Here is a 57,671-nt window from a genome sequence, read left to right on the forward strand (position 1 = left end):
CGAGGACCGTCCGGCAGGCCGCCACCAGCCGCTCGTCCGCGCCGACGCAGGCGTCCCGGTCGGCCGGGTCGAAGGCCAGCAGCCGCACCTGCTCGGCCAGGACCAGGAGTTCACCCGCGGCCGAGCGGTCCGGCTCCGGCAGCGGGGCGGGCACCGCGCCCTGCGACGGCAGCAGCACCGTCAGCTTCCGTCCCGCCTCCCGGGCGGCCCGCCCGAACACCACCGGCAGTCCGGCCCCGGCCCGCACCAGGGCGGCGGCGCCCTCCGCCAACCGGTCCAGCCGCGCTCCGAGTTCGGCCTCCACCAGCTCCAGGGTCCGACTGCCGAGGTCCCTGTGCCCGACGACTGCGATCACGATGCTTCCCTCCCGCGCGCACCTGCGGCGCGCGACGCAACGCAGTGAACGCGGCGCGGGGCCGCCGCGACTAGGGCCGATCGGCCCCTGAGCAGCGATTCCTCGTCCCGCTCCGGGCATCCGGGCGCCGTCCCGCCCGCCACGGACGGGGCCGGTTGCCGCCGCGTCCCCGACTCCCGCCCGGGTAGCCGGCCCCTGCGCCGGCATGCTCGGCGCCGCGTGCGGGTACGGCCGCGGCGGGGGCCGAGGAATCCCCGGTCCGCCGCCACGGCCTCTTTCGTCACAGAGCCGCGGGGCAGTACACCACGAGCGCTTCGTTCAGCTTGTCGATCGTCAACTCCGTTCCGCTGTGGGCCACTTCGCCGTCGTACGCGTACGGGGTCCCCGGCGTCAGGCCGGTGATCCGTACCCGGTGCCGGCGTACCGCCGCGTGGACGGGGGAACGGGTCAGCGGACCGGCCACCGCCGCTGCCAGCAGGCGCAGCCCCGGGGTGCGGCCGCCGTGGATCGCCCTGACGTCCAGCAGACCGTCCGCCAGATTGTGCCGCCGCCCGGGAGCGGGTCCGACCCGCTGGAAGAGCCCGTTGCCCACGAACAGGAGCCACAACGGCCGCCGCTCTCCCCGCAGCTCGGCCGTGAGCGGGCTCCGGCCGCGCAGCACTTCGAAGGCCGCGAGGATCCCCGCCGGCCAGCCGCCGATACGAGGCGACCAGCGCTCCCGGATCCGCACGAGCTCCGGATAGACCCCCAGGCTGAAGGCGTTGAGGAAGTAGCCGTCCGCTCCCTCGGGGCCGGGCCGGAACCTGCCCAGGTCCACCTTGACCGCGTCCCCCGAGGCGAGGGCGGCCGCCGTGTCGTCCACCGTCTCGATGCCCAGGTCGTACGCGAAGTGATTGAGTGTTCCGCCGGGGAAGACGGCGAGCGGAATCCCATGCTCCGCCGCGACGGACGCTGCCAGATTCACCGTGCCGTCGCCTCCGCAGACCCCCAGCACCCGGGCCCGGTCCGCCGCCTCGGCCATCGCCTTGGGCAGGTCGCCGGGCGCGCACTCCATGATCTCGGCCAGCGGCAGCGCCTCGCGCACCGTCGACGCGGTCGCGGTGGCGGTGCCGGACTCCCGGTTCACCACGACGACCAGGTCCTCGCCGTCGGGCAACGACGGGACCGTCGCCGGTGGACGGCCCGGCGCGGGCAGTTGCCCCCGGGTCGGAACGACCCCGCGCAACGCGAACGCCGCCCCGACGCCGAGCACCGCACCGGCCAGCACATCACCCGGATAGTGGACCCCCGTATAGACGCGGGAGGCGGCCACGGCGACCGCGACCGGGGCGACGACCGCTCCCCAGCCCTTCGACTCGAGGGCGACGCCCGTGGCGAAGGCGGCCGCGGACGCCGCGTGCCCGGACGGGAACGACGTGGTGAACGGCTGCCGCTTGAGCTGCCGCACCGCCGGAACCAGATCCAGTATCGGCCGCTCCCGGCGCACCGTCCGCTTACCGACGGTATTGATCGCGGCCGAGGCCACGGCCAGTGACGCGACTCCGCGCACCGCCGCCCGGCGTGCCCGGGCGCTGCCGCCCAGTGCCGCCATCCCGGCCGCGGCGCCGAACCAGAGAAGCCCGTGATCGGCGCTGCGGCTCAACCGGGGCAGCACCTGATCGGCGCCCGGCCAGTGCCGGCCGGCGACACGTTGGAACAGGGCGAGGTCACGGCCGCGCATCAGATCACGCAGTCGTGCCGGGAAGGCGAGGGCGCTGCTCGAAGTAGACATGAACCAGCGCATACCCGACCTGGCCCCGCTGAAGCACCGGACACGCCGACGCGCGGGCGGCGGGGCACCGACGACGACTCCGGCCCCGGACCCCGTGGACGACACCCGGCCGACCGGGGACGCACGCCGCCACCTGCTGGAGAGCTCCCTTAAGGTGGCGCGGAGACCGGACGGCCGGACAGGGGGAGCAGCGCGGTGCGGGTGGAGCGTCATCAGGTGGACGGGGCCGCCGTCCGGGCGGCGCTCGGGGATTTCCCGGGCCGCATCGGGGGCCGGGTGCGGTCCCTGTCGAGGGCCGAGGGGATGACCGGCGCGGAGTGGCGGCTGGTCGCCGACGAGTTCCTGGACCATCTCGGGGCCCTCTCCCTCGGGACGCCCGACCTCGCCACTCCGGAGGCCAGGGCCCTCCTGGTGGACGCCGCCACGGCCGCGACGGGCGCCGTCTCGTACGCCGCCTTCCATCCGCACGGCTTCTTCGAGGTGTTCCTGAAGTACGTGAACTTCGGCGTGGACCACGAGCCGGGTGCGGGCGGCCCCGTGCGGAGCGTGTCGCCCGGGGAGTGGACCGACGCGCTCTGCCTGGCGGTCCTCGCGGACCTGTGCGACGGGCACGTCGACGCCTTCATGCTCGCCCGGAACGCGTTCGCGGGGCGGACGGCGGGGACGCCGGCCGGGGAACTGACCGCCGGGCTGGCGGCCGTGGTGCTGGACGATCCCGGCCCCGAGGGCACGTATCCGCCGGGCCCGGAGGCGAAGCTCGCCTCCGTCGACGCGGCCCTGGACCGGCTCCGGGCCCGTGCGGAGGAGACCGGCGAGCCGCTGCCGGACCGGCCGGACGGGGTGGCGCTGTGCGCGCTGCGCGCCCTGGCCGCCGGGGACCGGGGCGCCTTCGACACCGCGCTGGCGGGTCTCCTCGCCGGGGAGAGCGCCCCGCACGGCCCGTCGGCCGCCCCGCGCACCCTGCTCCCCCGGGTGCCCCTCGCCCTCGCGGCGCTCGGGTACCGGACACGGGGCTGGGCCCCGGCCGTCTCCACCGACTACCTCCCGCACGCGCTGGTCACCGGCTTCGAGACGCCGGGGCCGCGCGTGGCCGGGTTCGGCCGCGACCGGCGGCCGGACGCGGTCGCCGCGCTCGTCGCGGGCCCGCTGGTGGTGGAACGGCCGGTCCGGGAGCGGACGGTGACACCGCAGGCGCGGGCCCGGGCCGGGAAGCGCCGCGACGAGGCGTTCGCCGCCGGGGACGGGGAGCCCCTCTCCGCCTGGTGGCTCGGCGCCGTACTCGCCGACCAGGAAAGGCTGTTCAAGATGTGTACGGAGGAGTCCGGGCGGGTGACCCGGGCTCAGCTCGCGCACCTCGGGCTGGCCTCCGGGGCGGCGGCCGCCCTCTTCCGTCTCGCCCTCGCGGAGCCGGGTACCACGGCCGAGGTGACCGTCGACGGCCGCACCCTGCGCTACCGGGCCGAGCGCGGCGACCGCACCGCCGGTCCGCACTGGCGGAAGGCCGTCGCGCTCGCACTCGTCGCCGGCTCGTCCGAGGACCTGGCCCCGACGCTCCTGGCCGGGCCCGCCCTCGCCCGTGCGGACGACTCGGCGTTCGCCGCCTACCACGAGGCCCTGCACGCCCTGCTGACCGGCGCCGACCCCGAACCGGCCGCCCGGCGGGCGCTGGACCGGGCCGACCGGCTCAGGGACTCGGGCTTCCCGATGCCCCCGGCCGTGCTGCTGTCCCAGCTCGTGGCGGGCGACGAGGAGAGCTTCGGCCTGGCGCTCGCCGACGCGCTGGAGGCCCACCGGGACCAGTACCTGATCGCCGACCGGGCGGACGACCCGGATGGGGCCCTCGACCTGGACATCCTCGCCCTGGCCTGCCTCGCGGTCCGTCGCGGCTGGTCCGTACGGGTCGAGTCCGCCTACCTCCCGCGGGACCTCCTCCGCGCCGCCGAGCCCTCCTGACGCTTTCCGGGCGCCCTCCTGACGAGGGAACAGCCAACCCCCACCCAAGGGAACTTAGGTGAGGCTAAGCTAATTTCATGGATACGGTGCGGGGCGGCGCGGTCGTCGTCAAGTTCGGCGGCAACGCCATGGTGGACGCGGAGCTGAAGCGGGCCTTCGCCCGGGACGTCGTGGAGCTGTGGCGCGCCGGGCTGCGCCCGGTCGTGGTGCACGGGGGCGGCCCGCAGATCAGCGCGATGCTCGAACGGCTCGGCCTGGAGTCCCGGTTCGAGGCGGGGCTGCGGGTGACGACCCCGGAGGCCATGGACGTGGTGCGGATGGTGCTGAGCGGCCGGGTCCAACGGGAACTGGTCGGCCACATCAACGACCACGGCCCCTACGCCGTGGGCATGACCGGCGAGGACGCGCACACCCTGACGGCGGTGCGGCGACCGGCCCTGGTGGACGGCCGGCCGGTGGACATCGGCCTGGTCGGCGAGGTCGTGGACGTCAACCCCGGCATGGTGCGCACCCTGTTGGACCGGGGCCACATACCGGTGGTCTCCCCCGTGGCACGCGGTACGGACGGGGAGGTCTACAACGTCAACGCGGACCTCGCCGCCTCGGCGCTGGCCGTGGCCCTGGACGCGGAGCGGCTGGTGGTACTCACCGACGTGGCCGGGCTGTACGCCGACTGGCCGCACAGCACCGAGGTGATCGGGCGGCTGACGGCCGACGCCCTGGCCGCCCTGCTCCCGGGGCTGGCGAGCGGGATGCTGCCGAAGATGGAGGGGTGCCTGCGTGCCGTGCGCGGCGGGGTGCGCACGGCGCAGGTGCTGGACGGCCGGGTGCCGCACGCGGTGCTGCGCGGGGTCCTCGACGGGGACGGCTCCGGCACCACGGTGGTCCCGGGCGCCTGACCGGCGTGCGGCACGCAGGGGCGCCGCACGCCGGCGCGCTCAGAGCGTCCGGGCGAGAATCCGCGCGCCGCGGCGGGGGTCGAGCGCACGCGCCCAGGAGGGCGGCGCCAGGTGCGCGGCCACGGGCGCGAAGCCGTGCCGGAGGAACAGCTCCCCGCCGCCGGTGGTCGCCGTGAACAGGGCGCCGAGCGACTGGGCACGCGCCCGGTCGAGCACGGCGCGCAGCAGCGCGGCGCCCACTCCGGCCCCCTGGCGGTGCCCGGCCACGCAGAAGTTGTAGACGACGCCCACCGGCCCCGCCTGCGCCGGGTGCACCCGCAGCGCGACGGCACCCTCGACCGGGCCGCCGGGGGGCCGCACCACCAGGAAGTCGGCGGCGCGGACGGCGTAGAGCGGTACGGGGCGCTCCCGCAGCGCCCCGGACCGGACGAACGGCCGGGAGAGCGCGGCCAGTTCGGCGGCCTCCTCCCGGCGTGCCGGGCGCACGGCGCACGCCGCACCGGGCCGGGATCCGGCGGTGGCGGCATTGGTCACGGCGGTCCGCACCGCGCTCATTCCCCGGCGGTCGCGAGGGAACGGGGGCGCAGGTCCGTCCAGTTGGCTTCGATGTACTCCAGGCAGGCCGCCCGGTCGTGTTCGGCGAGGGCCACCGCCCACCCTCCGGGCACCTCGGCGAAGGACGGCCAGAGCGAGTGCTGGCCCTCGTCGTTGACGAGGACCAGGAAACGGCCTTCGGGGTCGTCGAACGGGTTGGTGCTCATGATGTCGATGCCTCCTCGGGCCCAACGGTCCGCCGACGGACGTCCGTTGGGCATGCGCCGGACGGGATGCGGGGATGGAAGATTAACGCCTTGTTAGGTTAGGCTCACCTAATGCACGATGAGCCTAGCTCCTCCCCCGCCCCCTCACAAGCGGCCGTTCCCGCACCCGGTGGACACGGCCCCTTCGCCCCGTTCGGGCTGTCCGGCGAGGCCGGCACCGACGCGTTCTGGACGGCGGCGCGTTCCCCGGTGTCCGTCCCGGACGGCGACGGCGGCTGGCGGACCCTGTTCCTGTGGCGCGGCTCCGAGGCCGTCGTCGACTTCGAGAGCTGGTCGCCGCCGCTCCCGCTGCACCGTCTGGCCGGTACGGACTGCTGGTACGCCGAGGTCCGCATGCCCGCGCGGCTGCGGGTCACCTACCGCGTCCTGGCCGGCGGGGCCGCCCACGCGGACCCGCTCAATCCGGCCGGTGCCGGGGCGGACCGGTCCCTCGCCGCGACCCCGGACGCCCCGGCCCAGCCGCACTGGCCCGTGGTCGGCGCCGACGACGTGCCGCCGCTGCCCCGTACCCGGCTCCGCTGGACCGGCGGGCTGCCGGGCGGGCGGCGCACCGCGCGGGTGCACCCGGTGGGCGGCGGCGGGCCGGTGGTGCTGCTGCTCGACGGGGACGACTGGCTGTATCTGCACCCCGCGACGGCCGCCTTCGAATCGGCCGTCGCGGCGGGCGACATGCAACCCGTCACCCTGGTCTTCCTGCCCGCCAAGGACCGCGCGACCGAGTACGCCTGCCGTCCCGGGCTCTGGGAGGCGGTCGGCGGTGAACTGCTGCCGCTGCTCGCAAAGTCCGGTGTGCCGGCCGATCCGGACCGGCTCGTCGTGGCCGGGCAGAGCCTGGGCGGGCTGAGCGCGCTCTACGCGGCGCTGGAGTTCCCCGGCCTGGTCCGGCGGATCGCCGTCCAGTCGGCCTCCGTGTGGTGGGCCCCCGGGGCGGCGGAGTCGGCGGACCCGCTGGGCGGGCCGCTCGGCGGGGCCCTCGCCGAGCGGCTGCGCGGGGGGCCGGACCTGTCCGGGCTGCGGTGCGCCTTCGACGTCGGGGAGCACGAGCCCCGGATGCTCCCGCACTGCGAGGTGGTGGAGGAGCTGACGGCGCGGGCCGGGGCGGCCGTCCGGGTCTCCCGGTCCGCCGCCGGCCACGACCGGGCGGGCTGGCGCCACGCGCTGCTCAGGGACGTGGCCTGGGCCCTCGGCTGACACCGCCGGGACCGGTCGCGTCCGGTGACCGGCCCGGTCCGGTCATCGCGCCACGGCCAGGCAGTACCCCTCGTCCCCGGCCAGCAGGTTGCGGTGGGTGTCCTCGGCGGTGATCACCCCGTCGTCCAGGACGAGCACCCGGTCGGCGGCGTCCAGCAGGGCCGGGCTGCTGGTGATCACCACCGTGGTGCGGCCCCGGCGCAGCTCGGCGACCCGGCGCGCGACGAGCTGTTCGGTGACCGCGTCGACGGCCGTCGTCGGGTTGTGCAGCACCAGCACCTCGCTGTCGGCGGCCAGCGCCCGGGCCAGCGAGAGCCGCTGGCGCTGCCCGCCGGAGAGGTTCGCCCCCCGGTCACGGACCGGGTGGTCGAGCCCCTCGCGGTGCAGGGCGACGACATCGGTCAGCATCGACGCCTCGACCGCCTCGGCGACCGACCGGCTGGTGCCCGACGGGTCGATGTTGGACCGGAGGGTGCCCGCGAAGATCTCCCCGTCGTACGGGTTCACCAGCATGTACGCGCGCACCGCCTCGACCGACAGCTCCGCCAGCCCCCGGCCGCCCACCATGACCCGTCCCGGGTACGTGCCCGGCGGGGCCTTCAGCGCGAGGACCTCCGCCAGGTCGGCCGCCTGGCGCGGCCGGTACGCGGCGATCGCCACGAACTCCCCGGCGGCCACCTCGAATCCGATGCCGCGCAACGACCCGTGGTGGACGGAGTCGAGGACGAGGGCCCGCTCCGCGTCCCCGGCCGGGCTCCCCTCCCCCGGGGCCGTGACCGGCGGCGCGGCCAGCACCAGTGCCATCCGCTCGGCCGAGGCGCGCGCCGTCATCACGTACTTGGGCATCTCGGAGAACATCTTGAGCGGCTCGATGATGAACTGGGCCAGACCCACCGCCATGACCAGCTCCCCGATGGTGATCCGGCCGTCGAACGCCAGCCAGCCGGCCGTCAACGAGACGGCGGCGGCCAGCACCGCGTTCAGGGCCAGTGCGGCGCCCGCGTAGGCGCCGTTGGCCCGGGCGACGGCGACCGCCTGGTGCCGGGCGTCCGCACTGACCCGCCGGTAGGAGCCGAACGCGGCGTGGTTGCCGCCGAATCCGTGCAGCGGGCGCAGGCCGATGATGAGGTCGGCGACCTTGGCGCCGGCCCGCGCCACCCGGGCCTGCTGCTCCCGCGTCCGGGCCCCGATCCGCTTGGACAGCACCGCCAGGACCGAGAGGATCGCGACGGTCCCCACGATCACCAGCAGCCCCAGCCGCAGATCGGCGAGGCCCAGCGCCACCGCCGCGACCACCACCGCGACCAGCGAACTGACCAGCAGCGGCACCACCTCGACGATGTCGGCGGTCTGGTCGGCGTCCTCGGTCGCGATGGTCAGCACCTCGCCGGACTTCAGGTCGACGTCCCGGGCGACCGGCTGGAGCCCGCAGGCCGCGACCCGGACCCGCCAGCGGTGCGCCTCGGTGGTGTTGGCCTTCTGCAGGACGCGCATCCCGAACCGCCACGACAGCGAGACCGTCGTGATGATCACGGCCAGTGCCCCGATCGACAGCGCGAGCGCGGCCGGGCTCCGGTCCTGGAGGGTGTGCTCGACGATCAGGCCGAGCGCGATCGGGAAGGCGGTCTCCCCCGCCTGGTAGAGGCCCATGAGGAGGGTGCCCCGGGCCATGGCGCCGGTGTTGCGGCGCAGCGCGGTGCGCAGGATGTCCGCGCCGGTACGGGGCGGAGCCTCGGGGGTGGGGGTGCGGGGCGGCATGTCAGGAGCTCTCGTCGAGGTGGCGGGCGATGGCTTCCGGGGTTCGCAGGGTCAGCAGGTCGCGGATGGTGACGACGGGGCCGTACTCCCGGCGGAGCATCCCGGTCAGCCGTACCGCCAGCATGGAGTGGCCGCCCAGGGCCACGAAGTCGCTCACCGCGCTCACCTCGTCGTCGTCCAGGTCCAGTGCCTCGGCGAAGAGTTCACAGACCGTGGTCTCGGTCTCCGTCTCCGGGTCGCGTTCGGCCGCGGTGGTCAGGGCGCCGAGCGGTCTGGCCTCCGGCAGGGCCCGGGTGTCGGCCTTCCCGTTGACGGTCAGCGGGATGGCGTCGACCCGGGCGTAGTGGGTCGGGCGCAGGAAGTCCGGCAGCCGGGCGCCCACGTCGGCGGCGACCCGGGCCAGGTCGGCGCCGTCGAGCACCAGGTGGGCGGCGAGCCGGTACCCGCCGTCGACGCCCGGGTCGGGCTCGGCGACGACGGCGGCGAACCGCACCGCCGGATGCGCGGCGAACGCGGCCTCCGCCTCGGCCGGTTCGACCCGGTGGCCGCGGATCTTGACCTGCTGGTCGGTCCGGCCGAGATAGGCGAGGTTGCCGTCGGGGCGGCGGACCACCAGGTCGCCGGTGCGGTACATCCGCTCACCGGGCCGGCCGAACGGGCAGGCCACGAAGTGGCCGGCGGTCAGGGCGCTCTGCCCGAGGTAGCCCCGGGCGATCCCGGTGCCGGAGACGTACAGCTCGCCGGGGACCCCGTCCGGCAGCGGGCGCAGCCACGGGTCGAGCACGTACACCTCGGTGTTGTCGATGGCCACGCCGACCACCGGGTCCTCGCAGTCGAAGGTGCCGACGCCGAGGGTGTTGATGGTGTACTCGGTGGGTCCGTACAGGTTGTAGCCGACGGTCCCCTCGGTGTCGATGAGCCGTTGCCACAGCTTGGGGGTGACGGCCTCGCCGCCGAGCAGCACCAGGGCCGGCCGCCTCCCGGGGTCGTCGAGCAGCCCCTCGGCCACCAGTTGCTGCGCGTACGTCGGGGTCACGTTGACGACGTCGATGCCGTGGTCGCGGCAGTACTCGACGAGCCGGGGGGCGTCGCGGCGCAGTTCCTCGTCGCAGATGTGCACCTCGTGGCCGTCGGCGAGCCAGAGCAGTTCCTCCCACGACATGTCGAACGCGAACGACACGGTGTGCGCGACCTTGAAGACCCGGTGACCGTGGTCGGCCAGGACGGGTTCGAAGATCCGCCGCTGATGGTTGAGCAGCATGTTGGTGAGTCCGGCGTACTCGGTCACCACGCCCTTGGGCTTCCCGGTCGAGCCGGAGGTGTAGATGGTGTACGCGGGGTGGCGCAGCCGGTCCGGGTCCTCGGGGGCGAAGGTGGTGTACGGCTCGGCGGCGGGCAACGGGCGGTCCAGGACGATGTGGTCGCCGCCGATCCGGTGGGCCACCGCCTCGACGGTGAGGACGGTGTCGGGGCGGGCGTCCGCGACGATGGCGGCGATCCGCTCGTCCGGGTGGTCCAGCTCCAGCGGTACGTAGGCGGCGCCGACGCGCAGTACGGCGAAGAGCGCCACGAGGAGGTCGAGCGAGCGCGGTACGGCCAGGCCCACGGTCCGCTCCGGCCCGATGCCACGTGCGGCGAGTACGCCCGCCAGTCGACGGCTGCGGTCGCGGAGTTCGGCGAAGGTGAGGCCGGCGCCGTCGGCGACGAGCGCGGTCCGGGACGGGGTGCGGGCGGCCGCGCGGTCGAAGCGGTCGACGACGGTGTCCGTGCCGATGCCGGTGCGCGGGGCGGGTTCGGGGGCCGGGGCGGCCCCGGGGAGCGCACCGACGGGTCCGGTGGAGCGGGCGAGGTCCGCGAGGACGCGCAGGTAGTCGTCGAGGAGGCGGCGGGCACCGGCCGGGTCGTCGTCGCGGTGCTCCAGCTTGACGGTGAGCCGGTCGCCCGGGGTGACGACCCAGGTGAACGGGTAGTGGGTGGAGTCGTCGGCGCGTACCGCGGTGATGCCGTGGCGGGCGTTCATCGCGGCGAACGCCTCCTGGTCCAGGAAGTTCTGGAGCACGAAGAGGTTGTCGAACAGGGTGTCGTGCCCGGCGGCGCGCTGGATCTCGCCGAGCCCCAGGTGCTCGTGGTCCATCGCCTCGACCCGGGCCGTCTGCACGGACGTCAGGTAGGCGCCGACCGTGTCGCGGGGCCGGGCCCGGGTCCACATCGGCACGGTGTTGAGGAGGACGCCGACGATGTCGGAGTGGCCCTCGCCCTCACGGCCGGAGACGGTCACCCCGAAGACCGCGTCCTCCCGGCCGGTGCGGGCGCCCAGGAGCAGTCCGAGGCCGCCGGTCAGCACCGTGTTCAGGGTGACGCCGTGGGCGGCGGCCGCGTCCCGCAGCGATTGGGAGAGTTCGGCGGACATGGTGTGCGTCAGGGCGTGCGGCAGGGTCTCGGGGAGGTCCGGGGCGGCCGGGGCGAGCAGGGTCGGTCCGGACAGTTCCGCCAGGTGGCCGGCCCAGAAGCGGTGCGCCGCGGCCGGGTCCCTGGCGGCCAGGGTACGGGCGTACTCCTCGAAGCCGGGCACGGCGGGGGTGGCGGCGAGCGGCTCGCCCGCCAGGACGGCCTCGTACGCGGCGAACAGGTCGCGCAGCACGATCTCCCGGGACCAGCCGTCCCAGAGCAGCAGGTGGTAGCTGAGCAGCAGCCGGTCCCCGCCGTCGGGCGGCCGGACCACGGTCAGCCGGATCAGCGGCGGCTCGCCCGGGTCGAAGCCGGTCTCCCGGTCCCGGGCGCGCAGTTCCTCGGCAGCAGCCGCGTCCGCCACCTCGACCGTGCGGACGGCGACCGTGCGTCCGGCGCCGAGGAGCTGGACGGGGTCGCCGTCGTCGTCGGTGGTGAATCCGGCGCCGACGACGGGGTGCCGGGCGATCACGTACGCCATCGCCCCGGCGAGCGCGTCGGGGTCCAGGCGCCGGTCGAAGGTGAACCAGCTCTGGGCGACGTAGTGCCCGGCCGTCCCCGCCAGTTGGGCCTGGAAGTACAGGCCGCGCTGGAGGGGGGTGACGGGGGCGGTGCGCTCGGCGGTGGCGGCCGCGTCGGCGATCCGCTCCAGGGCCCCGAGCCAGTGCCCTGTGAGGGTGTCGGGGACGCCCTCGGCGAGGGTGAACTCGGCGTGCAGACCGCCGGTGGCCGCGTCGGTCCAGGCGTTGACCTCGACGGCGTACGGGGTGGGACGCTCGCCGCCGGTGATCCGGGGGACGTCCGATTCGCCGCCCCGGCCCAGGTAGTTGAGGAGCACCTGGGGGCGGGCGGTCAGCAGCGGGGCGGTCTGCGGGTCGAGGTGGCGCAGCCGCCCGTAGGCGAGGTGTCCGCGCTCGTCCGGGCGGCGTTCGGCGACCTCGCGGGCGGCGGCGACCGGGTCGGTGTGCGGGGTGAGCCGGACGGGGGCGATGGAGGTGAACCAGCCGACGGTGCGGCTGTAGTCGTGGTGCTCCAGGACCGGGGTGCGGCCGTGCAGCTCCAGCTCGACGGCGAGGTCGGTGGGGGTGGCCTGGACGGCGGTGAGCGCGGTGCGCAGGGCGCCGCAGAGCAGCTCGGTGAGGCCCGTGCCGAGGGTGGTGGGGGCGGTGCGGGTCAGCCGGTCCGCCGTCTCCGGCGGGAGGACGGCGGTGCGGGTGCGCGGGCGGCGGACCTCGGGCAGCAGGGGTGGTGCGGCCAGGGTCTCGATCCAGTGGCCGAGGCTGCCGGTCTCCTGGGCGGTGTGGGCCGTCAGGGCCTCGGCGTACTCGGCGTAGGAGGTGGTGGGCGGGGCCGGGGTGGTGCCTTCGAGGTGGGCGGCCAGGTCGTCGAGGACGATCAGCCAGGAGACCGCGTCGACGGCGAGGTGGTGGGCGGTGACCACCAGGGTGCGGGTCGGGGCCAGCCAGGAGAACGCGACGAGGCGCCCGGTGGCGGGGTCGAGCCGGTCGGCGGCCTCGTTCGCCGCCGCCGTCGCGTCGGGGGCGGCGCTGGTCACCACGTCGGTCTCGGGGGCGGGTCCGGTGCGCAGGGTCCACACCCCGTGCTCGGTGGCGAGCCGCAGCCGCAGGGCCGGATGGGCGGCGAGAAGGGCGGTCGCGGCCCGCCGCAGGTCGGCCGGACCGATGCCCTCGGCCACCTCCAGGGTCCGGGCCTGGGCGAACCGGTCGAGCGGGCCGCCGAGTTCGCGCTGGCGCAGGATGATCGGGGTGGCGGGCAGCGGGCCGTCCTCCCGGCGGGCCGGCGCGGGGGCGGCGGGCCGCGGGGCGCGGGCGGCCAGGTGGGCGGCGAGGGCGCGCGGGGTCTTCAGGAGGAAGACGTCGCGCGGGGCGATCGGCAGGCCGAGCGCCCGGGCCCGGTTGATGACGGTGATGGCGACGATGCTGTCGCCCCCGGCGGCGAAGAAGTCGGTGTCGGCGTCCACGGATCCGCCGGTCAGTACCTGGGCGAAGATCCCGACCAGCGCGGCGAGCGCGTCCCCGGCCACGGCGGGCCCGGCGTCCACGGCGGACGGGGCCGCCGGGGCGTCGTCGTGCGCGGCACCGGCGGCCAGGGCCGCGCGGTCCAGCTTGCCGTTGACGGTCAGCGGCAGGGCGTCCACGGTCAGCACCCGGCCGGGCACCATGTGCGCGGGCAGCGTGGCGGAGAGCCGGGCGGTGAGGTCGGCGGGGGCCCGGCCCACCACATGGGCGACGAGATGGTCCCCGCTTCCCGCCACCGTGACGGCGGCGTCCACCACCCCGTCGAGCGCCCGGAGCGCCGTCTCCACCTCGCCGGGCTCGATCCGGAACCCCTTGAGCTGCACCTGGTCGTCGGCCCGGCCGACGAACTCCAGCTCGCCGTCGAGGGTGCGGCGGGCCAGGTCGCCGGTGTGGTACATGCGGGAGCCGTCGGCGGCGAACGGGTCGGCCACGAACCGGCCCGCGGTGAGCCCCGGCCGCCCGAGGTAGCCGAGCGAGAGCTGGTCGCCGGAGACGTAGACGGCGCCCGTCCGGCCCGGCGGGACCGGGCGGAGCCGGTCGTCGAGCAGGTGGACGGTGAGGCCGGGGACCGGGCCGCCGATCGGGCTGGCCTTGGTGCCGGGCTCGAAGTCCGTCCCGGTCAGCACCCGGTGGGTGACATGGACGGTCGTCTCGGTGATCCCGTACATGTTGACCAGCTCGGGGGTGTCGGCGCCGTACCGGCCGACCCAGCCGCGCAGCCGTGCCGGGTCCAGCGCCTCGCCGCCGAAGACGATCCGGCGCAGTGCGGTGAGCGGTGCGGCGGCGAGCCGGTCGGCCTCGATGAACCGGTGGAACGCGGACGGGGTCTGGTTGAGGACGGTCACCGCGCGGTCCCGGACCAGCCGGTGGAAGTCGGCCGGGGAGCGGGTCAGCGCGTAGTCGGGGACGAGCAGTTCGCCGCCGTGGACCAGCGCGCCCCACAGCTCCCAGACCGCGAAGTCGAAGGAGAAGGAGTGGAACTGCACCCAGACGTCGTCGGGGCCGAAGCCCATGGCGGGCCGGGTGTGGGCGAGGAGCGCGACCACGCTCGCGTGCGGCACGGCGACGCCCTTGGGGCGGCCCGTGGAACCGGAGGTGTAGATGATGTACGCGGGGTCCCGCGGACGCGGGCGGGTGACGGGTACGGGGGCGGCGGGGGCGGGTTCCTCGCCCTGGACGAGGATCCGGGCCGGTACGCCGGTCCGTTCCAGGAGGCGGGCGAAGCGGCCCCGGTGCTCCCGGTCGACGAGCACGGCCTGCGGGGCGCAGTCGGTGAGGACGTACCCCAGCCGCTCGTCCGGGTAGGCCAGGTCCAGCGGTACGTAGGCGCCGCCCGCGGCGACGACGGCGGTCAGGGCGACGACCTGCTCCAGGGAGCGGGGCACGGCGACGGCGACCAGACTCCCGGGGCCGACCCCGGCCGCCCGCAGGACGTCCGCCAACTCGTCCTTGGCCTGAGTGAGTTGGCCGTAGGTGAGGGATCTGGTGGCGCCGTCGAGGGCGCACTGGGTGACGGCGGTGGCCTCGGGGTCGCGGCGCGCCGCGGCGTCGAGGAGGACGTCGAGCGTTCCCGTGGCCCGCTCCGGGAGCGCGGCGGGGGCGGCGGCCACCGCGCGGACCGGGGCGTCCGGGCGGGTGAGCAGGGTGGTGAGGGTGCGGGTGAAGGTGAGCAGGATGCCTTCGGCGCTCGCGGGGCGCAGCAGGGCGCCGTCGTGGATGAGCCGGAAGAGGGGGCGGCCGTCGGGGGTGCGTTCCACCACCAGGGTCAGGGGGTAGTGCGGGGCGCCCTCGTTGGTGATGCGGGTGATGGCGAGGTGGTGGCCGGGGGCGCGCAGGGTGTCCGGGTCCGTGGCCACGTCGAAGACGACGAGGGTGTCGAAGAGCGGTCCGGTGCCGGCCCGGCGGGCGATCCGGGCCAGGGAGACGTACTGGTGGTCGCGGACCGCCTCCTGGTGGGCCCGTACGGTGGCGAGGAGTTCGGCCGCCGTGGTGGTGGCGGTCCAGCGGGCGCGGACCGGGACGGTGTTGATGAACAGGCCCACCATGTCGGCGATGCCGGGGAGTTCGGCGTCGCGTCCGGAGACGGTGGAGCCGAACACGACGTCCGTGGTGTGCAGGAGGCCGCCCAGGGTGAGGGCCCAGGCGCTGTGCACGGCGGCGCTCAGGGGGACGCCGGCCGCGCGGGCGGCGGTGTCGAGGTCGCTCCCGGCCTCGGCGGTGGTGTCGGCGAAGTGCTCGGAGGGGGTGTGCCCCTCGGCGACGAGGGAGGGTCCGGGCAGTCCGGCGAGTTCGCCGTGCCAGATCCGTTCGCTCTCCTCGTGGTCGCGGGCGGCGAGCCAGCGGGCGTGGGCGCGGTGCTCGCCGAGCGGGTGGGTACTCCCCGGGGCGTGGTACTCGGCGAGCAGGGCGCGGAGCATCGGGGGGACGGACCAGCCGTCGGCGACGATGTGGTGCACGGTCTGCACCAGCACGTCGCGCCCGGCGCCCGCGCGGATCAGGGTGTAGCGCATGAGCGGGCCGGTGGCCAGGTCGAAGCCGGAGCGGCGGTCCTGTTCGGCGTGGGCGCGGATCTCCTCGTCGGTGATGCCGGGGCGGTCCAGGACGGTGAACGGTGCCTCGGTGCCGCTTTCCAGTACGGCGACGACGCGGCCGTCGGCGAGGGCGGTGAACCGGGCGGCCAGGTTGGGGTGGAGGTCGAGCAGCCGGGTGGCGGCCGCCGCGAGCCGGTCCGGGTCGGCCTCGCCCTCCAGGGTGAGGAGCTGCTGTTCGACGTAGCTGCCGGTCGTCTCGTCGTCGAAGACGGAGTGGAAGTAGAGGCCCTCCTGGAGCGGGGTCAGCGGGAGGATGTCGAGCAGGGCCGGTCCGTCGAGTTCATCGACGTCGGCCTGGGTGAGGGGGACGAGGGGGAAGTCACCGGGCGAGTGGCCGCCCTCCTCCAGGGCGGCGAGCCCGGTGAGCGCGGCATGGAAGTGGGTGCCGAGGGCGGTGATGTCGTCCTCGGTGAACCTGCCCTCGGCCCAGGAGACGGTGGTGACGAGCCGGTAGGCGCCGTCCTCGCCGGGTTCGGCGATCGCGTTGAACTCCAGGGCGCGCGGCAGCCGCATACCGGGGTCCCGCTTCTCCCCCAACTGTCCTGTACTGCCGGTCAGTTGCCAGTCGCCCGGGGTTCCCGCGTCGAAGCGGCCCAGGTAGTTGAAGAGGACCTGCGGGGCGGGGGTGGCGGGCAGGGCTCCGGTCAGATGGCGCAGGACGCCGTAGGAGAGGCCGTTACGGGGCACCGCGGCGAGCTGGTCCTTGACCGCCTTGAGGGCGGCGGCCAGCTGTCCGGGGTCGGTGGGGTCGGTGGCGGCTCCAGGGTCCACGGTGACCGGGAACAGCGTGGTGAACCAGCCGACCGTACGGGAGAGTTCGGGCTCGAACCCGGCGGTGTCGGTCAGGTGGCGGGCCTCGCGGCCGTGCCCCTCCAGCTCGATGCGGGCGAAGCTCTGGTCCTGGCCCAGGTCGCGGCGGAAGCGGGCGAGGGCGACGGCGAGGGCGGTGAGCAGGACGTCGTTGACGCCCGCGTGGAACGCCGCGGGGACGGGGCCGAGCAGGGCGGCGGTCGCGTCGGGGTCCAGGGTGAGGGTGCGGACGCGTTCCCGGGCCACGGTGTCGGTGTCCTGTGGCGCGCGGCGGGCGAGGGGGGCGTCGGGGCCGGGCAGTGGCGTGTCGTAGTGGGCGCGGTCGGCCTCGAATCCGGCCCGTTCCAGCAGCTGGGTCCAGCGGCGGAACGACGTTCCCGTGGGCGGGAGTTCGACGGGGGCGCCCTCGGCGTACCGCCGCCACGCGGTGGCCAGGTCGTCCATCAGGATGCGCCAGGAGACCCCGTCGATCACCACATGGTGGGCGACCAGGACGAGTTGGCGGTCGGCGCGGCGCCACACGGCGCGCAGCATGACCCCGGCGTCCGGGTCGAGGTCCCTGGTGGCGAGTGCGACGCAGTCGGCGGCCGGGAGGTCGCTCTCCTGCCAGACGGGGTCGGCGCCCCGGGCGGGTCCGGGGATGTCGAAGCCCCAGTGCTCCCCGCGGACCAGCCGGGCGCGCAGCATGGGGTGCCGGTCCAGTACGGCGGCGAGGATCGTGTCCAGCGCCTGTCCGGTCAGCTCCGCCGGGGTGTTGAGGACGACCGACTGGACGAATCCGTCGATCGCGTCGGTGGTTTCGCCGAGCCACCGCACGACCGGCAGTCCGGTGACGGGCCCGGTGGCGAGGTCGCCGTGGTCGACGGCGGCGGTCTCCTCGCGGCTCGCCACCGAGGCGAGCGCCCCGAGGCGGCTGTGGGCGAAGATCTGCCGTGCGGTGACGTGGAGGCCCCGCTCGCGCAGGGCGCCCAGCAGCGAGATGGCCAGGATGCTGTCGCCGCCGAGCTGGAAGAAGTCCTGGTCGGTGCCGGTCCGTTCGAGTCGGAGCACCTTCGCGGCGGCGGCGCACACCAGCCGCTCCTCCTCGGTGACGGGCTCGGTCGCGCCGTCCGTGGCGATCACGGGTTCGGGCAGGGCACCCCGGTCGAGCTTGCCGTTCGCGGTGAGCGGGAACTCGGTGAGGACCACGAGGTGGGCGGGGACCATGTACTCGACCAGGTGCTCGGTGGCCCACTCCCTGACGGCCTCGGCCCGCAGCCCCTCGTGGCCGGCGGCCGGGATCACGTAGCCGGTCAGGTAGGTTCCGCCCGCCGTGTTCTTCCTGGCGACGACGCAGCTGTGCCGTACGCCGGGGTGTTCGGCGAGGGACGCCTCGACGTCCTCGGTCTCCAGCCGCATGCCGCGGATCTTGATCTGGTTGTCGGCGCGGCCGAGGAAGTCCAGGGTGCCGTCCGGGGCGAAGCGGGCCAGGTCGCCGGTGCGGTAGAGCCGGGAGCCGTCGTCGGCGAAGGGGTTGGCGACGAACCGGGAGGCGGTCAGGGCGGGGGCGTTGACGTAGCCACGGCCCAGCAGGAGGCCGCCCGCGTACAGTTCGCCGCCGACGCCGACCGGAACCGGGCGCAGTTCGTCGTCGAGGACGTACAGCTGGGTGTTGGGGTTGGCCCGGCCGATCGAGGTGGAGAGGCGTTCGGCCTCGCCCCGGTAGATGACGTGGGAGACGCCGATGGTCGTCTCGGCCGGTCCGTAGCCGTGGTAGAGCGGGATGTCGAGCCGGGCGCGGAACCGCTCGTACAGCTCGGGGGTGAGCACCTCGCCGCCGCACCACACGTGCCGCAGGCTGTCCAGGCGGCCGGAGTCGCCGGCGATCTCCAGCAGGACGTCCAGCATGGAGGAGACCAGATAGGTGAAGGTGACGCGGTGTTCGGCGATCACGCCGAGGAGGTGGTGCGGGTCGCGTTCGCCGCCGGGGCGCAGGATCACCAGCCGGCCGCCGGAGACCAGCGGCAGGAAGATCTCGTTGATGGAGATGTCGAAGGAGAGCGGTGCCTTGAAGAGCGAGGCGTCGTCGTGGCCGAAGTGCAGGATCTCCTCGACCTGCCACAGGAGGCGTTCGCTGATCGCCTCGTGGCGGATCATGGCGCCCTTGGGGCGGCCGGTCGAGCCGGAGGTGAAGATCACGTAGGCCAGGGCGGTGCCGGGGACGGTGATGTCCGGCGCCTGGTCCGGATGGTCCGCGAAGGCCCAGTCGTCGAGGTCGACGGCGACCGCCTCCGGCTCCCCGTCCGGGTGCTCACCGGTCCTGCCCAGCTGGAGCGCGACCCCGGCGTCCTCGACGACGACGGCGCGCCGGGCGGCGGGCCACTGCGGGTCGAGCGGGACGAAGGCGCATTCCGCCTGGAGCACGGCGAGGAGCCCGATCACCATCTCGGCGGACCGGCCGAGCGAGATGCCGACCACCTGTTCGGCGGTGAGGCCGCGCCCGATCAGGTGGTGGGCCAACTGGGCGGAGCGGGCCGCGACCTGACGGTACGTCAGGACACGGTGCTCGTCGATCACCGCGGCGGCGTCCGGCCGGGAGCGGGCCTGCTCGCGGAACATCTCCATGAGGGTCGGGCGGGACCGGTCGGCCCGGTTGTCGTTCCACCGGGCCAGGGCTTCGAGCCGGGCCGCCGCGTCGGACGGGGCGATGGTGCCGAGGGGGCGGTCGGGGAAGTCGGCCAGGTCGTCCAGGGCGAGCTGCGCATCGGCGGACGGAACGCCTTCGGGGGCGGCGACGGGGAGGCCGTCCGCCCCGGCCGCCCAGCCGTCCCCGTCGGACGGCCCGTCGCCCGCACCGTTCTTGTCGACCTGTCGGAGGAGGTCGGGGAAGAGGGTGCCCGGGGCGAGGTCCATCCCGTCGGGGCCGAGGCCGGTCGCCCAGTACGACAGCCCGATGGCACAGGCGGTGGCGACGGTCCGGTCGCCGTAGTCGCCGGTGCGGCGGCGCAGGCCGGCCAGGCGGGCGGGGGAGAGCAGTACGCGCGGGGCGGTCGGTTCCGTCATCGAAGACTCAGCATCCTTCCGAGGTATGCAAGTTAGCCTAACCTAACTAAGGCTTACCTAACTACCCTCTCGCCAGGCCCGCCACAGGCGCGCGTACCGGCCGTCGAGAGCCACCAACTCCGTGTGCGTGCCCTCCTCCACGACCCGCCCCGCGTCCAGCACCGCGATCCGGTCCGCCGCCATGGCCTGGGTCAGCCGGTGCGCCACGAAGAGCGTCGTCCGGCCCTCGCAGGCGGCCAGCACCGCCCGTTCCAGCTCGGCCGCGCCCTCGCTGCCCGCCTCGGCGGTCGACTCGTCGAGCACCACCACGGGCGAACGGCCCAGCACCAGCCGGGCCAGCGCGATCTGGGCGACCTTGGTGACGTCGAGGCGCTCACCGCCCTCACCGACGGCGGTGCGCACCCCGTCCGGCAGCGACTCCACCCAGCCCTCGGCGCCCACCGTGCGCAGCGCGGCCAGCAGTTCGGCGTCGTCCGCGCCGGGGGCGGCCAGCCGCAGGTCCCCGGCGAGCGGCCCGGAGAACACATGCGTCTCCTGCGTCAGGATGGTCACCAGGGAGCGCGCGGCGGCCTCGTCCAGATCCGCGAGATCGTGCGGCCCGATCCGGACCGATCCGGACCCCGGCCTGCCGATCCCGGCGATCAGCGCGGCCAGCGTCGACTTCCCGGCCCCGGTCGCCCCGACCAGCGCGAGCGAGCCGCCGGCCGGGATGGACAGACCGACGTCCCGGAGAACGGGCTCCTCGGTGCCGGGGTAGCGGAACGTCAGCCCGCGCACCTCCACCGGGAGCGGGCCGCCGCCGCCCCGCGCGGCGGAGGCGTCGCCCACCAGCCGCTCCTCGGCGGGCTCCCCCACCACCCCGACCAGCCGGGTCAGGCTCGCACCGGACTTCTGCGCCTCGTCGAAGGTGAACATGATGGCGCCCAGCGGGGTGAACAGCCGGTGGAACATCAGCGGGGCGGCCGACACCTCGCCCAGGCTGGCGGCCCCGGCCTCCAGCAGGACGTACCCGACGACGACGATCAGGGTCAGACCGATGAACTCGGCGCGGTTCTCCCGGCCCACGAACCGGCCGAAGAACCGGAACACCTCGACGCCCAGCTCGCGCACCCGCCACGACTCCCGGTCGACCTTCCCCCGGAAATCCTCCTCCAGCCGGTAGGCCCGGACGGTGTCGATCCCGTTCAATCCGCTGATCAGTGCCTGCGCCCGGTCGGCCTGGGCGATCCGCTGGCGGCGGTAGAGCGGCGCGGAGCGGGGCAGGTACCAGCGCAGGGCCAGCGCGTACGCGGGCAGCGCCCCGGCACCGGCGAGCCCCAGGCGCCAGTCCAGGCCGAACATGCCGGCCGTGGCGATGACCACCAGCACCCCCGCCGAGAACACCGTGGGGATGGCGGCCCGGATGCCCTTGGAGATGACCGCCACGTCGTCGCCGACTCGGGAGAGCACATCGCCCCGGCCGACCTCCTCGACGCGGGCGCTCGGCATGCCCAGCACCGCGCGGACCGCGCCCTCCCGCAGCCGGGCGAGCAGATCGGCCCCCAGTCGCCCGATCAGGTACGTGGACGCGGCGGTGACCACCGCGCCGAGCAGCGCGGCGGCCACCATCAGCCCGCCGATCCCGACCAGCACCGAGGACGGCTCGCCGCCGGTCACCCCGTCCACCACCCGGCTGAGCAGCAGCACCGGGAGGATCTGGAGCGCGGCACCGACGACCGTGGTGAGGACGGTGGCGGCCGTGAGCCAGGGGGCGCGGCGGCAGTGCGCCGCGACCCAGCCGACGGCCTCGCGCCCCGTCGCCGTACGCAGGGCCGCCGGGGCGGGGGCGGAACCGGGGGCGGGGACGGTACTCACACGCGAACCGAATCTCTGCGGGGACGGGAGGGTCCGGACGGCACGGCTACGAGGCCGACTTGACGAGTTCGTCGATCGCGTACGGCAGGGACAGCAGGGTGCCCTGGGACATCGCCGCGCCGACCGCCGGGCCCTCGCTGTCCAGCAGGTAGGACACCTTGCCCTTCTTGACCGCGGACAGGTTGGCGAACAGTTCGAACTTCTTCAGCGCCTCGGTGTCGGCCTTGTCGTTGACGACGAAGATCCGGTCGACGTCGACCAGGTCGACCCGCTCCGGGGAGAGCGTGGTGTAGAACTTGCCGCCGGCGACCTCGTCGATCCTGGTCTGGTAGGCGAAGCCGGTGCCCGTCACCAGCCGCCCCCGTACGTCGGTGGAGGTGAACGGCGCGACGGAGTCCTTGTACCAGGACAGGACGACGGCGGTCTGCTTCGCGAACTCCGGATGGGCCTTCTTCGCCGCGTCGAGCTTGCCCTGGATGCCCTGGACCAGCTTCTTGCCCTCGGCCTCCTTGCCGAGCGCCTTGGCGATGTGCACCGCGTTGTCCTGCCACGGGGCGCTGAAGGGCTCCTTCTCCCCCTTGGTGCGGCCGACGGTCGGGGCGATCTTCGAGAGCTTGTCGTAGGCCGCCCGGTCGATCTCGGAGTAGACCGCGATGATCAGGTCGGGCCGGAGGGAGGCGATCTTCTCGTAGTTGGGGCCCGCGTCGCCGTTGCTCATGACGACCTCGGGGCGGGTGTCGCCCCACTTGTCCTTCACCCAGGGCCACTGGGTGTTGATGTCGGGGGACTTGCCCGCCGGGTTCGGGTACTGGTCGACCATCCCGACCGGCTTGACGCCGAGCGCCAGGACGGCCTGGTCGTCCGTGTAGCCGACCGAGACGACACGCTCGGGCGCCTTGGTGATCTCCGTGGACCCGAACGCGTGCTCCACGGTGACCGGGAAGGCGCCGGTGGAGGCGGCCGGGGCGTCCTCGCCCTTCGACTCCGCCGTGTCGGAGCCACAGCCCGTCAGGAGGCCGACGCCGAGCGCCGCGGCGGACAGTACCGCCGCCGTCCGCCGCCAGGACCGCACCCGCGTCGTTCGATGGAGAAGCATCCGGAATCCCTTGCTTTCATTCGGCCCGCCGCGTCTCGCACCGAGGGCGGCCGGACCCTGTCCCACTTCAGTAAGGCTAGCCTAGCCTAAGTTTCTAACTCTCTGTCGTCGGACCCGAGTTGAGGTCCGCCGCGCACCATGGCGCGTGACGGCCGGTCAGGCTCCGGCGTGCGTGCGGCCGATCGGAACGACGAGCGGCCGACCGCCCACCGGGTCGTCGATCACCGCGGCGTTGAGCCCGAAGGCCTCCCGCAGCAGCTCGACGGTGATCACCTCGCGCGGGTGCCCCTGCGCGAGCACGGAGCCCGCGCGCATCACGACGAGGTGGTCGCTGTAGCGGGCGGCCAGATTGAGGTCGTGCAGCACCATGACCACGGTGCGGCCCGACTCGTGCAGGTCGTCCACCAGATCGAGTACGTCGACGGCGTGGGCGAGGTCCAGATAGGTGGTCGGCTCGTCCAGCAGCAGCAGATCGGTGCCCTGTGCCAGGGTCATGGAGATCCAGACGCGTTGGCGCTGCCCGCCGGAGAGCGAGTCGACCGGGCGGTCGGCGAGGTCCGCGACCCCGGTCATGGCCAGCGCGCGCGCCACCACCCCGGCGTCGTCCGACGACCACTGCCGCAGCCAGCTCTGGTGCGGATGACGCCCCCGGGCGACCAGGTCGGCCACGGTCAGCCCCTCCGGCGCGAGCGGCGACTGCGGAAGCAGCCCGAGCTTCCGGGCCACGTCCCTGGTCCGGAGGCCGGCGATGTCCTCGCCGTCCAGCACGACCGTCCCGCCGTCCGGCCGGAGCAGCCGGCTCAGGGTGCGCAACAGGGTCGATTTCCCGCAGCCATTGGGGCCGATGATCGTGGTGATCACCCCGGTGGGGACCTCCACGTCCAGTCCCTCGATGACGGTGCGCCCGCCGTACCCGACGGTGACGCCCCGGGCCGCCAGTCGCGGGGCGGCGCTCCGGTCCGCCTCTTCGGCCGGGGTGATGAACCGCGTGGCCACAGGGCCTCCTTGTCCGAGTCTCGTCCTCATGTCCGTCCGGCCTGCCTCAGGTTGGCCCGTACCAGCAGCCACACCAGGAACGGTCCGCCGATCGCCGCGGTCACCACACCAACCGGAAGGGAGACCGGCAGCGCGGTACGGGCGATCAGGTCCGAACCGGTCAGGAGCACCGCCCCCACCAGCCCGGAGGCCACCAACGGCGGGGTGGGGAACCGGGCCAGACGCATCGCCACCTGCGGCGCCACCAGCGCGACGAACGGCACCGGCCCCGCCGCGCTCACCGCCACCGCGGCCAGCAGCACCGCGCACAGCAGCAGGAGTGCCCGCACCCTGCCGTACCGGACGCCCAGCCCGGCGGCGATGTCGTCGCCCAGGTGCATCGGCTTGAACGGGAACGCGGCCAGCGCCACCACCACGATCAGCCCGAGCACGCACCAGGCCGCCACCCGCACGGACTCCCACGACCGGTCGTCCAGCGAACCGACCAGCCACGCCTGGGCCCTGGCCACGTCCCGGATGTCGGCCGAGACCAGCAGCCAGGTCGTGAGCGCCTCCATCACCGCGCTCACCGAGATGCCGATGAGGACGAGCCGGAAGCCGTCGATCCCGCGCCGCCAGGCCAGGAAGTACACCAGCAGCCCGGTGGCGAGACCGCCCGCCAGCGCGGCCAGCGGCAGCCCCACCGAACCGAGCACCGCCGCCGCGGCCCCACCCGACACCGTCACCAGGAACACCGCGACCGTGCCCGCTCCCCCGGTGATGCCGAGGACGTCCGGGCTGGCCAGCGGGTTGCGCGCGACGGACTGGGTGATCGCCCCGGAGATCCCGAGCGCGACGCCCACCACCAGTCCGGCCAGCGCCCGCGGCATCCGCAGGTCCATGACCACGAACGCGTCGACCGGCTCGCCCCGGCCGAGCACCGTGGCGATCACCCGGGACAGCCCGATCGGGAAGTCCCCGACACCGATGGAGAGGCAGAGGAGCAGAAAGGCCGCCGCCGCCAGCACCAGGGTGACCAGGACGAGCCACGGCCGCCACACGAACGACACCCGGCCGAGCCGCACCCCCGCCGCCATCGGCGGGTTCGCCCCCGTCACGTCCGTACGCCCCGCCCCGTTGACGGGTTCCGGCCCGTTCGCGGGTTCCGGCCCGTTCGCGGGTTCCGGCCCGTTCGCGGGTTCCGGCCCGTTCGCGGGTTCCGCAGCGTTCACGCGTTCCGTCGCGTTCATGCGTTCCTGAACTTTCCGCGCCACACCAGGACCGCGAAGAACGGGGCTCCGAGCAGGGCGACCACGATGCCCGCGTCCAGCTCGCCGGGGCGGACCACGATCCGGCCCACGATGTCGCAGACCAGCAGGACGACCGCGCCGAGCAGACCGGCGTACGGGACCAGCCAGCGGTGGTCCGGGCCGGTCAGGTACCGGGCCACATGGGCCACCATCAGCCCGAGGAAGGCGATCGGGCCGCAGGCGGCGGTGGCCGCCCCCGCGAGCAGGGTGACGGCGGCGATGCCGAGGGTCCGGCTCCGCGCGATGTTCACGCCCAGCCCCCGGGCCACGTCGTCGCCCAGGCTGAGCAGGTTGAGGGAGGGCAGGACGGACAGCGCGAGCACCAGCCCCACCGCGACGAAGAGCCCCACCGGCCCGATGACGTCGAAGCCGACCCCGGCGACGGAGCCCGCGTTCCAGAACCGCAGCGCGTTCATCGACTTCTGGCTGGAGAGCGCCACGGCCGTGGTCATCGCCGCGAGGAAGACCGTGACCCCCTGCCCGGCCAGGGCCAGGGTCAGCGGATTGCCCGCTCCCCGGCCGATGCTGGCGAGGCCGAAGACGACGACCCCGCAGAGCGCCGCCCCGGCGAAGGCGAACCAGACGTACTGGAACGGGTCGGCGAAGCCGAACACGGCGATCACCGACACCACCGCGAACGACGCCCCCGCGTTCACCCCCACCAGCCCGGTGTCGGCGATCGGATTGCGGGTGAAGCCCTGGATCAGCGCGCCGCCGACCCCCAGCGCCACTCCGGCCACGATCGCGAGCACCGTCCGGGGCACCCGTACGGTCTCCACGATGAGCCGGATCTCGGTGAGCCGGTGGTCGGACCCGGGGGCGGCGGACAGCCCGTGCCAGACCTCGGCGGGGGTCAGCGCCCGGGCACCGACGGCCAGGGACACCGCCGCCGCGACGGCCAGGACCGCCAGCAGCGCGGCGAGCCCGGCCCCCCGCCGGTGACGGGGGGACGCGGCGGGCCCGTTCGTCGGGCGCTCGACTGCGAGGGTGCGCATCTCGGCGGTCGTTATCCCTTGGTTCCGGTGCCCTCGGCGACCGGACGGGCCGCGCCGGCGGTGGAGGTGACGCCCCGTTCGAGCAGCGAGTCCAGGATCTCGCCGACCCGGACCGCGGTGTTGGAGAGCAGGGAGGTGGTGATGCCGTGGGTGTGCTCCGTACCGCCCTGGAGGTAGATCCCGCAGCGCAGGGCCGGGTCGGTGGAGACCCGGTAGTCGCGCTCGACGCGGACCCGGCCCTCGTCGTCGCGCAGGCACAGGTCGGCGACCTCGCCGAGCAGGCCGAGCGGGTCGGCCGGGCGGTAGCCGGTGGCGAACACCACGACGTCGGCGTCCAGTCGGGTCTCCTCGCCGGTGACGAGGGAGACCACGTCGGCCCGGACACCGTCGGGCGTCTCCTCGACGCCGCCGACCCGGGACACGTTGAGGAAGCGCAGCCGCTCGGTGCCGAGGACCTTCTCCTGGTACATCTGCCGGTACAGGTCGTCGATCAGGTCGATGTCCACCACGGAGTAGTTGGTGTTGCCGTGGTAGGCCATCAGCCGGCTCTTCACGCTGTCGGGCGCTGCGAAGTAGTCGTCGACCGCGCCCGGGTCGAAGATCCGGTTGGCGAAGGCGCTGTCGTCGGCGGGGCTGTAGCCGTAGCGGGAGAAGACCGCGCAGACCTCGGCGCGGGGGAAGCGCCGGTGCAGATACGCGACGTTCTCGGCGGCGCTCTGCCCGGCGCCCACGACGACGAAGCGGGTGGGCGAGGGCGAGGCGGACTCCAGGGCGTCGACCTTGCGGAGCAGGTCGGAGTTGTGCCAGACCCGCTCGCCGCGTTCGACGCCGGGCGGCATGACGGGGCGCAGCCCGGTGCCGACGACGAGGTTGCGGGCCCGGTGGACCGACAGTCCCTCGACCGAACGGACCGTCACATCCAGGTACTCCACGGCGCCTTCGCGGACGACGGGGGTGACGGCGACGACCTCGTGGCCGTAGGAGACCATGCCGTCGACCTTGGCCGCGGCCCACTCGAAGTAGTCGTGGAACTCCACGCGCAGCGGGAAGAGGTTCTTGTGGTTGATGAAGTCGATCAGCCGACCCCTGCTCTGGAGGTAGCAGAGGAAGCTGAACTCGCTGGCCGGGTTCCGGAGCGTCACCAGGTCCTTGAGGAAGGAGACTTGCATGGTGGCGTCGTCGATGAGCATGCCGCGGTGCCAGCCGAAGCTCGGCTGTTGCTCGAAGAAGTGGGCGGTGACCGGCCCCTGGCCGCCGGCGCGTGCGTTGTGCTCGCTCAGCGCGATCGCCATGGCCACGTTGGACGGGCCGAAACCGATGCCCATCAGATCGTGGACCACTGGTGTGTCGCCAGGAAGAACCGGTGACATGTCACTCCCATTCGTGCGGGGAAGCCGCCTGTCGGGCGTCGGGGGAACGTGCGAAGGGTGGGCACGGCGACAACGCCGCCCACCAGGAACTTAGGTGAGCCTAAGCTAATCCTGGGCACCTGTCGATAGGGAACCCCACCCCCGGACATCGACTTCGCGTCAACTGGAGCCCGAATTACCCCTGTTGCAAACTAAGGTAAGCCTTGCTTTACTTACGGCGCTTTGGTTACGGCACCGCGCTCGCGGCCGAACCGCCCCTGCCCTGAGGAGGAACCCCATGCGGGTCGTCATGTTCGGTTACCAGACCTGGGGGCACCGCACCCTGCAAGCCCTTCTGGACTCCGAACACCAGGTGGTCCTGGTGGTGACGCACCCCAAGAGCGAGCACGCGTACGAGAAGATCTGGAGCGACTCGGTCGCCGACCTCGCCGAGGCCCACGGCGTCCCGGTGCTGATCCGCAACCGGCCGGACGACGAGGAGCTGTTCGAGCGGCTCAAGGAGGCCGATCCGGACATCATCGTGGCCAACAACTGGCGGACCTGGATCCCGCCGCGGATCTACGGCCTGCCGCGCCACGGCACGCTCAACGTCCACGACTCGCTGCTGCCGAAGTACGCCGGGTTCTCGCCGCTGATCTGGGCGCTGATCAACGGTGAGACCGAAGTGGGCGTGACCGCGCACCTGATGGACGAGGAGCTGGACGCCGGTGACATCGTCCGGCAGGAGTCCGTCCAGGTCGGCCCGGCGGACACCGCCACCGACCTCTTCCACAAGACCGTCGACCTGATCGCGCCCGTCACCATCGGCGCGCTCGGCCTCATCGCCTCCGGGCGGACGGAGTTCACCAAGCAGGACCGCTCGCAGGCCAGTTTCTTCCACAAGCGGTCCACCGAGGACATCCGCATCGACTGGAACTGGCCCGCCGAGGACCTCGAACGGCTCGTCCGCGCCCAGTCCGAGCCGTACCCCAGCGCCTTCACCCACCACCGGGGCAAGCGGCTGGAGATCCTCGCCGCGGTGGTCTCGCAGAACCGGTACGGCGGCACCCCCGGCCGGATCTTCTACCGCGAGGGCGAGGGCGTGGTGATCGTCGCCGGGGCGGACGCCCGTACCGGACGCAACCACGGACTGGCCGTCACCCGGGTGCGCACCGAGGACGGCCGCGAGCTGCCGGCCGCCGAGTACTTCACCACCATGGGCGGCTATCTGACCGCCCGGCCCTGAGCCGCCCCCGCCCGGCGCCCGCCCGGCCGGGGCACCCGGTCAGGGCGTGGCCGCGGAGACCACGTAGACGACCGGGTTCATCGGGTCGGACATGTTGACCATGATGTCCTGGGTGGGCCGCGGCTTCCCGTTCACATGCCGGGTGCCCGCCCACTCGGTCCCGGCGGGGAACGACCAGTCCGCGATCTTCAGATCGCGGGGCCCGATGGTCTCCTTGCCGGGCTCCAGGTTCGAGCGCCCGCTGCCCAGCCGGCCCAGGAAGCGGTCCAGCCCGGCGGAGGTGGTGCGGAACTCCACGTACAGCCGGCTGGTCTTCCAGTTGTTGGTCTCGTAGTACCGCACGTCCAGCGAGTTGCCGGGCATCGGCAGCTCGTAGATCCGGCGCTGCAACCGCGAGGGCCAGCCCTCCCGGAGCCCCTGCGCGGAGGCCTCGGCCTCCTTGTTCGCTCCGGAGCGGCGGCTCTGCCCGGCGGAGATCAGCAGATACCCGGCCGGGACGCCGATGAGCAGCACGATGATCGTCGCCGTGATCAGCCGGCGACGGATCGTCCGGCGCCGGTCCTGCGGCGGCCGGCCGTCGTCGGGCGGCGTCGACTGGCGCGGCAGGACGGGGTGCTCGGCAGCGGTCATGTCTCTCGGGGTCCCTAGGAGGTGCGGGTGGAGCGGGTGGAACGGATGGTGTTCGCGGCCTGGTCGTAGATCTGGGCGTAGCGCTCGTAGCGCTCCACCCGGCGCCGGTTGGCCCGGCGGAATCTGCGGGCCACCAGCCGGGCCAGGTCCGCGGCGCCGACCATACCTGCCTCGGGGCCGAGCTGGGCGCGGGCGATCCGGGCCTCCGGCCGGTAGCCGCGGCCGGTGAGGTGACGCTTGAAGGCGTCCCGGGCCGGGCCGATGAGCAGGTCGTCCGCGGCGCTGACCCCGCCCCCGATGACGAAGCAGGACGGGTCGAGCGCGGCGGCCAGATTGGCGATGCCGACGCCGAGCCACTGCCCGATGTCCTGGAGCAGCTCGACGCACATCGCGTCGCCCTCGCGGGCCAGTTCGGTGATCAGCGGACCGGTGATGTCCGGGATGTTGCCCTTGACCCGTTCGATGATGCCGTGCGCCACCGGGGAGTCCGCCGCGGCCAGTTCCCTGGCCTCCCGGACCAGTGCGTTGCCCGAGCTGTACTGCTCCCAGCAGCCCCGGTTGCCGCAGGGGCAGCGGTGCCCGCCGGGCACCACCTGCATGTGGCCGAACTCACCGGCCACCCCGTACTTGCCGCGCTTGACCTGGCCGTCCTCCAGGATCGCGCCGCCGATGCCGGTGCCGAGCGTGATCATGACGAGATGGTCCTCGCCGCGGCCCGCCCCGAACCGCCACTCCGCCCAGGCGGCGGTGTTGGCGTCGTTGTCGACCATGACGGGGACGGCGAGCCGGGAGGCGAGGGCGTCGCGCAGGGGCTCGTCGCGCCAGGCGAGGTGCGGGGCGAAGAGCACCTTGGAGCGGTCGGCGTCGACCCAGCCGGCCGCGCCGATCCCCACCGCGTGCACGTCGTGCCGGTCGGAGAGGTCGAGCACCAGCTCGACGATGGTGTCCTCGACGACCTTGGGGCTCTTGGACTTGTCCGGCGTCTCGGTGCGCAGCTGCTCCAGGATGGTGCCGTCGGCGTCGACGACGCCCGCCATCACCTTCGTACCGCCGATGTCGATGCCGACGGTGGGGACCCGCGGTGCCGTGAGGTGCGAGCGCCGCTCCCGGGTGCCCACGGTCCGCAGGACGGTGGCGCGGGCGGAGCCGCGGTGGGTGAAGTCGCGGTACGTGCTCATCGTCCCTGCGGGGTGTTGGGGAGCCGGGGGCGGTGCTCCCGGCGGCGGACTGCGCCCGTCGGGCTCGATTCTGCCACTGCCGGGGGACCGGGGCGGGCGGACCCGTGCGTACGGGACCGCCCGCGGCTCGCCGCTACGCCACGTCGTCCGGGCCGGGGCCGGTGGCCCGTTCCAGCTCGTGGCTGAGCTCTTCCAGCTCGCTGCCGCCCGCCATCTGGCGGGTCAGCTCGTCCAGCGTGATGGAGTCCTTGGTGTGGCTGCCGGACATCGCGCCCCGCTTCAGCAGCACGAACCGGTCACCGACGAGATACGCGTGGTGCGGGTTGTGCGTGATGAGGACCACTCCGAGACCGGCGTCCCGGGCGGCCGCGACATACTTCAGCACCACCCCGGACTGCTTGACGCCGAGCGCGGCGGTCGGCTCGTCCAGGACGAGGACCTTGGCGCCGAAGTGGACGGCCCGGGCGATGGCGACGCACTGGCGCTCGCCGCCGGACAGGGTGCCGATCGGCTGGTCGACGTCGCGCAGGTCGATGCCCATGCGCAGCAGCGCGGACCGGGTCGTCTCCCGCATCCGGCGGACATCGAGGCGCTTGAAGGGGCCGGCGCCCAGCGTGGGCTCGGAGCCCAGGAAGAAGTTCCGCCAGACCGGCATCAGCGGCACCACGGCCAGGTCCTGGTAGACCGTGGCGATGCCGCGGTCCAGGGCGTCGCGCGGGTTGACCAGGGTGGTCTCCTCGCCGTCGATCAGGAAGCTGCCGGCATCGTGCCGGTGCAGCCCCGCGATGATCTTGATGAGGGTGGACTTGCCCGCGCCGTTGTCGCCGAGGACGCAGGAGATCTCGCCCGCGTGGACCTCCAGCGAGACGTCGGTCAGCGCCTTGATGGAGCCGTAGAACTTGGACACGTGGTCGAGTTCGACCAGCGCCCGGCGGGGCTCCGGCGCCGCCGCCCCGGCCGGTTCCGTGGGGGCCGTCATGTCGTCGCCTCCGCGCGCTTGCGTACCCATGCGTTGAGCAGGGTGGCCAGGAGCAGCATGGCTCCGAGGAAGAACTTGAACCAGTCCGGGTTCCACTCCGCGTACACGATGCCCTTGCTGGTCATGCCGAAGATGACGGCACCGACCGCGGAGCCGATCGCGGAGCCGTAGCCGCCGGTGATCAGGCAGCCGCCGATGACGGCCGCGATGATGTAGATCAGCTCGTTGCCGACGCCCTCGCCGGACTGCACCACGTCGTAGGAGAAGAGCAGGTGCTGCCCGGAGACCCAGGCGGCGAAGGCGACCCCCAGGTAGAGCCCGATCTTGGTACGGATCACCGGGACGCCGACCGCGCGGGCCGCGTCGGCCTCGCCGCCGACCGCGAAGATCCAGTTGCCGAAGCGGGTGCGGAGCAGGATCCAGGTGGCGATCGCGACCAGCACCGCCCACCACAGGATGGTGACCTTGAACTCGACGCCGCCGATCGTCCACTGCGAGGCGAAGACCTTGCGGGCCGATTCGAAGCCCTCCATGTCGCCGATGCCCTTGGTGGACACGGTCCCGCTGATCAGTTTGGTGAAGCCCAGGTTGAGTCCGGTCAGCATCAGGAAGGTGCCGAGCGTGATGATGAAGCTGGGCAGTTTCGTACGGGTCAGCATGAAGCCGTTGAAGGCCCCGACGGCCAGGGTGACCAGCAGCGACACGAAGACGCCGACCCAGACGTTGGCGGTCATCTGGTAACTGAACATCGACGAGACCAGCGCGGAGCTGGTGACCAGCACACCGGCGGAGAGGTCGAACTCGCCGCCGATCATCAGCAGCGCCACCGGCGCGGCCATGATCCCGATCGTCGAGGCCGCGTAGAGCACCGTGCCCATGCTGGAGGCGCGCAGGAAGCTGTCGGCGACGACCGAGAAGAAGAGGAAGACGGCGGCGGCGCCGACCACCGAGCCGAGCTCGGGGCGGCCGAGGAGTCTGCGCAGCGCCGAGGTACGCAGCAGCCGCTCGTCGGCCCCGGCCGGGGCGGACGGTCCGGCGGCCGCGCTCATCGGGTACCCCGCTTCGTGTACGGGGCCAGCGCGGCGGCGTCCTTCTCGGTGATGATCTGCGGTCCGGTGAGGACCGGGCGGCCGCCGCCGAGCACGTTGCCGTTGTAGCGGTAGAGCCAGAGCAGGTCGACGGCCTCGTAGCCCTGGAGGTAGGGCTGCTGGTCGACGGCGAAGCCCAGGGTCTTGTCCTGGAGGGCCGAGGCGACCTTGGCGTTCAGGTCGAAGGTGTCGATCTCGGCGGAGCTGCCCGCGGTCCGCTTCGCCTTGACGGCGGCGTCCGCGAAGGGGGCGCCGAGGGTGACGACCGCGTCGATGCTCTTGTCGGCCTGGAGCTTGGCCTCGATGGACGCCTGGACGTCGGGCATGTTGGTGCCCTCGACGTACAGGTTCTGCAGCTGGCCGTCGAAGGTCTTCTTCGCCCCGGCGCAGCGCTGCTCGTGGCCGACGTTGCCCTGCTCGTGCAGGATGCAGAGCGCCTTCTTGCGGCCGCGGGCGTTCAGCTCCTCGCCGACCGCCTCGCCCGCGATGGACTCGTCCTGGCCGATGTGGGTGAGCGCGCCGAACCGCTTGGACTCCTCGGAGCCCGAGTTCACCGTGATCACCGGGATTCCGGCCCGCACGGCCTTGGCCACGACGTCTTTCATGGCGTCGGGCTTGGCGAGGCTGACGACCAGCCCGTCGACCTTCTGGTCGATGGCGGCCTGCACCAGCTGGGCCTGCTGCTGCGCCTCGTCGTTGTGCGAGTACAGGAACTTGATGTTGTCCTTGTCGGCCGCCTGCTGGGCACCGCGCTGGACGATGTCCCAGAAGGTGTCGCCGTCGCCCGAGTGGGTGACCATGGCGACGGTCCAGCGGGGTGTGTCCACCGCGGGCCGGCCCTTGGCGGCCGCGGCCGCGCGTTCTTCCGCCCGCTTGCCGCCGGTGCTGCTGCATCCCATGAGGGAAACCCCGAGCACCGCCGCGAGCACGGCGCCCATCGCACGTACCCCTGTCCGAACCCTTGCCACGACGCCGTGCCCTTCTAGTGCTGCTCATTGTGCTGCTTCACGGGCCGGGAGTGATGTGCGCACACCCGGCCCGGCTGGCCAAGTATCCCCGAGCGGTCGGCGCCGCCGCCCGGCAGGGGCGGGGCGCGTGTGTCGCCGCCGTGGTACGGGGAGGGTCGCCGCCTTTCTCTCCCGGCCGCCGGAGTGCGACCGGTGGAGTCTTAACGGTGCGCGGACCGGACGTCAACGGGGCGGGAGGGGGCGGTGTCGGACCGGGTCAGCGGACGAGGAGCTGGAAGTCGAAGGTGTGGCGCGAGGCCCGGTAGAGGTGGGAGCCGTGCTCGACCACCCGTCCGGTGTCGTCGAAGGTGGTGCGCTCCATGGTCAGCACGGCCGCCCCCGCCGGTTCGGCGAGCCCGGTCGCCTCCGCGTCGGTGGCGAGCCGGGCGCCGACGGTCTGGCGGGCGCTGTGCAGGGTGATGCCCGCACCGCGCAGGATCCGGTAGAGGCCGGTGGCCTCCAGACGGGCGGTGTCCAGGTCGGCGATCCCGGTCGGCAGGTGGTTGCGGAGCAGGGCCAGCGGCTCGCCGTGCGCGTACCGCAGCCGCTCGACGCGGTGGACGTCGGTGCCCTCGGCGATGCCGAGGGCGGCGGCCGTGGCGGGGTCGGCGGGCTCGACGGTGTTGCGCAGGACCCGGGTGGCGGGGTGCGCGCCCGCCGCCTCCAGGTCGTCGTAGAGGCTGCTCAGTTCGAGCGGCCGGCGGACCGTGCTGTGCACGACCTGGGTGCCCACGCCCCGGCGGCGGACCATCAGCCCCTTGTCGACCAGGGACTGGATGGCCTGGCGGACCGTGGGCCGGGACAGCCCCAGCCGGGACGCGAGCTCGATCTCGTTGCCGAGCAGGCTGCCGGGGGCGAGCCTGCCCTGCTCGACGGCGGCCTCCAGTTGCTGGGCGAGCTGGAAGTAGAGGGGGATCGGGCTGGTGCGGTCCACGCCGAGTTCGAGTGCTGCGGGGTCGGTGGTGGGTTTGGGCACGCGTGGAGGGTATCCCCCGTGCCGGTGCCCCGGTAGTCCGGTCGTCCGGTTGCCCTGTCGTCGTGTTGCCCGGTTGTCCGGTTGTCCGGACAGCAGGCGGCCGACGAACCCATGTTTGTCCTGACATTTGATTGACAGGGCAGAGGGCGGACGGCACGTTGGGTCCATGCGCATCGGACTCATCGGCACCGGCCGGATCGGCTCCTTCCACGCGGGCGTGCTGGCCCGCCACCCCGAGGTGGACGCCCTGGTCGTGGCCGACACCGACCGGGACCGCGCCGCTCTCCTGGCGCGGCGCACCGGCGCGCGGGCCGTCCCGGACGCGGCCGGGGTGTTCGGCGCGGGGGTGGACGCCGTGGTGATCGCCTCGGCCACCGCGGCGCACGCGGAGCTGATCGGCCGGGCCGCGCGGGCCGGGCTCCCGGCGTTCTGCGAGAAGCCGATCGCCCTGGACCTGCCGGGGACGCTGGACGCGCTGCGCGCGGTGGACCGGGCCGGGACCGTGCTCCAGCTGGGCTTCATGCGCCGGTTCGACGCCGGGTACGGGGCCGCCCGCGCCGCCGTGCGCTCCGGTGCGCTGGGGCGGCTGCACACGGTGCGGACGGTGACGATGGACCCGGCCCCGCCGCCCGCCGCCTACCTGCCGCTCTCCGGCGGGCTGTACCGGGACTGCCTGGTCCACGACTTCGACATGGTGCGGTGGGTCACCGGCCGCGAGGTGACCGAGGTGTACGCCGTGGGCTCGGACGCCGGGCCCGCGATGTTCCGGACGGTCGGAGACGTGGACACGGCGGCGGCGCTGCTGACCCTCGACGACGGCACCCTCGCCACGGCGTCGGCCACCCGCTGCAACGGGGCCGGGTACGACGTCCGCATGGAGCTGGCGGGCGAGCGGGACCAGATCACCGTCGGCCTGGACGCCCGCACCCCGCTCACCTCCGCCGAACCGCACGGCCCGTCGGCCCCGGCCGATCCCTGGCCCGGTTTTCTGGAGCGGTTCGCCCCGGCGTACGAGGCCGAGCTGGACGCGTTCGTCCGGGTGGCGCGGGGCGAACTGCCCAATCCGTGCGACGGCCGGGAGGCGTGGCGGGCGCTGCTGGTGGCGGAGGCGTGCGAGCTGTCGCGCCGGGAGCGGCGCCCGGTGACCGTCGAGGAGGTCGCCAAGGAGGCCGGGGGCGGCTGAGAGCGGAGCCGCCCCCGATCCGCCGGACGCCCCGGGGCGCGCCGCCCCGGTCAGGCCGGCAGGACGGTGCCCTGCGCGACGGCGCAGAGCCGTTCCTCCCCGTCCTCGGCGACGGCGAACAACTCGCAGCGGACCACCGCCTGACGGCGTCCGGTGTGCGCGACCTCGGCGCGGGCGACCAGGGTGGCGCCGGTGCCGGGCCGGACGTACTGGATGGAGAATCCGCCGGTCAGCACCTGCGGGCCCAGGGTCGTGCCGGCGGCGAAGGTGATCGCGTTGTCGGCCGCGTAGGCGAGGACCCCGCCGTGCAGGAAACCGTTCTGCTGCTGGAGCTCGGGGCGGATGTCCACCTCGAGGGTGGCCGCGCCGTTCCCGAAGGCGGTGAGCCGGGCGCCCAGGAGGCCGCTGAACGGCTGGCTGTCGAGGACCTTCTGGGCCGCTGTCAGGTCGAGTCCGGTCATCCGTCGCTGCTCCTCTTTCCGTTGTCCGGTCGTATGCCGTCCGCCACCGGCCGTGGTTCCCCGCTCACCAGCGGACGGGCAGTCCGCGCGCGCCGCGGATCAGCATGCCCGGGATCCAGTCCGGTTCCCGGTCCGCCTCCGTGTCCAGGACCAGGCCGGGGCACCGCTCCAGCAGGCTGCCGATCGCGATCCGGCCCTCCATCCGGGCCAGCGGCGCGCCCACGCAGAAGTGGAGGCCGTGTCCGAAGGCCAGATGGCCCTGGGGCTCGCGGCGGATGTCGAAGGTGTCGGGCTCCGGATAGCGGGCACCGTCCCGGTCGGCGCCCGCCAGCGAGACCAGCACCGGGGCGCCCGCCGGGATGGTCCGCCGCCCCATCGGGATGTTCTCGCGGGCGAAGCGGAACGTGGCGTTCTCCACCGGGCCGTCGTAGCGGAGCATCTCCTCGACGGCGCCGCCGAGCAGTTCCGGGTCGTCCCGGAGGGCGGCGAGCTGGTCGGGGTGGCCGAGCAGGGCCCGTACCCCGTTGGCGATCAGGTTGACCGTGGTCTCGTGGCCGGCCACCAGCAACAGGAAGGCCATGCCCATGAGTTCGTCGAAGGAGAGCCGGTCGCCGTCCTCGTCGCGCGTTCTGACCAGGGCGCTCATCAGGTCGTCGCCGGGTGCGGCGCGCTTCTCCTCGATCAGCTCGCGCAGGTACGCGCCCATGACGCGCACCGACTCGGTCTCCTGTTCCGGGGATGTGGGGGTGACGACCCCGTTCGACAACCGGCGGAACCGGTCGCGGTCCAGGTCCGGGACGCCGATCAGTTCGCAGATGACGGTCATCGGCAGCGGGAAGGCGAGGGCGTCGACGAGATCGGCGCGCCCGGCGGGCACCATCGCGTCGAGCAGCCCGTCGGTGATCTCCTGGACGCGCGGGCGCAGCGACTCGACCCGCCGGGCGGTGAACTCCCGGGCGACGAGCTTGCGCAGCCGGGTGTGGTGGGGCGGGTCCAGCTCCAGCATGTTCAGGAAGATCGAATCGCCCTCGGGCGCGCCGGGCAGCGCGCGCCAGTCCTTGGTGAGCCTCGGGTCGGTGAGGGCGGCGCGGGCCTCGTCGTACCCCACCACCAGCCAGACCAGGTCGAATTCGTCGGTGCGGACGGTGTGCACCGGTCCGGCGGCGCGCAGCTTCTCGTAGTACGGGTACGGGTCCGCGGTGAATTCCGCCACCCCGCGCAGATCGATGTCGGCCCGGCCACTGACTCCGAACATGGGATCGCCCCTCCCGGTCGTGCGGCCCGTTTCCCGCGGGCCGGCCTCCTCACCCTATGCCGGTGGCGGTGCGCCGTCCTCGTCGAGGAGCCCCGCGTCGTGCACCAACAGGGCGATCTGCACACGGTTGTTGAATCCGAACCGGGCGAGGATCCGGGAGACCTGGGTCTTCACGGTCGCCACGCTGAGGTAGAGGGCGGCGGCGATCTCGGCGTTGGAGCGGCCGCGCGCGACGGAGAGGGCGACCTCGCGTTCCCGCCCGGCCAGTTGGGCGAGGCGCAGCCGGGCCGCGCCGGCGCGCTCGTCGCGGCCGCGGGGGCCGGTCCCGGCGGCGCGGTCCATCAGCTGCCGGGTCACCGCGGGCGAGAGCACCGGGTCCCCGGCGGCGACCCGTCGTACCGCGTCGACGATCCGTTCCGCCGGGGTGTCCTTGAGGACGAATCCGGCCGCCCCGGCGCGGATCGCCCGCAGCACCTGTTCGTCGGCGTGGAAGGTGGTGAGGACGATGATTTCGGGGGCGTCTGGGCGGGCGCGCAGCCGTTCGGTCGCGGTGAGCCCGTCCATGGCGGGCATCCGGAGGTCCATCAGGACCACGTCGGGGCGGAGCCGGTCGACCAGCGGGGCGACCTCCGTGCCGTCCGCCCCCTCCCCGACGATCTCGATGTCGTCGGCGCCGCCGAGCATGAGGCCGAGACCGGCCCGGACGAGCGGGTCGTCGTCGACGACGAGCAGCCGAATCCGCTGCGGGCCGGGCCCGTTCGGGGTGGGGGTGGTCATGTACGCAACCGTATCGGGGGTCCGGACGCGATGGGCACCGGGAGGCGGGGTCCGGGGGCTCAGGCCGGCCACGGCAGTACGGCGCGGACGTGGAAGCCGCCGTCCGGCAGCGGCCCGTGCTCCAGCTTGCCGCCGGCCAGCGTGGCGCGTTCGGTGAGGCCGATGAGTCCCTGGCCGGAGCCGGGGACCGGTCTGAACGGTTCGGTGGGCGCCGGGTTGCGCACCTCGATGGTCAGGTCCTCGCCCGGGGCGCCGGTGACGCTGACGGTGACCTCGGTGCCGGGGGCGTGCTTGCGGGCGTTGGTGAGGGCCTCCTGGGCGATGCGGTAGACCGTGCGGCCGGTGGCGGCGGGGGCCGAGGCGGGGTCGTCGACCCGGTTGTCGAGCACGACCGCCATGCCGGCCAGCCGGGACTCGGCGATCAGCTCGTCGAGGGTGGCGAGGGTGGGCTGCGGCCGGTCGCCGTCGCTCTCGCCCGGGCTGCGCAACACGCCGATGATCTCGCGCAGGTCCTGGAGCGCCTCGTGCGCGCTGTCCCGGATGACCCCGGCGGCGCGGGCGATCTCGGCCCGGGGCGCGTCGGGGCGGAATTCGAGGGCGCCCGCGTGGACGCTGAGCAGGGTCAGCCGGTGGGCGAGGACGTCGTGCATCTCCCGGGCGATGGCCTCGCGGGCCAGCCGCTGGGCCTGTTCGGCGCGGAGTTCCGCCTCGGTCTCGGCCCGGCGGGCCCGCTCGCGCAGGGAGACGACGAGCTGGCGCCGGGACCGTACGGCCATCCCCCAGCTGATCACCAGCAGCGTCAGCAGCACCCCGATGATCGTGTCCACGAGGGAGGAGCTTTCCGGGTCGGGGCGCAGATACGGCTGTACGGGGGTGAGGACCAGGGCCAGCGCCCCGATGACCGCGACCGGCCGGAAGGGCCGGTGCACCGCCAGCCCGAAGAGCGCGACGAGCATCGCCCCCGCCGCGGTGGGCTCGACCGTGGCGAGCAGGACCAGCCCCAGGGCCACGCCCACCGGCCACCGGCGCCGCACCCAGAGCACGGCGCAGGCCAGCACCCCGAGCACGACGTCGACGAGGAGGACGAGGTCGGAGGTGCTCCGGTCGGCTTCGATGGCCGCCGCGGCGATCAGGCCGATCCCGGCGGCGCAGAGGAAGGCGGTCGTGTCGACGATCCAGTCCCGCACCGTGCGGCGGGAGCGGCCGCGCCGGTCGCCGGACAGCTCGGGGTCGGCCATCGCCGACGGCAGCAGCCAGCGGTATTCCGTACGCGTCATGCCATAAAACTACCCAGGCCGGGCGGTGGGCCGGGCCGTACGGGCGCACCGGGAGACCAAAGTCGCGCGGGTGGAGACCTTCGGCCCTTCTTCGCGCCCGCCGTGGGGTTGGGCGGCGGGCGCGAGGGAGGTCCGGTGCGCGGTCAGTGGCCGCGTACGAGGAGCCGGCCGGTGGGGGCGCCGACGGTGCCGTCGGCCGCGATCCGCTCGCCGCGCAGCCAGGTCGAGCGGACGACGCCGTACAGGGTCTTCCCGGCGTAGGCGGTGACCTGGTTGCGGTGGAAGAGTTCGGCCGGGTCGACGGTGAAGGTCGCGTCGGGGGCCAGCACCGCGAAGTCGGCGTCGCGGCCGGCCTCGATGGCGCCCTTCCGGTCGAGTCCGGCCAGTGCGGCGGGGGCGGCCGACATCCAGCGGGCGACGTCGTCGAGCGAGTGGCCGCGCCTGCGGGCCTCGGTCCAGATGGCGGGCAGCCCGAGCTGGAGGGAGGAGATCCCGCCCCAGGCGGAGGCGAAGTCGGGGGTCTTGAGGTCGGTGGTGCAGGGCGAGTGGTCGGAGACGACGCAGTCGATCGTTCCGTCCGCCAGCCCCTGCCACAGCGCGTCCTGGTTGGCGGCCTCCCGGATCGGCGGGCAGCACTTGAACTCGGTGGCGCCGTCCGGGACCTCCTCGGCGGTGAGGGTGAGGAAGTGCGGGCAGGACTCGACCGTGATCCGTACGCCCTCGCGCCGGGCCGCGGCGATCATCGGCAGGGCGTCGCCGGAGGACAGGTGCAGCACATGGACCCGGGCGTTCAGCCGCCTGGCGTGCGCGATCAGCCCCTCGATCGCGGTGTTCTCGGCGTCGCGCGGCCGGGAGGCGAGGAAGTCGGCGTACGCGGGGCCGCCGCGCTGCGGGGCGGCGGCCAGGTGGTGCGGGTCCTCGGCGTGCACGATCAGCAGGCCGCCGAATCCGGTGATCTCCGCCATGGACCGGGCCAGTTGCTCCTGGTCGAGCTCGGGGAACTCGTCGACGCCGGAGGGCGACAGGAAGCACTTGAAGCCGAACACCCCGGCCTCGTACAGCGGCCGCAGGTCCTTGACGTTGGTGGGGATCGCACCGCCCCAGAAGCCGGTGTCGATGTGCGCCTTCGGGGCGGCGACCCGCTGCTTGGTGCGCAGGTGGTCGACGGTGGTGGTCGGCGGCAGCGAGTTGAGCGGCATGTCGAGCAGGGTGGTGATGCCGCCCGCGGCCGCCGCGCGGGTGGCGGTGTGGAAGCCCTCCCACTCGGTGCGGCCCGGGTCGTTCACATGGACGTGGGTGTCGACGAGCCCGGGCAGCAGCACGTCGTCGCCGAAGTCCTCCAGCCGGGCACCGGCCGGCACCCCGGCGTCGTACGGCAGGACCGCGTCGATCCTCCCGTCGGCGACGGCCACCGCGGCGGCGCGCGTCCCGTCCGGGGTGACGACACGCGTCGAGCGCAGTACCAGGTTCACGTCCGCACCGGACATCCGTGCTCCTCACTTCGGGCTTCGAACGCTGAAGAATTCAACGAACTGTTGAAGGAGTTTTCACTCGGGGCGCGACCTCGTCAAGGCCCCGCCGCACCCGACCGAGGGCCGGACGGCCACCCTTCATCTGCGGCTGTATATTTCCACAAAGTAGAAGTCAACTTTCGCACCATGGAACGTAGCATGGGACCAGCAGGGCTCCGCGCCCTGGCCCCGCCGTCGGCCGACACCGGGACAAACGGTCTCTGACCGGCCAGGACGCCGGGCCCGGAGCAGTGCGTCGACCGGGAACAGCCCGGTAGGCTGCTGCGGGTGTCCGATCCTTGAGCGCGACGCCGTGGGAGGTGTCGGACACTCCTGAGTGCCCCGCCCGGCGGGGCACCCGCTCATCCGCCTCGAAAGGACCGTTGACGTGCCGCCGTCCCACGCCAGCACAGCCGACTCCAAGCCCGCCGCGTCGAGCGGTGGTGTGCAGTCCCTTGAGCGCGCCTTCGATCTGCTGGAGCGGATGGCGGACGCGGGGGGCGAGGTCGGGCTGAGCGAGCTCTCCGCGAGCAGCGGGCTCCCGCTGCCGACCATCCACCGCCTGATGCGCACGTTGGTGCTCTGCGGATACGTGCGCCAGCAGCCCAACCGGCGCTACGCGCTGGGCCCCCGGCTGATCCGGCTCGGCGAGTCCGCCTCCCGGCTGCTGGGCACCTGGGCCCGGCCGTATCTCGCGCGGCTGGTCGAGGAGACCGGCGAGACCGCGAACATGGCGCTGCTCGACGGCGACGAGATCGTGTACGTGGCCCAGGTCCCGTCCAAGCACTCGATGCGGATGTTCACCGAGGTGGGCCGCCGGGTGCTGCCGCACTCCACCGGGGTCGGCAAGGCGCTGCTGGCGCACACGCCCCCGGAGGAGGTGCGCGCCCTGCTGGCCCGTACCGGCATGCCCGCCGCCACCGAGAAGACGATCACCACGCCCGAGGGCTTCCTCGACGCGCTGGAGCACGTCCGCCGGGTCGGTTACGCCGTCGACGACAACGAGCAGGAGATCGGGGTCCGCTGCCTGGCGGTCCCCGTGCCGGACTCCCCCACCTCGGCGGCGATCTCGATCTCCGGTCCGGCGGGCCGGGTGACGGAGGCGGCCACCGAGCGGATCGTGCCGATCCTCCAGCAGGCGGCGCGGGACCTCTCCGAGGCGCTGGCGAGCAGCGGCACCACCGGCTGAGTACGCGCAGGGGCGGCCCGTCCGGGCCGCCCCTTCCTCGTTCCCCGTACCCCGCCGGGTCAGACCGGCTCGGGCACGGTCAGCCGTCCGTCGTCCATCCGGACCGTGCGGTCCACCCGGTCCAGATGGGTCCGGTCGTGGGTGACCAGCACCGTCGCCGTGGACCGCTCCCGCACCAGCCGGACCAGCAGGTCCAGCACGGCGGCGCCCCGCTCGTGGTCGAGCGCGCTGGTCGGCTCGTCCACCAGCAGCACCTCGGGTTCGTTCATCAGGGCCCGCGCGATGTTGATCCGCTGCCGCTGCCCGCCCGAGAGCTGGTGCGGCCTGCGCGCGGCCTGGTCCGCGAGGCCGACCGCGTCCAGCAGTTCCAGCGCCCGCTCGCGGGTGCGGCGTACCGCACCGCCCGAGAGGTGGGTCATCACCTGGAGCTGTTCGGCGGCCGTGAGCGAGGGCAGCAGATTGGGCTGCTGGAAGACGATCCCGATGTGCGCCCGGCGCAGCTCCGCCTGTCCCGCCCGGTCCAGGCCGGAGGTCTCCCGGCCCGCGACCACCACCCGCCCGGAGTCCGGGGTGACCAGGGTCGCCGCCACCGCGAGCAGGCTGGACTTGCCGGAGCCGGACGGCCCGACCACCGCGGTGAGCGTGCCCGCGGGCACTTCCAGGGAGACCCGGTCGAGGGCGGTGAGCCGGCCGTCGCCGTCGGGGTAGGTGAGGGTGACGTCGGAGAGGGTGAGGGTCATCGGGCACTCCCGAGTGCGGTGAGCGGGTCGACGGCGGTGATCCGCCGGATGGACAGGGCCGCCCCGAGCGCGCCGAGGACGATCATCACGGCGGCCGGGACCAGCACGGTCGCCGCGTCGAGGACGAACGGCACCGCGCCGCCGCTGATCAGGGCGCCGATCCCGGCGGCGAGCGCGGTGCCCGCGCCGGTGCCCAGCGCGAGCATCACGACCGCCTGCCCGAGCGCGTCGCGCAGCAGGTAGCGGGTGGAGGCGCCGAGCGCCTTCAGCACGGCGACGTCGCCGCCGCGCTGGATCGTCCAGACGGTGAAGAAGGCGCCGATGACCAGGGCGGAGATGGCGAAGAGGAAGCCGCGCATCAGCTGGAGCGAGCCGTTCTCGGCCTGGTAGGAGCCGATGGCGGTGAGGGAGTCGTCGCGCGAGAGGGTGCTGGTGCCGGCCGCCTTGTCGCCCGCGGCGAGATCGGCGCCGTCGGTGGTCAGGGCGATCACCGTGGCGTGCCGGCCCCGGCCGTCGTCGCCCGCGAGGTGCTGCCAGTCGTCGAGCGAGGTCCACACGACCGAGGTGTGGCTGTAGGAGGCGTCGCCCGCGACGGCGGCGACGGTGACGGTGGTGGAGCCGAGCCGCACCCGGTCGCCGGGGGCGGCCGCCAGGTCCTCGGCGGCCTGCTCGGAGAGGACCACCCGCCCTGTGGCGACCCGGGTACCGGGCGGCGTGAGGCCCCCGTCCGGTTCGACCCCGAACGCGGAGACCGCCGAGGTGTGCCCGCCCCGGCCCTCGGCGTTGAGCGTACGGATGCCGAGCGGCTCGGCGGCCGCCACCCCGGGGCGCTCCGCCCAGCTCCGCCAGGCCCGCTCCTCGACGGCCGAGTCGGTGAAGGAGACCGAGCGGCCGTCCGGTGGGGCGGCGAAGGCGAGGTGGTCGGCGGACAGCCCGGTGACGGCCGAGGTGTTCTCCCGGGCCAGCCCCGCGGTGAGACCGGACAACAGGCCCACGAGCAGCGTGATCAGCACCACGACCGTGCCCATGAGGGCGAACCGGCCCTTGGCGAAACGGAGATCTCTCCATGCGACGAACATGGCTCCAGCCTCGCCGTCCGGGCCTCCGGGGACATCGCACCCGGGTGGGGCCCGACATCAACCTTTCGATTGACCGGCCCCCGCCGCCCCGCGTCTACGCTGGAAACACCATGGATCCACGCCCCCACCCCCCGGTCGCCACCGCGCTGCGGCTCTGCCTGCACGCGCTGCTGGTCGGGCTACTGGCGCTCGTGGTCGTCCGGGCGGTCGGCGACGGGGCGCCCCGGGCCGGTGCCGTCGTCGCGGTCGCCGGTCTGATGGCCGCCGTGTACGCGGCGGGCGCGCTGCTGCCCGCCGTCCAGCCGCACACCAGGACGGCGGCGGTGTGGCTGGCGGTGCTGGGCGCGGTGTGGCTGGCGCTGCTCGTGCTGTCGCCGGACGCGCTGTGGGTGGCCTTCCCCCTCTACTTCCTGCAGCTGCATCTGCTGCCGAACCGCTGGGGGCTGCCCGCCGTCGTGGTCACCGCGGCCGCCGCCATCGTCTGCTTCCTCTGGCACGGCCAGGCCGTCAACCCGGGCACCTTCATCGGACCGCTGCTCGGCGCGGCGGTCGCGGTGGCGACGGTCCTCGGCTACGAGGCGCTGTTCCGGGAGAGCGAACGGCGTCGGCGGCTGATCGAGGAGCTGATGTCGACCCGGGCGGAGCTGGCCGAGGCGGAGCGCACCGCGGGCACCCTCGCCGAGCGCGAGCGGCTGGCCCGCGAGATCCACGACACCCTCGCCCAGGGCCTGTCCAGCATCCAGCTGCTGCTGCGGGCCGCCGAGCGCACCCTGCCCGACGACGCCCCCGCCACCGCGCACGTGCGCCGGGCCCGCGAGGCCGCCCAGGAGAACCTGGCCGAGGCCCGCCGCTTCGTACGCGCCCTGTCCCCGCCGGACCTGGCCAACGGCTCGCTGGCCGCCGCGCTGGAGCGCCTGACCGCCCGGACGACGGGCCCCGATCTCACCGTGCAGTTCGCGGTGAGCGGCACACCGGTGGAGCTGCCGACCCCGTACGAGGTGGCGCTGCTGCGCACCGCGCAGTCGGCGCTGGCCAACACGGTGCGGCACGCCGGGGCCCGGCGCGCGGAGATCACCCTGAGCTTCATGGACACCTCGGTCTCGCTGGACGTGGTGGACGACGGCCGGGGGTTCACCCCGGGGCTCGTCCCCGCCCCGGCGGACCGGGACACCGGGGGCTTCGGCCTGCCCGCGATGCGGGCCAGGGCCCGTTCGCTCGGCGGCACGCTCAGCGTCGAGTCGGCCCCCGGGCAGGGCACCGCCCTCGCCCTCACCCTTCCGCTCCCCCTCACCGACGGCCGGCCAGGACAGGACGCCGCATGAACACCTCCGACGACACCGCCCCGGTCCGGCTGCTGCTCGCCGACGACCATCCGGTGGTCCGGGCCGGGCTGCGCGCCGTGCTCGACGCCGAGCCCGGGTTCCTCGTGGCCGGTGAGGCGGCCACCGCCGAGCGGGCCGTCGAGATGGCGGCGGGCGGCGGCTACGACGTGGTCCTGATGGACCTCCAGTTCGGCGCGGGCATGCACGGCTCGCAGGCCACCGCGGAGATCACGGCCCGCCCGGACGCGCCCCGGGTGCTGATCCTCACCACGTACGACTCGGACGCCGACATCCTCGCGGCGGTCGAGGCCGGTGCCGCCGGTTATCTGCTGAAGGACGCCCCGCCGGAGGAGCTGGCGGCGGCGGTCCGTACCGCCGCGGCGGGCCGCTCGGCGCTCGCCCCGGCCGTCGCGCACCGGCTGATGGACCGGATGCGCACCCCCGCGGAGGCGCTGACCCGGCGTGAGCTGGAGGTGCTGCAACTCGTCGGCGAGGGGCTGTCGAACCTGCAGATCAGCAAGCGGCTCTTCCTCAGCCAGGCGACGGTGAAGTCCCATCTGGTGCACATCTACGCCAAGCTGGGCGTCGACTCCCGCACCTCGGCGGTGGCGGCGGCGACGGCCCGTCGGCTCATCCGCCGCTGACCCCGCCCCACCCGGCCGGTCAGCGGCGCGGCGGCTCGCCGAAGAGGTCGACCGCGACCCGCACGTTTCGGAGCGCGGCGGCCAGCGCGCTCACCGACCCGATCGAGCCCGCGATGAGCAGCAGGGAGCAGCGCATCCGCGCGATCTCGGGGACGCCCTGCGCCGTCATCGCGTCCAGGGCCGCCAGCTCCTCCTCGGCGATGCTCCGGTCCGGGAACTCGGCGGGGTGGCCGGCCAGGGCGCGGCGGAGCCGGGAGACGGCCGTACGCAGCTCGCTCACCCTCGGGTCGTCGACGCTGCCGGTGACCCGCTTCTGTCCCACGCTTCGCAACAAAGCACTCCCCCTTGCACGTCTTTGTGCCGGTGATCCGACCGGCCCACGCAGCATGGTCAAGTATCCGGGTGTGCGCGCAAGTTAACGCCATGACAGGTACGGTGCGCCACCGCACGGACGGAATTCAGGGTCTCCCGTAAGGGTGATCTCCGTGTCGTCCGGTGGACACCGCCCCGGTCCGGCGGGTTTTCCGCTTGCTCGCGCGAAGGGTGTGCGAGGGGTGTGCGAAGCCGGCGCGAGGGGTGCGCGGCCGGGTGCGGGTGGGGTATCCAGACCGCATGACTGCGACAACGACACCGCCGCGCGTGGCCGGGCTGCTGCTTGCCGCGGGCGGCGGCCGGCGCCTCGGCGGGCGCCCCAAGGCCCTGCTGGAACACCGCGGCCGCCCCCTGGTGGAGCACGCGGTGCGGGCCCTCCTGGACGGTGGCTGCGACCCGGTGCGGGTGGTCCTGGGCGCCGCGGCGGACACGGTGCGGGAACGGGCGGAGCTTGGCGGCTGCGCGGTGACGGTGAATCCCGGATGGGCGGAGGGGATGGGCTCCTCGCTGCGCGCCGGACTGGCCGCACTGGCCGGCTCGGGGGCGGACGCGGCGCTCGTCCTCCTGGTCGACCAGCCGGGGATCGGGGCCGGGGCGGTGGCCCGGGTGCGGGCGGCGTACCGCTCCCGGAGCGGGATCGCGGCGGCGGCGTACGGGGGCGAGCGCGGCCATCCGGTGCTGTTCGGGGCGGAGCTGTGGCCGGACATCGCGGCGGGGGCGGTGGGCGACCAGGGCGCCCGGGGGTTCCTTCGGGCGCATCGCGATGCGATCACGCTCGTCGAGTGTTCCGATGTGGCCGAGGCGTACGACATCGACACGGTGGCGGATCTGGACCGCCTCCGGTGAGGGAACACCTCCCGTGACGGCCCCGGCACTCCGGGCCGTCACGGGGCCACTTCTGTCGACCCGGAGAATCTCGACATCAACAAACCATTGAACTTCCACCATGAGGAAACTAATATCCACTGATCAGAAGCCCTCTGCACCCCAGACGGCCTTCGCATCCGTATTCCGGAGCCCTGGCACGCCGTGCCGTTCCCGGGCGTCCCGGCGGCCCGGGGCTCCGCCCGCACCGCCCGCTGAAGGAGTGACCGCTCATGTCCGCACCAGCGCCGTCCCCGCTGGCCATCGTCGATGCCGAGCCCCTGCCCCGGCAGGACGAGGTCCTGACCGACGCGGCCCTCGCGTTCGTGGCCGAGCTGCACCGGCGGTTCACGCCCCGCCGTGACGAGCTCCTCGCCCGCCGCGCCGAGCGCCGCGCCGAGATCGCCCGCACCTCCACGCTGGACTTCCTGCCGGAGACGGCGGCGGTCCGCGCGGACGACTCCTGGAAGGTCGCCCCGGCCCCGGCCGCGCTGAACGACCGCCGGGTGGAGATCACCGGTCCGACCGACCGCAAGATGACCATCAACGCGCTGAACTCGGGCGCGCGGGTCTGGCTCGCCGACTTCGAGGACGCCTCCGCCCCCACGTGGGAGAACGTCGTCCTCGGCCAGCTCAACCTGATGGACGCGTACCGCCGCGAGATCGACTTCACCGACTCCAGGACCGGCAAGTCGTACGCCCTGAAGCCCGCCGAGGAGCTCGCCACGGTCGTGGCCCGTCCCCGCGGCTGGCACCTGAACGAGCGTCACCTCCAGCTGGACGGCGCCCCGGTGCCCGGTGCGCTGGTCGACTTCGGGCTCTACTTCTTCCACAACGCCCAGCGCCTGATCGACCTCGGCAAGGGCCCGTACTTCTACCTCCCGAAGACGGAGTCGCACCTGGAGGCCCGCCTCTGGAACGAGATCTTCGTCTTCGCCCAGGACTACGTCGGCATCCCTCAGGGCACGGTCCGCGCCACCGTCCTGATCGAGACGATCACCGCCGCGTACGAGATGGAGGAGATCCTCTACGAGCTCCGCGACCACGCCTCCGGGCTGAACGCGGGACGCTGGGACTACCTCTTCTCCATCGTCAAGAACTTCCGCGACGGCGGCTCCAAGTTCGTCCTGCCGGACCGCAACGCGGTGACGATGACCGCCCCGTTCATGCGGGCGTACACCGAACTGCTGGTGCGCACCTGCCACAAGCGCGGCGCGCACGCGATCGGCGGCATGGCCGCGTTCATCCCGTCCCGCCGGGACGCCGAGGTGAACAAGGTCGCGTTCGAGAAGGTCAAGGCCGACAAGGACCGCGAGGCGAACGACGGCTTCGACGGCTCCTGGGTCGCCCACCCGGACCTGGTCCCGATCGCCATGGCCTCCTTCGACGCGGTCCTCGGCGAGAAGCCGAACCAGAAGGACCGGCTGCGCGAGGACGTCTCGGTGGCCGCGGGCGACCTGATCGCCATCGACACCCTGGACGCCCGGCCCACCTCCGAGGGCCTGCGCAACGCCGTCGCGGTCGGCATCCGCTACATCGAGGCGTGGCTGCGCGGCCTGGGCGCGGTGGCCATCTTCAACCTGATGGAGGACGCCGCCACCGCGGAGATCTCCCGCTCGCAGATCTGGCAGTGGATCAACGCGGACGTGGTCTTCGAGAACGGCGAGCACGCCACGGCGGAGCTGGCCCGCACGGTCGCGGCCGAGGAACTCGCCGCGATCCGCGCCGAGGTCGGCGAGGACGCCTTCGCGGCGGGCAAGTGGCAGCAGGCCCACGACCTCCTGCTCCAGGTGGCGCTGGACCAGGACTACGCGGACTTCCTGACCCTCCCGGCGTACGAGCAGCTCGGCTGACCGGCCCGTACACCGGCACGCCTCCGCCCCGGCACGCACAGCGCCGGGGCGGAGGTGCGTCCGGGGTCAGGAGGCGGATGCCGACATGTCCGCCTTGACGGCCGAGGCGTCGAGCGAGGCGAGCACGGTCGCGGGGTCGCCGCCGGACATCACCGCCCGCGCGGCCTCGGTACGGATGGCGCCCCGGACGGTGGGCCAGGAGCGCAGGTTGACCGGGGAGAACTCCGCCTCCGTGAGCTGCTGGATGAACGGGGTGAGCGGCTGGTCCTCCGCCTGGCCGGTCGCCGCGTCGGAGGCGGAGTACGTCACCGGCAGCGCGGACGCGCCGCCGCCGTACGCCTCGGCGGACTTGCCGCCGTAGAGGTAGGAGAGGAAGGTGCCGCACTCCTTGCGGTGGCCGCCCCGCTTGAACGCCATCAGCCAGTCGCTGATCCCCACCGGCGGGGCCTCTCCGCCGTCCTTCTTGGGGAACGCGACGTGGGCGTAGGGGAGTTTCGCCTGGTCGGCGGCGCCCATCAGCATCGGGTGGCCGACCAGCATGCCCATCTGCCCCCGCATGAACTGCGCGTACGCGTCGGTCCGGTTGAGCTTCGACGGGTCGGCGCCGGCCAGCCCCGGCGCGACCAGCTCGTCCCGCAGCCAGGTCAGCGCCTCGGCGTTCTCCGGCTTCTCGAAGTCGTACTCCCCCGACTCCCCGGTGAACCCGCCGCCGTTCCCGAGCACCCAGGTCAGCATCTCGTCCTCGGCCGCCTCGGGGCCGAGCTGGAGCCCGTACGGCGTCCGCACCCCGATCGCCTTCAGCCCCTCGGCGGCCTTCCGCAGCTCGGCCCAGGAGGTGGGGGCTGTGACGCGGGCCCGCCGGAAGAGCTCCTTGTTGTAGAAGAGCCGGGGCGTGCTGGCGAGGAAGGGGATGCCGTACGTGGCGTTGTCGACCGTGCCGGCCTCGGTGAAGGAGCGGATGAAGTCGGCCTGGGTGGAGATGTTGAACAGCTCGGCCATGCTGTAGAGGCGGCCGTCCTCGGCGTACGGCGCGAAGATGTTGGACTGCGCGATGTCGGGCGCCCGGCCCTCCTCGACCCGCTGGGCGAGCACCTTGTCGATCTTGGTGTACGAGACCCGCTCCAGCTCGATCCGGATCCCGGGGTTCTCCTTCTCGAAGGCGGCGACGACGTCGTCCCACTGGTCCCCGAGCGAGGCTCCGATGCTCTTGTCGTAACTGGCCACGAGGAGGCGGAGCTTCACGTCGCCGCTCGACGAACAGCCGGTGAGCCCGAGCGCCGCCGTGGTACCGGCCAGGCCGGCCGTCTTCAGAAGGAACTGCCGCCGACGCACCGCTCTTGCCACCTCTTGATCGTTCTGCCAGGTACTGCTGGCAGATTCTGCCACATGGGCAATATCTGCCTATCGGCTGCGGGGGCGTCAGGGCATAACCTGAGCGCCATGCACGGTGGCTCGTTGACTGAGCGGCGCAAGGCCGCGACCCGGCTGGACATCGCCCGTACGGCGGCGGCGCTCTTCGTGGAACGGGGGCTGCGCGACACGCGCGCGGAGGACATCGCACGCGCCGCGGGCGTCGCCCCGCGCACCTTCTACCGCTACTTCGCGACCAAGGAGGAGGCCATCAGCCCGCTCCTCTCGGTCGGGGCCCGGAGCTGGGTGGAGGCGGTGCGGGACGCGCCCGCGGAGCTTTCGGTGGCCAACGCGCTGCGGCACGCGGCGGCCCGCGCGCTGACCCCCGCCCCCGGCGACGCGGCGGCCGCGGAGTCCCTGGAGTGGGTGCGGTCGCTGCTGCGGATGGGGGCCCGGAGCCCGGCGCTCCAGTCGGTGTGGAACGACGCCTGCCATGACGCGGACACCACCCTGGCCACGGTCCTCGCGGCGCGGGCCGGGCTGCCGGCCGGGCCGGATTCGCTCTCGCTGGAGCTGCGGCTGGTCGCCGGGGTGGCCGGGGCGGCGGTGCGCGCGGCGGTGGAGACCTGGGCCGCCGACGACGCGCCGGCCACCGGTCCCCGGGGCCCCGCCGCACTGGCCGAACGCTGCCTGGTGGCCGCGGCGGACGTGCTGGGAAGCGCCTGACCGAGCGGGGTGCGCCGGTACACGGACCCCGGGCGGGCTAGGGTCTTTCGTTTGGATCATGCCGGGTTCGCGTGCCCCGGCACGCACGCTCGCCGCGTTGTCGTCGGTCGCCGACGCTCCGCGTCGACTCCCTCCTCCGCCTTGCGATCGCACGCACCGGACCCCGCTCACTGATCCGGCCTGATCCAAACGAAAGGCCCTCCGCGTACCGGCACGTACCGGCGGGCGGGTACGGCTACTTGAGGTTGCTGTCGATCGCGTTCATCAGAGTGCCCTGCGGGGTGTCCCCGGACATCTCCCAGATCATCGCCCCCAGCAGCCCCTTGGACTTCACATAGTTCATCTTCTTGCCGATGGACCAGGTGTCGTCGAAGGACCACCACTGGTTGCCGGTGTAGCCGTACGTCGACACCGACTGCTCGTCGTGGCGGACCGCCATCGTCGGGAACGCCCCGATGAGGTTGTTGTAGCCGCGGGTGCCGGCCTCCTCCGCGAACTGGCCGGGTGCGGCGCCGCCCGCCGGCTGCCACTCACCGGCGGTCCCGCCGTCGGTGACGTTCTGCCAGCCGCGCCCGTAGAACGGGATGCCGAGGGTCAGCTTGCGGGGCTCGACGCCCGCGTCGGTGTACGCCTTGACGGCGGTGTCGGCGCTGAAGTGGAAGCTGTAGGGGTCCTGTTCGTCGGTGTAGAGGTTGGCCTGGTGGCCGGTGCGGTCCGGCTCCCAGGAGTTGTCGCTGCCGGAGCCGTGGAAGTCGTAGCCCTGGACGTTGGCCACGTCGAGGGAGTCGAAGACCTTGCCCAGGTCCCAGCCCTCGTCGATCTTCTGCGGGTCGGCGGGGGTGAAGGCGGTGAGCAGCCGGTGGCCGCCGCCGAGGGCGTCGAGCTGCTTGCGGAACTCGGCGAGCAGCAGGGTCAGGTTGTTCTTGTCGTCGGGCGAGTAGTGGTTGCCGGGGTGCCCGGTGCCGGTGCCCGGCCACTCCCAGTCGACGTCGAAGCCGTCGAAGATCCCGGCGGCGGTGCCGGGGCCGCCCGCGCCGTTGTACGCGGGCAGGTTGCCCTTGATGTACATGTCGATGCAGGAGGAGACGAACTTCTTGCGGGCGGCGTCGGTGGCCGCCACGTCGGAGAAGTACTTGGAGTACGTCCAGCCGCCGAGCGAGACCACGATCTTCAGCTTCGGGTGCAGCTTCTTGAGCTTCTTCAGCTGGTTGAAGTTGCCGCGCAGGGTGGCCCAGCCGTCGTCCGCGACGCCGTCGACGGACTGGGCGGCGCTGAACGGGCGCGCGTAGTCGGCGTCGGCGTCACCGGCGCCGGTGCCCTGCTCGGGGTCCTGCGGGTCGGCGGTGGTGCCCTTGGTGACGCCGTTCAGGCAGGTGAGGTTGTTGGGGTCGATGTTGGCGAAGGCGTAGTTGATGATGTCGAGCTTGTCGGCGGCGCCCGAGTCGTGCAGGTTCTTCACGAAGTACTGGCGGCCGTAGATGCCCCACTGGACGAAGTAGCCGACCTTGGCGTACTTGCCCGCGCCGACGATGTCGTCGGTCTTCACCGTGAGCGTGTTGCTCGCCGGGGACTCGTTGTCGGCGGCGTCCCGGGCCCTGACCGTGAAGGTGTACGAGGTCGAGGGCGACAGCCCGCCGATGGTGGCGGTGGTCGTGGTGCCGGAGACGGTGGTGGCCTTCGCCCCTCCCCGGTAGACGTCGTAGGCGGCGACCCGTTGATTGTCGGTGGCAGCGGTCCAGGCCAGGGTGACGGACGAGGAGTCGGCCGCCGTGGAGCGCAGCGAGCCCGGCGCGGTGGGCGGGGAGGTGTCGGTGGCCGGGTCGACGGTGGTGACGGTCAGCGGCGCGCTCTGGGCGGAGGTGTTGCCGCGGGTGTCCTTGGCCCGGACGGTGAAGGCGTAGGCGGTGGCCGGGGTCAGCCCGGTGACGGTGGCGGAGGTCGTCGCGGTGGCCGAGCCCACCTCCTTGCCGTCGGCCAGGATGTCGTACGACGCCACGGGGAAGTCGCCCGGCAGGGCCGCCGTCCAGGAGAGCGAGGCGGTGCGGGCGGTGACGTCGGTCTTCTTCAGTCCACCGGGTGCGCCGGGCGGTACGTCGGCGGCGCCGTCGCACTTGTCGCCGTTGATCCGGCAGCCGGTCGGTTGGGTGATCGGCCCCTTGGCCACGAACCAGAAGCTGTACGGCTCGGTGGTGCTGTGCGCGCCCACCGTGCCGTTGTAGTGGGCGTTGACGGCCGTGACATGGCTGCCCTGGGTGGTCACGGTGGCGTTGTACGAGGTGTCGATGGTGACCCCGGTCGGCAGGTCGAACTCCAGGCTCCAGCCCGTCACGGCCGTGTCGGTGTCGTTGTGCAGGATGTAGGTGCCCTTCCACCACGAGCCGTTGTCGGCCGAGCTGAAGGTGGCCGTCAGCTTGCCCGCGGCGTGGGCGGGGACGGCCTGGAGCGAGAGCAGGGCGAGGAGGAGACCGAGAACGGCGACCAGGGCGGTCGCCGTTCTCCGTCCGAGGGTCAGGTGCTCGAACATGGTGTTCTCCCTTGGGGAGGGACCGGTGAGGCGGTCCTGAGGGGGAGCCGGATGCTTCCTTGGTGCCATGGAGCACAGGGGAACCTAAAAGGTCTGGACCAACTCGTCAATAGGTACAGACCAATCCCGGGTAAAGTCCGCTACTCCCCGAGGACGACCGTGCGCTGGGCGGAGAAGTCCCCCCACTTCCCGTCGGGCAGCTTGGCGCGGATCTTCACCGAGTAGCGGGTGCCGCGGGGGTCGGGGACGGTGAGCCGGTAGCTCGCCCGCCCCTTGGGCGGGGCGCCGCCCCAGACGATCGTCGTGGTCAGTTTCCCGTCCATGAAGAGCTGGTACGCGGGGATCTCGCCGCCGGTCTCCGGCTGCTTCCAGTCCAGTTCGACGGCGTACTCCTTGCCCTCGGCCCGGTTGGTGATCCGCAGGTCGGTGGGGGCGGTGCTCGCGGGGGCGCCGGGGGCGGAACGGGTGGTCAGGTCGACGGCCGCGCTGTCCGGCGAGGAGGTGTCGGCGGCGTCGCGGGCCCGGACGGTGAAGGTGTAGACGGTGCCGGGGCGCAGACCGGTGAGGCGGGCCCGGGTCTCGGTGCCGGGGACGCTGTGGATGCGGGAGTCCTCCTGGTAGACGTCGTAGGCGGTGACGCCGACGTCGTCGGTCGAGGCGCCCCAGGTCAGGGTCACCGACCGGCTGCCGTCCACGGTGCCGCGCAGCCGGGTCGGCCGGGTGGGCGGCCGGTGGTCGGCGGGGGTCGGGGCGGGGGTGGTGACGCGTACGGCGGCGCTCGGCGCGGAGCGGTTCCCGGCGGCGTCCCGGGCGCGCACGGTGAAGGCGTAGGCGGTCGAGGCCGTCAGCCCGCCGACATCGGTCATCACCTTGGCGGCCGGGACCGAGGCGGCCAGCCGCCCCTCGCGGTAGACCTCGTACCCGGTGACCTTCCGGTCGTCGGTGGACCGCTCCCACATGACGTGTACGGAGGTGGCGCTGCTCGCCTGCGCCGTCACCCCGTGCGGCACCGAGGGCTTGGCGGTGTCGGCCTCGGGGGTCGATCCGCAGGCGGTGAGCGAGGCGAGGAGCAGCGCGGCGGCGGCGCAGGCCGACGCGGCGGTTGCGTGGGGGCGTTGCACGGTCGTGCCTTCCGTCCGGCAGCAATGGTCCAGACCTGTATCGCACGGTGCGGGGGCCGCCGACAAGAGGGTGGAGCCGAACCTTCCGCAATGTGCCGATGTGCGGGGGCCGTTCACCACGGGTCGCCGGATCCGGCGTACGGTCGGCCGATGCTGTGCGTACGAGGTGTGGTGCTGCCGGAGCGCGAGGAGCGCACGTTCTGGATCGACGGGGAGGTGCTGCGGGCGGGACGGCCGCCCGGCGGCCGCGCCGGGCGGGAGGCGCGATGGCTCGTCGACGGCGGCTGGCTGCTGCCCGGACTGGTGGACGTGCACACCCACCCGGGCGCGCTGGAGCCGGGGTCGCCGTTCGACGAGGAGCTGCTGCGCAGGCAGTTGACGGAGCACCGGGACGCGGGGGTGCTCGCGGTGCGCACCCCGGGCACGGCGCGGCGGATGCCCGCCTGGGTCGCCGACGACCCGGAGCTGCCCCGGGTGACCTCGGCGGGGCGGTGGCTGGCCACCCCCGGCCGGTTCTTCCCCGGCTTCGGCCGCGATGTGAGCGAGGCGGAGCTGGTGCGGGCGGCCGTGGAGGAGGCGACGGCCTCCTCCGGCTGGTGCAAGGTCGTCGGCGACTGGGCGGCGGACGAACCCGCCGTACCGCTGCCGCTGCTGACGCGGGTGGTGGAGGCGGTGCACGCGGCGGGCGGCAAGGTGGCGGTGCACTGCCAGACCGCCGAGGGCACCCGCAACGCCGTCCTGGCGGGCGCCGACAGCCTGGAGCACGGCATGCACCTGGACCCGGCGCTGCTGGACCGGATGGCGGCGCAGGGCACGGCGTTCGTGCCGACCCTGGCCGCCTTCGGCGCGAGCTCGGTCGCGATGCGGGCCCGGGAGCCGGGGGTCCGCCGCGATCTGTGGCTGGCCGGCTGGGACCACATGCTCGACCATGTGCGCGCGGCCCACGAGGCGGGGGTGACGGTGCTGGCGGGAACGGACTCCTTCCCCTGCGGGACGGTCGCGGGCGAGCTGGACTGGCTGGTACGGGCCGGGCTCCCGGCCCACGCCGCGCTCGGCGCCGCGTCCTGGACGGCACGGGCCTGGCTCGGGCTGCCCGGTCTCACCGACGGCGCGCCCGCCGATCTCGTCGCGTACGCCACCGACCCGACGGTGGACCCGGGTGCGCTGAACCATCCGCGCCGGATCGTGCTCCGCGGGCGGGTGGTGCGGTGAGCGCGGCACGGGGCCGGTCCGCGGCGCGGCGATGAGTTCCGGGGCCGGGAGGAGTCACCAGGACATGGACATCGACACGACCACCGTTTCCCCCGTCGACCTGGAACCCGCGGCCCGGCTCCTGGCCGGCCTGCTCGACGGCATCGGCGAACAGCAGCTGGACGGCCCCACCCCCTGCCCCGACTACGCGGTGCGCGAGCTGCTGGCCCATGTGCTCGGGCTGTGCACCGCCTTCCGCGACGCCGCCCGCAAGGACCTCGGGCCGACCACCGACACCCCGCCGGACGCGGGGCTCCCGGTCCTCCCCGACGACTGGCGCACCGTCCTGCCGCCCCTGCTGGACGAGCTGGTGGCGGCCTGGCGCGATCCGGCCGCCCGGCAGGGCATGACCAGGGCGGGCGGGGTGGACCTGCCCGGCGAAGTGGCGCTGCTGGTCGCCCTGGACGAGCTGGTGATCCACGGCTGGGACCTGGCCCGGGCGACCGGTCAGGAGTACACCGGGGACGAGGCGAGCCTCCGGGCCGCCCTGGAGCTGCTGACCCCCGAGGAGGGCGGGACGAGGCCGGAGACGATCTTCGGCCCGCCGGTCCCCGTACCGGCCGGCGCCCCGCTGCTCGACCGGACCGTGGCGATGAGCGGCCGCCGCCCGGACTGGCGGCCGGGCGACTGAGCCCCGGACCACGGCACCCCGCCTCCGCTTCTCCCCCGGATGACCCGTACGGACGCGTGACCAGTCGGCGGCCGGTCGCGTTGGGCCTGCGGACGGCCCGCACCGACGCGGGCCGCGTCAACGGAGGAGATTCGGATGAAGAGGACGACGATGCTGGCAGCCGCGGTACTGACCGCCGCGCTCGGGCTGGCGATGAGCCCCGCCGCCCAGGCCGTGCAGCCGCCCGTGGCCGCGCGGTCCGCCCAGGCTCCGGCGGGGGTCTGCACCGTCAACGACAACGGGGTCAACTTCCGGGGCGGTCCGGGCGAGAACTTCCCGGTGCTCGGCAAGGTCAACCGCGGCCAGAACATCAACGCCCGGGGCCAGCAGGGGAACTGGATCATGGGTGACCTGTGGGGCGGTCCCACCGGTGTCTGGATCCACGTGGCCTACCTGAACTGCTGACGGCCCCGGCAGCCGTCTCGGCCCCGCATCGCGCACTCGGCGCGGTGCGGGGCCTCACTCGTTCCGGTTGAACTCCACTCCCGGTGTTCCGGAGGGGTTGTACGTACGCCTACCATCCAGACAGGAAAGCTTCCTAACAGTCCGGGACTCCGCACGGACCGGGGCTTTCCACGGACCGTCGGAACGACGAACTCCCCCTGGAGGACTGGTGCACGCTCCCCATCAGCGCGCCGCACGACGTGGCGGCCGCCCCGTGCGTATCACGGTCATCGCCGTCGGGCTGGCCCTCACGGTCATCCCCGTCACCGCCTACGCCGGTGGGTTCACCCACCGGTCCGCCCCCCACACCTCGGCCACGGCACCCCGGGCCGCCGCCGCACCCGGACTGGACGACCCGGCGAAGAAGGAGATCGCCATGCAGTTGGTCTCCAGCGCCGAGAACTCCTCCCTGGACTGGAAGTCCCAGTACAAGTACATCGAGGACATCGACGACGGCCGCGGTTACACCGGGGGCATCATCGGCTTCTGCTCCGGCACGGGCGACATGCTCGATCTCGTCGAGCTGTACACCGCGCGCAAGCCCGACAACGTCCTCGCCAAGTACCTCCCCGCGCTGCGGAAGGTCGACGGAACCCCCTCGCACGACGGGCTGGACCCGAACTTCACCAAGGACTGGGCGAAGGCGGCGTCCGACCCCGCCTTCCGCAAGGCCCAGGACGACGAGCGCGACCGGGTG

At 73.6% G+C, this 57,671-nt stretch carries 44 protein-coding genes (2 of these 44 running past the window's edge); 15 read left to right on the top strand and 29 right to left on the bottom strand.

All coding sequences use genetic code 11. The features are described from left to right. Positions 1-355: the 5' portion of a hypothetical protein gene (locus ACF08W_RS20885; RefSeq protein WP_366297830.1), read on the bottom strand. It extends 125 nt beyond the left edge of the window; 355 of the gene's 480 nt are visible here — the first part of the coding sequence; the start codon lies at positions 353-355; the stop codon falls past the left edge of the window. A 280-nt stretch (positions 356-635) separates the two neighbouring features. Continuing rightward, positions 636-2,126: a phosphatase PAP2 family protein gene (locus ACF08W_RS20890; protein WP_352280209.1), complete on the bottom strand. Its 1,491-nt coding sequence runs from the start codon at positions 2,124-2,126 to the stop codon at positions 636-638. Positions 2,127-2,327: 201 nt separating this feature from the next. Here ACF08W_RS20890 and ACF08W_RS20895 point away from each other — a divergent pair, with 201 nt between their 5' ends. Further along, the gene (locus tag ACF08W_RS20895) at positions 2,328-4,079 is read left to right on the top strand and encodes an Imm49 family immunity protein (protein ID WP_392280139.1); all 1,752 of its coding nucleotides are present in this window, start codon (positions 2,328-2,330) and stop codon (positions 4,077-4,079) included. 77 nt (positions 4,080-4,156) lie between these two features. Further along, positions 4,157-4,978, top strand: coding sequence for an acetylglutamate kinase (gene argB / locus ACF08W_RS20900; RefSeq protein WP_392280140.1), 822 nt, complete (start codon positions 4,157-4,159; stop codon positions 4,976-4,978). 39 nt (positions 4,979-5,017) lie between these two features. Here the strand turns inward: argB and ACF08W_RS20905 are convergent, their stop codons facing one another. After that, the gene (locus ACF08W_RS20905) at positions 5,018-5,524 is read right to left on the bottom strand and encodes a GNAT family N-acetyltransferase (RefSeq protein ID WP_392280141.1); all 507 of its coding nucleotides are present in this window, start codon (positions 5,522-5,524) and stop codon (positions 5,018-5,020) included. A gap of 5 nt (positions 5,525-5,529) precedes the next feature. Continuing rightward, on the bottom strand, positions 5,530-5,739 hold the full coding sequence (locus tag ACF08W_RS20910; protein ID WP_385216171.1) for an MbtH family protein: 210 nt from the start codon (positions 5,737-5,739) through the stop codon (positions 5,530-5,532). A gap of 111 nt (positions 5,740-5,850) precedes the next feature. Between ACF08W_RS20910 and ACF08W_RS20915 the strand changes: the two genes are divergently transcribed. Then, positions 5,851-6,990 (top strand): alpha/beta hydrolase-fold protein, encoded by a 1,140-nt coding sequence (locus ACF08W_RS20915; RefSeq protein ID WP_392280142.1) that lies wholly within the window; start codon positions 5,851-5,853, stop codon positions 6,988-6,990. 42 nt (positions 6,991-7,032) lie between these two features. Here ACF08W_RS20915 and ACF08W_RS20920 read toward each other — a convergent pair whose 3' ends face one another. The 8 genes from ACF08W_RS20920 to ACF08W_RS20955 form a co-directional block, all read right to left on the bottom strand. Beyond that, positions 7,033-8,748: an ABC transporter transmembrane domain-containing protein gene (locus ACF08W_RS20920; protein WP_392280143.1), complete on the bottom strand. Its 1,716-nt coding sequence runs from the start codon at positions 8,746-8,748 to the stop codon at positions 7,033-7,035. A 1-nt stretch (position 8,749) separates the two neighbouring features. Beyond that, positions 8,750-19,678 (bottom strand): amino acid adenylation domain-containing protein, encoded by a 10,929-nt coding sequence (locus ACF08W_RS20925; protein ID WP_392280144.1) that lies wholly within the window; start codon positions 19,676-19,678, stop codon positions 8,750-8,752. A gap of 57 nt (positions 19,679-19,735) precedes the next feature. Then, positions 19,736-21,532 (bottom strand): ABC transporter ATP-binding protein, encoded by a 1,797-nt coding sequence (locus tag ACF08W_RS20930; protein ID WP_392280145.1) that lies wholly within the window; start codon positions 21,530-21,532, stop codon positions 19,736-19,738. 46 nt (positions 21,533-21,578) lie between these two features. After that, positions 21,579-22,628 (bottom strand): iron-siderophore ABC transporter substrate-binding protein, encoded by a 1,050-nt coding sequence (locus ACF08W_RS20935; protein ID WP_385216157.1) that lies wholly within the window; start codon positions 22,626-22,628, stop codon positions 21,579-21,581. A 156-nt stretch (positions 22,629-22,784) separates the two neighbouring features. Then, a complete protein-coding gene (locus ACF08W_RS20940) occupies positions 22,785-23,624 on the bottom strand; it encodes an ABC transporter ATP-binding protein (protein ID WP_385216154.1) in 840 nt (279 codons plus the stop codon). Between the two features lie 26 nt (positions 23,625-23,650). After that, a complete protein-coding gene (locus tag ACF08W_RS20945) occupies positions 23,651-24,700 on the bottom strand; it encodes a FecCD family ABC transporter permease (RefSeq protein ID WP_392280240.1) in 1,050 nt (349 codons plus the stop codon). A 149-nt stretch (positions 24,701-24,849) separates the two neighbouring features. Continuing rightward, positions 24,850-25,908, bottom strand: a complete 1,059-nt coding sequence (locus ACF08W_RS20950) for an iron ABC transporter permease (RefSeq protein WP_352280199.1) — start codon at positions 25,906-25,908, stop codon at positions 24,850-24,852. 11 nt (positions 25,909-25,919) lie between these two features. Next, positions 25,920-27,278, bottom strand: a complete 1,359-nt coding sequence (locus ACF08W_RS20955; RefSeq protein ID WP_392280146.1) for a lysine N(6)-hydroxylase/L-ornithine N(5)-oxygenase family protein — start codon at positions 27,276-27,278, stop codon at positions 25,920-25,922. A 277-nt stretch (positions 27,279-27,555) separates the two neighbouring features. Here ACF08W_RS20955 and ACF08W_RS20960 point away from each other — a divergent pair, with 277 nt between their 5' ends. After that, entirely contained in the window at positions 27,556-28,503 is a 948-nt protein-coding gene (locus ACF08W_RS20960; protein ID WP_392280147.1) for a methionyl-tRNA formyltransferase, read from the top strand. A gap of 39 nt (positions 28,504-28,542) precedes the next feature. Here the strand turns inward: ACF08W_RS20960 and ACF08W_RS20965 are convergent, their stop codons facing one another. From ACF08W_RS20965 to ACF08W_RS20990, 6 genes are all read right to left on the bottom strand, one after another. Beyond that, entirely contained in the window at positions 28,543-29,133 is a 591-nt protein-coding gene (locus ACF08W_RS20965) for a hypothetical protein (RefSeq protein WP_385216143.1), read from the bottom strand. 14 nt (positions 29,134-29,147) lie between these two features. Beyond that, positions 29,148-30,311 carry an ROK family glucokinase gene (locus ACF08W_RS20970; protein ID WP_352280195.1) on the bottom strand — a complete coding sequence of 388 codons (1,164 nt, stop codon included), beginning with the start codon at positions 30,309-30,311 and terminating at the stop codon, positions 29,148-29,150. 133 nt (positions 30,312-30,444) lie between these two features. Next, on the bottom strand, positions 30,445-31,290 hold the full coding sequence (locus tag ACF08W_RS20975; RefSeq protein WP_352280194.1) for an ATP-binding cassette domain-containing protein: 846 nt from the start codon (positions 31,288-31,290) through the stop codon (positions 30,445-30,447). Next, positions 31,287-32,339, bottom strand: a complete 1,053-nt coding sequence (locus tag ACF08W_RS20980; RefSeq protein ID WP_352280193.1) for an ABC transporter permease — start codon at positions 32,337-32,339, stop codon at positions 31,287-31,289. The genes ACF08W_RS20975 and ACF08W_RS20980 overlap by 4 nt, the downstream gene beginning before the upstream one ends. Then, a complete protein-coding gene (locus tag ACF08W_RS20985) occupies positions 32,336-33,316 on the bottom strand; it encodes a sugar ABC transporter substrate-binding protein (protein ID WP_352280192.1) in 981 nt (326 codons plus the stop codon). The genes ACF08W_RS20980 and ACF08W_RS20985 overlap by 4 nt, the downstream gene beginning before the upstream one ends. Positions 33,317-33,602: 286 nt before the next feature. Further along, positions 33,603-34,361 carry a GntR family transcriptional regulator gene (locus ACF08W_RS20990; protein ID WP_392280148.1) on the bottom strand — a complete coding sequence of 253 codons (759 nt, stop codon included), beginning with the start codon at positions 34,359-34,361 and terminating at the stop codon, positions 33,603-33,605. A 166-nt stretch (positions 34,362-34,527) separates the two neighbouring features. On the opposite strand from ACF08W_RS20990, the gene ACF08W_RS20995 reads away from it, so the two are divergent. Further along, positions 34,528-35,544, top strand: a complete 1,017-nt coding sequence (locus ACF08W_RS20995) for a Gfo/Idh/MocA family oxidoreductase (RefSeq protein ID WP_392280149.1) — start codon at positions 34,528-34,530, stop codon at positions 35,542-35,544. A gap of 50 nt (positions 35,545-35,594) precedes the next feature. On the opposite strand, the gene ACF08W_RS21000 is transcribed toward ACF08W_RS20995, so the two are convergent. The 5 genes from ACF08W_RS21000 to allB form a co-directional block, all read right to left on the bottom strand. Then, positions 35,595-36,005, bottom strand: coding sequence for a PaaI family thioesterase (locus ACF08W_RS21000; protein ID WP_352280189.1), 411 nt, complete (start codon positions 36,003-36,005; stop codon positions 35,595-35,597). A gap of 64 nt (positions 36,006-36,069) precedes the next feature. Next, entirely contained in the window at positions 36,070-37,260 is a 1,191-nt protein-coding gene (locus ACF08W_RS21005; RefSeq protein WP_352280188.1) for a cytochrome P450, read from the bottom strand. A 54-nt stretch (positions 37,261-37,314) separates the two neighbouring features. Next, a complete protein-coding gene (locus ACF08W_RS21010; protein ID WP_385216123.1) occupies positions 37,315-38,037 on the bottom strand; it encodes a response regulator in 723 nt (240 codons plus the stop codon). 59 nt (positions 38,038-38,096) lie between these two features. Further along, positions 38,097-39,314 (bottom strand): sensor histidine kinase, encoded by a 1,218-nt coding sequence (locus ACF08W_RS21015; RefSeq protein ID WP_392280150.1) that lies wholly within the window; start codon positions 39,312-39,314, stop codon positions 38,097-38,099. 143 nt (positions 39,315-39,457) lie between these two features. After that, positions 39,458-40,801, bottom strand: coding sequence for an allantoinase AllB (gene allB, locus ACF08W_RS21020; RefSeq protein WP_385216116.1), 1,344 nt, complete (start codon positions 40,799-40,801; stop codon positions 39,458-39,460). A 412-nt stretch (positions 40,802-41,213) separates the two neighbouring features. On the opposite strand from allB, the gene ACF08W_RS21025 reads away from it, so the two are divergent. Beyond that, a complete protein-coding gene (locus ACF08W_RS21025; RefSeq protein WP_352280184.1) occupies positions 41,214-42,014 on the top strand; it encodes an IclR family transcriptional regulator in 801 nt (266 codons plus the stop codon). Positions 42,015-42,073: 59 nt separating this feature from the next. On the opposite strand, the gene ACF08W_RS21030 is transcribed toward ACF08W_RS21025, so the two are convergent. Continuing rightward, positions 42,074-42,754, bottom strand: a complete 681-nt coding sequence (locus tag ACF08W_RS21030) for an ABC transporter ATP-binding protein (RefSeq protein WP_392280151.1) — start codon at positions 42,752-42,754, stop codon at positions 42,074-42,076. Then, the gene (locus tag ACF08W_RS21035) at positions 42,751-43,833 is read right to left on the bottom strand and encodes an ABC transporter permease (protein ID WP_352280182.1); all 1,083 of its coding nucleotides are present in this window, start codon (positions 43,831-43,833) and stop codon (positions 42,751-42,753) included. Before ACF08W_RS21035 ends, ACF08W_RS21030 begins: the two co-directional genes overlap by 4 nt. A gap of 110 nt (positions 43,834-43,943) precedes the next feature. Here ACF08W_RS21035 and ACF08W_RS21040 point away from each other — a divergent pair, with 110 nt between their 5' ends. After that, on the top strand, positions 43,944-45,155 hold the full coding sequence (locus tag ACF08W_RS21040) for a sensor histidine kinase (protein ID WP_392280152.1): 1,212 nt from the start codon (positions 43,944-43,946) through the stop codon (positions 45,153-45,155). Next, positions 45,152-45,799 (top strand): response regulator transcription factor, encoded by a 648-nt coding sequence (locus ACF08W_RS21045; RefSeq protein WP_366297860.1) that lies wholly within the window; start codon positions 45,152-45,154, stop codon positions 45,797-45,799. Before ACF08W_RS21040 ends, ACF08W_RS21045 begins: the two co-directional genes overlap by 4 nt. 19 nt (positions 45,800-45,818) lie before the next feature. Here ACF08W_RS21045 and ACF08W_RS21050 read toward each other — a convergent pair whose 3' ends face one another. Then, the gene (locus ACF08W_RS21050; RefSeq protein ID WP_392280153.1) at positions 45,819-46,133 is read right to left on the bottom strand and encodes a DUF5955 family protein; all 315 of its coding nucleotides are present in this window, start codon (positions 46,131-46,133) and stop codon (positions 45,819-45,821) included. Between the two features lie 278 nt (positions 46,134-46,411). Between ACF08W_RS21050 and ACF08W_RS21055 the strand changes: the two genes are divergently transcribed. Together ACF08W_RS21055 and aceB are read left to right on the top strand one after the other, a co-directional pair. Further along, on the top strand, positions 46,412-47,017 hold the full coding sequence (locus tag ACF08W_RS21055) for an NTP transferase domain-containing protein (RefSeq protein ID WP_392280154.1): 606 nt from the start codon (positions 46,412-46,414) through the stop codon (positions 47,015-47,017). A 251-nt stretch (positions 47,018-47,268) separates the two neighbouring features. After that, complete coding sequence (aceB, locus tag ACF08W_RS21060; RefSeq protein WP_385216097.1) at positions 47,269-48,888, top strand: malate synthase A; 1,620 nt, start codon at positions 47,269-47,271, stop codon at positions 48,886-48,888. Between the two features lie 66 nt (positions 48,889-48,954). Here the strand turns inward: aceB and ACF08W_RS21065 are convergent, their stop codons facing one another. Continuing rightward, positions 48,955-50,232, bottom strand: a complete 1,278-nt coding sequence (locus tag ACF08W_RS21065) for an ABC transporter substrate-binding protein (RefSeq protein ID WP_392280155.1) — start codon at positions 50,230-50,232, stop codon at positions 48,955-48,957. A gap of 111 nt (positions 50,233-50,343) precedes the next feature. Between ACF08W_RS21065 and ACF08W_RS21070 the strand changes: the two genes are divergently transcribed. Beyond that, a complete protein-coding gene (locus ACF08W_RS21070; RefSeq protein WP_392280156.1) occupies positions 50,344-50,964 on the top strand; it encodes a TetR/AcrR family transcriptional regulator in 621 nt (206 codons plus the stop codon). Positions 50,965-51,199: 235 nt separating this feature from the next. On the opposite strand, the gene ACF08W_RS21075 is transcribed toward ACF08W_RS21070, so the two are convergent. After that, positions 51,200-53,488 (bottom strand): glycosyl hydrolase family 18 protein, encoded by a 2,289-nt coding sequence (locus ACF08W_RS21075; RefSeq protein ID WP_392280157.1) that lies wholly within the window; start codon positions 53,486-53,488, stop codon positions 51,200-51,202. 140 nt (positions 53,489-53,628) lie between these two features. Then, positions 53,629-54,609, bottom strand: coding sequence for a fibronectin type III domain-containing protein (locus tag ACF08W_RS21080; protein WP_392280158.1), 981 nt, complete (start codon positions 54,607-54,609; stop codon positions 53,629-53,631). 150 nt (positions 54,610-54,759) lie between these two features. Between ACF08W_RS21080 and ACF08W_RS21085 the strand changes: the two genes are divergently transcribed. The 4 genes from ACF08W_RS21085 to ACF08W_RS21100 form a co-directional block, all read left to right on the top strand. Then, positions 54,760-55,821 (top strand): amidohydrolase family protein, encoded by a 1,062-nt coding sequence (locus ACF08W_RS21085; protein ID WP_385206355.1) that lies wholly within the window; start codon positions 54,760-54,762, stop codon positions 55,819-55,821. A gap of 64 nt (positions 55,822-55,885) precedes the next feature. Then, positions 55,886-56,491 (top strand): TIGR03086 family metal-binding protein, encoded by a 606-nt coding sequence (locus ACF08W_RS21090; protein ID WP_385206352.1) that lies wholly within the window; start codon positions 55,886-55,888, stop codon positions 56,489-56,491. Positions 56,492-56,626: 135 nt separating this feature from the next. Further along, positions 56,627-56,935 (top strand): SH3 domain-containing protein, encoded by a 309-nt coding sequence (locus tag ACF08W_RS21095; RefSeq protein WP_385206349.1) that lies wholly within the window; start codon positions 56,627-56,629, stop codon positions 56,933-56,935. A 208-nt stretch (positions 56,936-57,143) separates the two neighbouring features. After that, positions 57,144-57,671, top strand: partial view of a chitosanase gene (locus ACF08W_RS21100; RefSeq protein ID WP_392280159.1) — the 5' portion only. The gene runs 351 nt beyond the window's last position; 528 of the gene's 879 nt are visible here — the first part of the coding sequence; the start codon lies at positions 57,144-57,146; its stop codon lies off the right edge, out of view.

The organism is Streptomyces sp. NPDC015144 (assembly GCF_043079735.1).
Classification (GTDB): domain Bacteria; phylum Actinomycetota; class Actinomycetes; order Streptomycetales; family Streptomycetaceae; genus Streptomyces.

Coding starts and splice junctions, on each gene's coding strand:
- ACF08W_RS20890 (WP_352280209.1), bottom strand. CDS start 2,126: ATGTCTACTTCGAGCAGCGCCCTCGCCTTCCCGGCACGACTGCGTGAT.
- argB (WP_392280140.1), top strand. CDS start 4,157: ATGGATACGGTGCGGGGCGGCGCGGTCGTCGTCAAGTTCGGCGGCAAC.
- ACF08W_RS20910 (WP_385216171.1), bottom strand. CDS start 5,739: ATGAGCACCAACCCGTTCGACGACCCCGAAGGCCGTTTCCTGGTCCTC.
- ACF08W_RS20915 (WP_392280142.1), top strand. CDS start 5,851: ATGCACGATGAGCCTAGCTCCTCCCCCGCCCCCTCACAAGCGGCCGTT.
- ACF08W_RS20920 (WP_392280143.1), bottom strand. CDS start 8,748: ATGCCGCCCCGCACCCCCACCCCCGAGGCTCCGCCCCGTACCGGCGCG.
- ACF08W_RS20925 (WP_392280144.1), bottom strand. CDS start 19,678: ATGACGGAACCGACCGCCCCGCGCGTACTGCTCTCCCCCGCCCGCCTG.
- ACF08W_RS20935 (WP_385216157.1), bottom strand. CDS start 22,628: ATGCTTCTCCATCGAACGACGCGGGTGCGGTCCTGGCGGCGGACGGCG.
- ACF08W_RS20945 (WP_392280240.1), bottom strand. CDS start 24,700: ATGGCGGCGGGGGTGCGGCTCGGCCGGGTGTCGTTCGTGTGGCGGCCG.
- ACF08W_RS20950 (WP_352280199.1), bottom strand. CDS start 25,908: ATGCGCACCCTCGCAGTCGAGCGCCCGACGAACGGGCCCGCCGCGTCC.
- ACF08W_RS20955 (WP_392280146.1), bottom strand. CDS start 27,278: ATGTCACCGGTTCTTCCTGGCGACACACCAGTGGTCCACGATCTGATG.
- ACF08W_RS20960 (WP_392280147.1), top strand. CDS start 27,556: ATGCGGGTCGTCATGTTCGGTTACCAGACCTGGGGGCACCGCACCCTG.
- ACF08W_RS20965 (WP_385216143.1), bottom strand. CDS start 29,133: ATGACCGCTGCCGAGCACCCCGTCCTGCCGCGCCAGTCGACGCCGCCC.
- ACF08W_RS20970 (WP_352280195.1), bottom strand. CDS start 30,311: ATGAGCACGTACCGCGACTTCACCCACCGCGGCTCCGCCCGCGCCACC.
- ACF08W_RS20975 (WP_352280194.1), bottom strand. CDS start 31,290: ATGACGGCCCCCACGGAACCGGCCGGGGCGGCGGCGCCGGAGCCCCGC.
- ACF08W_RS20980 (WP_352280193.1), bottom strand. CDS start 32,339: ATGAGCGCGGCCGCCGGACCGTCCGCCCCGGCCGGGGCCGACGAGCGG.
- ACF08W_RS20985 (WP_352280192.1), bottom strand. CDS start 33,316: ATGGGCGCCGTGCTCGCGGCGGTGCTCGGGGTTTCCCTCATGGGATGC.
- ACF08W_RS20995 (WP_392280149.1), top strand. CDS start 34,528: ATGCGCATCGGACTCATCGGCACCGGCCGGATCGGCTCCTTCCACGCG.
- ACF08W_RS21000 (WP_352280189.1), bottom strand. CDS start 36,005: ATGACCGGACTCGACCTGACAGCGGCCCAGAAGGTCCTCGACAGCCAG.
- ACF08W_RS21005 (WP_352280188.1), bottom strand. CDS start 37,260: ATGTTCGGAGTCAGTGGCCGGGCCGACATCGATCTGCGCGGGGTGGCG.
- ACF08W_RS21010 (WP_385216123.1), bottom strand. CDS start 38,037: ATGACCACCCCCACCCCGAACGGGCCCGGCCCGCAGCGGATTCGGCTG.
- ACF08W_RS21015 (WP_392280150.1), bottom strand. CDS start 39,314: ATGACGCGTACGGAATACCGCTGGCTGCTGCCGTCGGCGATGGCCGAC.
- allB (WP_385216116.1), bottom strand. CDS start 40,801: ATGTCCGGTGCGGACGTGAACCTGGTACTGCGCTCGACGCGTGTCGTC.
- ACF08W_RS21030 (WP_392280151.1), bottom strand. CDS start 42,754: ATGACCCTCACCCTCTCCGACGTCACCCTCACCTACCCCGACGGCGAC.
- ACF08W_RS21035 (WP_352280182.1), bottom strand. CDS start 43,833: ATGTTCGTCGCATGGAGAGATCTCCGTTTCGCCAAGGGCCGGTTCGCC.
- ACF08W_RS21040 (WP_392280152.1), top strand. CDS start 43,944: ATGGATCCACGCCCCCACCCCCCGGTCGCCACCGCGCTGCGGCTCTGC.
- ACF08W_RS21045 (WP_366297860.1), top strand. CDS start 45,152: ATGAACACCTCCGACGACACCGCCCCGGTCCGGCTGCTGCTCGCCGAC.
- ACF08W_RS21055 (WP_392280154.1), top strand. CDS start 46,412: ATGACTGCGACAACGACACCGCCGCGCGTGGCCGGGCTGCTGCTTGCC.
- aceB (WP_385216097.1), top strand. CDS start 47,269: ATGTCCGCACCAGCGCCGTCCCCGCTGGCCATCGTCGATGCCGAGCCC.
- ACF08W_RS21075 (WP_392280157.1), bottom strand. CDS start 53,488: ATGTTCGAGCACCTGACCCTCGGACGGAGAACGGCGACCGCCCTGGTC.
- ACF08W_RS21085 (WP_385206355.1), top strand. CDS start 54,760: ATGCTGTGCGTACGAGGTGTGGTGCTGCCGGAGCGCGAGGAGCGCACG.
- ACF08W_RS21090 (WP_385206352.1), top strand. CDS start 55,886: ATGGACATCGACACGACCACCGTTTCCCCCGTCGACCTGGAACCCGCG.
- ACF08W_RS21095 (WP_385206349.1), top strand. CDS start 56,627: ATGAAGAGGACGACGATGCTGGCAGCCGCGGTACTGACCGCCGCGCTC.